The 56,980-nt window shown below is 73.3% G+C and carries 53 protein-coding genes and 2 tRNA genes (2 of these 55 running past the window's edge); 41 read left to right on the top strand and 14 right to left on the bottom strand.

Annotation, left to right across the window (positions count from 1 at the left end; all coding sequences use genetic code 11):
* From ACZ407_RS03580 to ACZ407_RS03570, 3 genes are all read left to right on the top strand, one after another.
* Window positions 1–916 carry the 3' portion of a glutamate-5-semialdehyde dehydrogenase gene (locus ACZ407_RS03580; protein WP_468125472.1) on the top strand. The gene continues 392 nt to the left of window position 1, outside the view, so the window shows 916 of its 1,308 coding nt (coding positions 393–1,308); its start codon lies off the left edge, out of view; its stop codon occupies window positions 914–916.
* Window positions 917–992: 76 nt separating this feature from the next.
* The gene (locus tag ACZ407_RS03575; protein ID WP_468125151.1) at window positions 993–1,604 is read left to right on the top strand and encodes an SCO2584 family spore wall biosynthesis protein; all 612 of its coding nucleotides are present in this window, start codon (window positions 993–995) and stop codon (window positions 1,602–1,604) included.
* 140 nt (window positions 1,605–1,744) lie between these two features.
* Window positions 1,745–2,869, top strand: a complete 1,125-nt coding sequence (locus ACZ407_RS03570) for an SCO2583 family membrane protein (protein WP_468125149.1) — start codon at window positions 1,745–1,747, stop codon at window positions 2,867–2,869.
* Here ACZ407_RS03570 and ACZ407_RS03565 read toward each other — a convergent pair.
* A complete protein-coding gene (locus ACZ407_RS03565) occupies window positions 2,856–3,986 on the bottom strand; it encodes a M48 family metallopeptidase (protein ID WP_468125148.1) in 1,131 nt (376 codons plus the stop codon). The genes ACZ407_RS03570 and ACZ407_RS03565 overlap by 14 nt on opposite strands.
* A gap of 133 nt (window positions 3,987–4,119) precedes the next feature.
* On the opposite strand from ACZ407_RS03565, the gene ACZ407_RS03560 reads away from it, so the two are divergent.
* From ACZ407_RS03560 to ACZ407_RS03495, 14 genes are all read left to right on the top strand, one after another.
* Window positions 4,120–4,284 (top strand): hypothetical protein, encoded by a 165-nt coding sequence (locus tag ACZ407_RS03560; protein ID WP_468125147.1) that lies wholly within the window; start codon window positions 4,120–4,122, stop codon window positions 4,282–4,284.
* Window positions 4,285–4,322: 38 nt separating this feature from the next.
* Complete coding sequence (gene nadD / locus ACZ407_RS03555; RefSeq protein ID WP_468125146.1) at window positions 4,323–4,940, top strand: nicotinate-nucleotide adenylyltransferase; 618 nt, start codon at window positions 4,323–4,325, stop codon at window positions 4,938–4,940.
* Between the two features lie 26 nt (window positions 4,941–4,966).
* Window positions 4,967–6,688, top strand: coding sequence for an LCP family protein (locus ACZ407_RS03550; protein ID WP_468125144.1), 1,722 nt, complete (start codon window positions 4,967–4,969; stop codon window positions 6,686–6,688).
* A gap of 97 nt (window positions 6,689–6,785) precedes the next feature.
* Window positions 6,786–7,232 carry a ribosome silencing factor gene (rsfS, locus tag ACZ407_RS03545; protein ID WP_226732952.1) on the top strand — a complete coding sequence of 149 codons (447 nt, stop codon included), beginning with the start codon at window positions 6,786–6,788 and terminating at the stop codon, window positions 7,230–7,232.
* Window positions 7,229–7,876, top strand: a complete 648-nt coding sequence (locus ACZ407_RS03540) for a histidine phosphatase family protein (protein WP_468125470.1) — start codon at window positions 7,229–7,231, stop codon at window positions 7,874–7,876. The genes rsfS and ACZ407_RS03540 overlap by 4 nt, the downstream gene beginning before the upstream one ends.
* A 102-nt stretch (window positions 7,877–7,978) precedes the next feature.
* Window positions 7,979–8,051: transfer RNA gene (locus ACZ407_RS03535), tRNA-Ala, on the top strand.
* Window positions 8,052–8,185: 134 nt separating this feature from the next.
* Window positions 8,186–8,419 carry a hypothetical protein gene (locus ACZ407_RS03530; protein WP_468125142.1) on the top strand — a complete coding sequence of 78 codons (234 nt, stop codon included), beginning with the start codon at window positions 8,186–8,188 and terminating at the stop codon, window positions 8,417–8,419.
* 163 nt (window positions 8,420–8,582) lie between these two features.
* Window positions 8,583–8,655 (top strand) — tRNA-Ala (locus tag ACZ407_RS03525).
* 251 nt (window positions 8,656–8,906) lie between these two features.
* Complete coding sequence (gene leuS, locus ACZ407_RS03520) at window positions 8,907–11,777, top strand: leucine--tRNA ligase (protein ID WP_468125140.1); 2,871 nt, start codon at window positions 8,907–8,909, stop codon at window positions 11,775–11,777.
* Between the two features lie 152 nt (window positions 11,778–11,929).
* Entirely contained in the window at window positions 11,930–12,685 is a 756-nt protein-coding gene (locus tag ACZ407_RS03515; protein ID WP_468125138.1) for a hypothetical protein, read from the top strand.
* 52 nt (window positions 12,686–12,737) lie between these two features.
* Window positions 12,738–13,583, top strand: a complete 846-nt coding sequence (locus ACZ407_RS03510) for a DegV family protein (RefSeq protein WP_468125137.1) — start codon at window positions 12,738–12,740, stop codon at window positions 13,581–13,583.
* Between the two features lie 714 nt (window positions 13,584–14,297).
* Window positions 14,298–14,942 carry a ComEA family DNA-binding protein gene (locus ACZ407_RS03505; RefSeq protein ID WP_468125135.1) on the top strand — a complete coding sequence of 215 codons (645 nt, stop codon included), beginning with the start codon at window positions 14,298–14,300 and terminating at the stop codon, window positions 14,940–14,942.
* A gap of 140 nt (window positions 14,943–15,082) precedes the next feature.
* Complete coding sequence (locus tag ACZ407_RS03500) at window positions 15,083–17,677, top strand: ComEC/Rec2 family competence protein (protein ID WP_468125133.1); 2,595 nt, start codon at window positions 15,083–15,085, stop codon at window positions 17,675–17,677.
* Window positions 17,590–18,465, top strand: coding sequence for a YceI family protein (locus ACZ407_RS03495; protein WP_468125132.1), 876 nt, complete (start codon window positions 17,590–17,592; stop codon window positions 18,463–18,465). Before ACZ407_RS03500 ends, ACZ407_RS03495 begins: the two co-directional genes overlap by 88 nt.
* Before the next feature lie 51 nt (window positions 18,466–18,516).
* On the opposite strand, the gene ACZ407_RS03490 is transcribed toward ACZ407_RS03495, so the two are convergent.
* The gene (locus ACZ407_RS03490; protein WP_468125131.1) at window positions 18,517–18,768 is read right to left on the bottom strand and encodes a hypothetical protein; all 252 of its coding nucleotides are present in this window, start codon (window positions 18,766–18,768) and stop codon (window positions 18,517–18,519) included.
* 55 nt (window positions 18,769–18,823) lie between these two features.
* Between ACZ407_RS03490 and holA the strand changes: the two genes are divergently transcribed.
* Entirely contained in the window at window positions 18,824–19,825 is a 1,002-nt protein-coding gene (holA, locus tag ACZ407_RS03485; protein WP_468125129.1) for a DNA polymerase III subunit delta, read from the top strand.
* A 139-nt stretch (window positions 19,826–19,964) separates the two neighbouring features.
* Here holA and ACZ407_RS03480 read toward each other — a convergent pair whose 3' ends face one another.
* Together ACZ407_RS03480 and rpsT are read right to left on the bottom strand one after the other, a co-directional pair.
* Window positions 19,965–20,165: a DUF2191 domain-containing protein gene (locus tag ACZ407_RS03480; protein ID WP_468125128.1), complete on the bottom strand. Its 201-nt coding sequence runs from the start codon at window positions 20,163–20,165 to the stop codon at window positions 19,965–19,967.
* 255 nt (window positions 20,166–20,420) lie between these two features.
* On the bottom strand, window positions 20,421–20,687 hold the full coding sequence (gene rpsT / locus ACZ407_RS03475) for a 30S ribosomal protein S20 (protein WP_468125127.1): 267 nt from the start codon (window positions 20,685–20,687) through the stop codon (window positions 20,421–20,423).
* Window positions 20,688–20,872: 185 nt separating this feature from the next.
* On the opposite strand from rpsT, the gene lepA reads away from it, so the two are divergent.
* From lepA to hemW, 3 genes are all read left to right on the top strand, one after another.
* Window positions 20,873–22,741 carry a translation elongation factor 4 gene (lepA, locus tag ACZ407_RS03470; RefSeq protein WP_468125126.1) on the top strand — a complete coding sequence of 623 codons (1,869 nt, stop codon included), beginning with the start codon at window positions 20,873–20,875 and terminating at the stop codon, window positions 22,739–22,741.
* 176 nt (window positions 22,742–22,917) lie between these two features.
* Entirely contained in the window at window positions 22,918–24,807 is a 1,890-nt protein-coding gene (locus ACZ407_RS03465; RefSeq protein ID WP_468125124.1) for an AMP-dependent synthetase/ligase, read from the top strand.
* Between the two features lie 111 nt (window positions 24,808–24,918).
* Window positions 24,919–26,151 carry a radical SAM family heme chaperone HemW gene (gene hemW, locus ACZ407_RS03460; RefSeq protein ID WP_468125122.1) on the top strand — a complete coding sequence of 411 codons (1,233 nt, stop codon included), beginning with the start codon at window positions 24,919–24,921 and terminating at the stop codon, window positions 26,149–26,151.
* Between the two features lie 137 nt (window positions 26,152–26,288).
* Here hemW and ACZ407_RS03455 read toward each other — a convergent pair whose 3' ends face one another.
* Window positions 26,289–27,095: a DUF3097 domain-containing protein gene (locus tag ACZ407_RS03455; RefSeq protein WP_468125121.1), complete on the bottom strand. Its 807-nt coding sequence runs from the start codon at window positions 27,093–27,095 to the stop codon at window positions 26,289–26,291.
* Between the two features lie 28 nt (window positions 27,096–27,123).
* Window positions 27,124–27,849, bottom strand: coding sequence for an MBL fold metallo-hydrolase (locus tag ACZ407_RS03450; protein WP_468125119.1), 726 nt, complete (start codon window positions 27,847–27,849; stop codon window positions 27,124–27,126).
* A 150-nt stretch (window positions 27,850–27,999) separates the two neighbouring features.
* Here ACZ407_RS03450 and hrcA point away from each other — a divergent pair, with 150 nt between their 5' ends.
* The 12 genes from hrcA to ACZ407_RS03390 all read left to right on the top strand — a co-directional run bounded on the left by hrcA (window position 28,000) and on the right by ACZ407_RS03390 (window position 38,862).
* Complete coding sequence (hrcA, locus tag ACZ407_RS03445) at window positions 28,000–29,016, top strand: heat-inducible transcriptional repressor HrcA (protein ID WP_226732967.1); 1,017 nt, start codon at window positions 28,000–28,002, stop codon at window positions 29,014–29,016.
* Complete coding sequence (gene dnaJ, locus ACZ407_RS03440) at window positions 29,017–30,156, top strand: molecular chaperone DnaJ (protein WP_468125117.1); 1,140 nt, start codon at window positions 29,017–29,019, stop codon at window positions 30,154–30,156. It abuts the gene before it with no gap.
* A gap of 154 nt (window positions 30,157–30,310) precedes the next feature.
* Window positions 30,311–31,387 (top strand): nitronate monooxygenase, encoded by a 1,077-nt coding sequence (locus ACZ407_RS03435; RefSeq protein WP_468125116.1) that lies wholly within the window; start codon window positions 30,311–30,313, stop codon window positions 31,385–31,387.
* On the top strand, window positions 31,384–32,127 hold the full coding sequence (locus ACZ407_RS03430) for a 16S rRNA (uracil(1498)-N(3))-methyltransferase (RefSeq protein WP_468125114.1): 744 nt from the start codon (window positions 31,384–31,386) through the stop codon (window positions 32,125–32,127). The genes ACZ407_RS03435 and ACZ407_RS03430 overlap by 4 nt, the downstream gene beginning before the upstream one ends.
* Window positions 32,128–32,227: 100 nt before the next feature.
* Entirely contained in the window at window positions 32,228–32,587 is a 360-nt protein-coding gene (locus tag ACZ407_RS03425; RefSeq protein WP_468125112.1) for a histidine triad nucleotide-binding protein, read from the top strand.
* A gap of 6 nt (window positions 32,588–32,593) precedes the next feature.
* Window positions 32,594–33,499: a ribonuclease Z gene (locus tag ACZ407_RS03420; RefSeq protein ID WP_468125111.1), complete on the top strand. Its 906-nt coding sequence runs from the start codon at window positions 32,594–32,596 to the stop codon at window positions 33,497–33,499.
* Between the two features lie 243 nt (window positions 33,500–33,742).
* Window positions 33,743–34,870 (top strand): carbohydrate kinase family protein, encoded by a 1,128-nt coding sequence (locus tag ACZ407_RS03415; protein ID WP_468125110.1) that lies wholly within the window; start codon window positions 33,743–33,745, stop codon window positions 34,868–34,870.
* Between the two features lie 172 nt (window positions 34,871–35,042).
* Window positions 35,043–36,065, top strand: a complete 1,023-nt coding sequence (locus ACZ407_RS03410; RefSeq protein WP_468125109.1) for a PhoH family protein — start codon at window positions 35,043–35,045, stop codon at window positions 36,063–36,065.
* Window positions 36,066–36,077: 12 nt separating this feature from the next.
* Window positions 36,078–36,575: an rRNA maturation RNase YbeY gene (ybeY, locus tag ACZ407_RS03405; RefSeq protein WP_468125107.1), complete on the top strand. Its 498-nt coding sequence runs from the start codon at window positions 36,078–36,080 to the stop codon at window positions 36,573–36,575.
* Window positions 36,572–37,879 (top strand): hemolysin family protein, encoded by a 1,308-nt coding sequence (locus ACZ407_RS03400; protein ID WP_468125105.1) that lies wholly within the window; start codon window positions 36,572–36,574, stop codon window positions 37,877–37,879. The genes ybeY and ACZ407_RS03400 overlap by 4 nt, the downstream gene beginning before the upstream one ends.
* A complete protein-coding gene (locus tag ACZ407_RS03395) occupies window positions 37,876–38,229 on the top strand; it encodes an MmcQ/YjbR family DNA-binding protein (RefSeq protein WP_468125103.1) in 354 nt (117 codons plus the stop codon). Before ACZ407_RS03400 ends, ACZ407_RS03395 begins: the two co-directional genes overlap by 4 nt.
* A gap of 267 nt (window positions 38,230–38,496) precedes the next feature.
* Window positions 38,497–38,862, top strand: a complete 366-nt coding sequence (locus tag ACZ407_RS03390; protein ID WP_468125101.1) for a cytidine deaminase — start codon at window positions 38,497–38,499, stop codon at window positions 38,860–38,862.
* A gap of 84 nt (window positions 38,863–38,946) precedes the next feature.
* On the opposite strand, the gene ACZ407_RS03385 is transcribed toward ACZ407_RS03390, so the two are convergent.
* Complete coding sequence (locus ACZ407_RS03385; protein ID WP_468125100.1) at window positions 38,947–40,290, bottom strand: MFS transporter; 1,344 nt, start codon at window positions 40,288–40,290, stop codon at window positions 38,947–38,949.
* Between the two features lie 70 nt (window positions 40,291–40,360).
* Between ACZ407_RS03385 and ACZ407_RS03380 the strand changes: the two genes are divergently transcribed.
* From ACZ407_RS03380 to era, 3 genes are all read left to right on the top strand, one after another.
* Window positions 40,361–41,386 (top strand): GlxA family transcriptional regulator, encoded by a 1,026-nt coding sequence (locus ACZ407_RS03380; protein ID WP_468125098.1) that lies wholly within the window; start codon window positions 40,361–40,363, stop codon window positions 41,384–41,386.
* Between the two features lie 212 nt (window positions 41,387–41,598).
* Window positions 41,599–42,927, top strand: coding sequence for a WxL domain-containing protein (locus ACZ407_RS03375; protein WP_468125097.1), 1,329 nt, complete (start codon window positions 41,599–41,601; stop codon window positions 42,925–42,927).
* Between the two features lie 953 nt (window positions 42,928–43,880).
* On the top strand, window positions 43,881–44,831 hold the full coding sequence (gene era, locus ACZ407_RS03370) for a GTPase Era (RefSeq protein ID WP_468125469.1): 951 nt from the start codon (window positions 43,881–43,883) through the stop codon (window positions 44,829–44,831).
* 154 nt (window positions 44,832–44,985) lie between these two features.
* On the opposite strand, the gene ACZ407_RS03365 is transcribed toward era, so the two are convergent.
* The 3 genes from ACZ407_RS03365 to ACZ407_RS03355 form a co-directional block, all read right to left on the bottom strand.
* Window positions 44,986–45,801, bottom strand: coding sequence for a GNAT family N-acetyltransferase (locus ACZ407_RS03365; RefSeq protein ID WP_468125095.1), 816 nt, complete (start codon window positions 45,799–45,801; stop codon window positions 44,986–44,988).
* Between the two features lie 71 nt (window positions 45,802–45,872).
* On the bottom strand, window positions 45,873–46,142 hold the full coding sequence (locus tag ACZ407_RS03360; RefSeq protein WP_468125093.1) for a protealysin inhibitor emfourin: 270 nt from the start codon (window positions 46,140–46,142) through the stop codon (window positions 45,873–45,875).
* Window positions 46,143–46,161: 19 nt separating this feature from the next.
* Window positions 46,162–47,223 carry a M4 family metallopeptidase gene (locus ACZ407_RS03355; protein WP_468125092.1) on the bottom strand — a complete coding sequence of 354 codons (1,062 nt, stop codon included), beginning with the start codon at window positions 47,221–47,223 and terminating at the stop codon, window positions 46,162–46,164.
* 370 nt (window positions 47,224–47,593) lie between these two features.
* Between ACZ407_RS03355 and leuA the strand changes: the two genes are divergently transcribed.
* A complete protein-coding gene (leuA, locus tag ACZ407_RS03350) occupies window positions 47,594–49,351 on the top strand; it encodes a 2-isopropylmalate synthase (protein ID WP_468125090.1) in 1,758 nt (585 codons plus the stop codon).
* A 101-nt stretch (window positions 49,352–49,452) separates the two neighbouring features.
* On the opposite strand, the gene ACZ407_RS03345 is transcribed toward leuA, so the two are convergent.
* On the bottom strand, window positions 49,453–50,211 hold the full coding sequence (locus ACZ407_RS03345; protein WP_468125089.1) for an SDR family NAD(P)-dependent oxidoreductase: 759 nt from the start codon (window positions 50,209–50,211) through the stop codon (window positions 49,453–49,455).
* A gap of 172 nt (window positions 50,212–50,383) precedes the next feature.
* On the opposite strand from ACZ407_RS03345, the gene ACZ407_RS03340 reads away from it, so the two are divergent.
* The 4 genes from ACZ407_RS03340 (at window position 50,384) to ACZ407_RS03325 (ending at window position 55,029) form a co-directional block, all read left to right on the top strand.
* On the top strand, window positions 50,384–51,070 hold the full coding sequence (locus ACZ407_RS03340; RefSeq protein WP_468125087.1) for a tellurite resistance TerB family protein: 687 nt from the start codon (window positions 50,384–50,386) through the stop codon (window positions 51,068–51,070).
* A 598-nt stretch (window positions 51,071–51,668) separates the two neighbouring features.
* On the top strand, window positions 51,669–53,228 hold the full coding sequence (locus ACZ407_RS03335) for a nucleobase:cation symporter-2 family protein (RefSeq protein WP_468125086.1): 1,560 nt from the start codon (window positions 51,669–51,671) through the stop codon (window positions 53,226–53,228).
* A gap of 213 nt (window positions 53,229–53,441) precedes the next feature.
* Window positions 53,442–54,188, top strand: a complete 747-nt coding sequence (gene recO, locus ACZ407_RS03330; protein ID WP_468125085.1) for a DNA repair protein RecO — start codon at window positions 53,442–53,444, stop codon at window positions 54,186–54,188.
* 13 nt (window positions 54,189–54,201) lie between these two features.
* Window positions 54,202–55,029, top strand: a complete 828-nt coding sequence (locus tag ACZ407_RS03325; RefSeq protein WP_468125083.1) for an isoprenyl transferase — start codon at window positions 54,202–54,204, stop codon at window positions 55,027–55,029.
* A gap of 108 nt (window positions 55,030–55,137) precedes the next feature.
* On the opposite strand, the gene ACZ407_RS03320 is transcribed toward ACZ407_RS03325, so the two are convergent.
* From ACZ407_RS03320 to ACZ407_RS03310, 3 genes are all read right to left on the bottom strand, one after another.
* On the bottom strand, window positions 55,138–55,566 hold the full coding sequence (locus ACZ407_RS03320; protein WP_468125081.1) for a Fur family transcriptional regulator: 429 nt from the start codon (window positions 55,564–55,566) through the stop codon (window positions 55,138–55,140).
* Window positions 55,567–55,642: 76 nt separating this feature from the next.
* Entirely contained in the window at window positions 55,643–56,509 is an 867-nt protein-coding gene (locus ACZ407_RS03315) for a metal ABC transporter permease (protein WP_468125080.1), read from the bottom strand.
* Window positions 56,509–56,980, bottom strand: the 3' portion of a protein-coding gene (locus ACZ407_RS03310; protein ID WP_468125467.1) for a metal ABC transporter ATP-binding protein. It continues 347 nt past the right edge of the window; 472 of the gene's 819 nt are visible here — the last part of the coding sequence; its start codon lies beyond the right edge, outside the window — the gene reads right to left on this strand; it ends in the stop codon at window positions 56,509–56,511. Before ACZ407_RS03310 ends, ACZ407_RS03315 begins: the two co-directional genes overlap by 1 nt.

Below are 56,980 nucleotides of genomic sequence, written 5' to 3'. Positions count from 1 at the left end.
CGGCGTCGTCGGCATCATCTACGAGGCCCGCCCGAACGTCACCGTGGACGCCGCCGCCCTCTGCCTGAAGTCCGGCAACGCCGTCCTGCTCCGCGGCAGCTCCTCCGCGTACGCCTCCAACACCGCCCTGGTCGCCGTCCTGCGCGACGCCGTGGCCGCCGCCGGCCTGCCCGCCGACGCGGTGCAGCTGGTCCCGGGCGAGAGCCGCGACTCCGTCCGCGAGCTCATGCGCGCCCGCGGCCTCGTGGACGTGCTGATCCCGCGCGGCGGCGCCTCCCTGATCCGCACCGTGGTCGAGGAGTCGACCGTTCCGGTGATCGAGACCGGCACCGGCAACTGCCACGTCTACGTGGACGCGCAGGCCGACCTCGACATGGCCGTGGAGATCCTCGTCAACTCCAAGGCGCAGCGCCCCTCCGTGTGCAACTCCGCCGAGACCCTCCTCGTCCACCGGGACATCGCCCCCGCCTTCCTGCCCCGCGCCCTCGACGCGCTCGCCGAGGCGGGCGTGACCGTCCACGGGGACGAGGCCGTCCTCGGCCTCGCCGCGGACTCCAAGGCCACCGTCGTCCCGGCCACCGAGGAGGACTGGGAGACCGAGTACCTCTCGTACGACATCGCCGCCGCGGTCGTGGACTCCCTCGACGCCGCCGTGGCCCACATCCGGCGCTGGACCTCCGGCCACACCGAGGCGATCGTGACCACCTCCCAGGCTGCCGCCCGCCGCTTCACCCAGCTGGTCGACTCGACCACGGTGGCCGTGAACGCGTCCACCCGCTTCACCGACGGTGGCCAGTTCGGCTTCGGCGCGGAGATCGGGATCTCCACCCAGAAGCTGCACGCCCGCGGCCCCATGGGCCTGCCGGAGCTCACCTCGACCAAGTACATCGTCACGGGCGACGGTCACGTTCGGTGAGGATCCGTTCGACTCCGTGTGGCTGAAATGCACGCACGGCCTGCCCAAAGCCGCCCCCCAGGTCTACGCTGGTCCCGTGCCGGACGACGTGGGGGGCAAGCCGTTCCCGGACGGCGGGGAGCCCGACGACGACCGCGGAGGCGCGGACCAGGACTTCGCCTCCGTGGTGTTCGACGAGGCCTTCGTACGGGACGCGCGCATTCATGAACCGACCGCCGAGGAGCGGGTGCGGGCGGCCGCCCAGGCCCGCGCGGAGGCCGAGGAGGCCCGCGCCGTCGCGGGCGGCCGAGCCGTCGCCGACGAGGGCCCGGAGGGCTACGACGGCTACCTCGACCGCTTCGGCTACGGCTACGGCCCCGACGGCGAGCCCTACGGCTTCGGCCCGGAGTACGCCTACGGGTACGGATTCGGCTACGGCCCCTACGGGGCGTACGGCGGCTCCCTGCGCCCCTACCGGGGCCGGGCCCGCTGGCACCGCCCGGTGGCCTGGATGCTGGCCGTGGTGATGGGCGTCGGGATGGTCGCCCTCGCCTTCACGGCCGTGTACCGCGGCGCCGCCGACGACCGCCGGGACCAGCAGCCGCCCCCGCCCGCCACCACGGGCATCGGCACCGGCGCGGGCGGCGTGCCCGTGCCCGGAAAGGCCACGGGCGGCCTCGGCGGCCCGCCCGTCGCCGTCGCCCCCTGAGCCGCCACCCGGCCACCCGCGCGAAAGTCGGGGAAGTTCCCCGGCACGGGGGCGTTTACCTTCGCCGCCCGCGACCAACCCTCAAGGTACGGCCCTCCGGCGAAGGGCCCCCTTGCGGGCTTCTCATGCGGGGAGAAGCGATGGCAGTGCCCGGAGATCCACCCGACGTACCCGACGGCATCGGCGGTGCCGACGACGAATACCGGTCCGTGGTGTTCGACGAGGACTTCGTGCGCGCCGCCAGGCTCCAGGAGTTCTCCGCACAGGAACGTCTCGGCGAGCACAGCCGCGCCGTGCGCAGCCGTTCGGCCTGGGGCGGCTCCGGACGCGCCGGCGGCCGCCGCGGCGGCCGGCACGGCCTGGCCCTGCTGCTGGTCCTGGCGGTGGCCTTCGGCGCGGCCGTGTTCATGGGCATGCGGCAGCCCTACGCGCCCCCGCCCGTGAGCCACACCGACCCGCTGAGCATGAGCGTGGTCCCGCTCGCCCCCGTCGGCCCGGTACCCGGCGGGCGTCCCGCGGACCTGTACGCGGCGAGCCCCGCCGCCGGGCACCGGGTGGGCGCCGCGGGCATCACCCTGCCGGCCGTCCGCCGTACCGCGCACTTCAGCGCCGAGCAGGTCGTCACCGCCCTGTCCGTCGCCAAGGACTACCTGGTGCAGTCCTCGCTCGACCCCGACGTGATCGCCGGCACCGCCACCCGGCCGGTGCGGATGCTCCTCGACCCCGACCAGGTGACGCAGTTCGACGAGAGCCTGGGGCGGCCCGTACCCGACGGCCGGCACGCCGCCACCGGCTGGCTGGTGCGCATCGACCCCGGCACCGCCGTCCTGGCCGACTCCCGGGTCCGGGTCGCGGGCACCATGACCTTCGCCGAAGCGGGGCCCGAGGTGCTGGAGGTGGCCACCGACCACACCTTCGTGTACGCCGTCCGCCCGCCCGCGCAGGGCCCGCAGGCGGCCGGGACCGCGGGCCGGCCCGCGGCCTCCCTGTTCACCGTCCGCCGCGAGCTGCGGCTGCGCTTCGACCGCCAGGACCTGGGGCTCGGCCGGGCCGAGATGTTCTCCGCCGCCGTGCTCGCCGGGCCCCTGGACTGCGCCGCCGACCCGTCCGCGGCCTTCCGCCCGCTGCTCGCGGGCAGCAGGGCGAGCGGTACCGGACCGGCGGTCACCGACCCCTTCCGGACCGGCCACCCGCACACCGAGGCCGGGGTCTGCGGGGTGCTGGCGCCCGGCGCCCAGCCGAGCGCGGTGCCTAGCCGCCCGTAGCCGCGCCCCCGTCACCGTCCCCGGAGCCCGCGCCGGAACCCTTCCCGGAGCCCGTGCCGTCGGCCGGGCCCGCGGGGCCGCCGGAGCCCGCTCCCGCGGCCCCGGTGAACCGGTCGCGCAGCCGCCCGCCCAGCTCGCCCGCGCCGCCCGCCAGATCGCCGACCAGCTTCATCAGCGGGTCCTTGCTGGTGCGCACCGCATCGGCGTAGTGCGAGGCCGACTGGCGGAACGAGTCCGAGACCGAGGCCTCCTGGTCCTCCTCCCGGCGCGGGTAGTGGCCGTCCATGAGCCGCTGGTAGTCCCGGGTCGCGGACCACTTCTTCAGCTCGGCGGCGCGCACCGTGGTGAAGGGGTGCGAGCGCGGCAGCACGTTGAGGATCTTCAGGACCGAGTCGCGCAGGTCCCCGCTCGCCTCGTACTCCTCCGCCTGGGCCAGGAAGGCGTCCACGTTCATCTCGTGGAGGTGGTTGCCGCCGGCGATCTTCATCAGCCCCCGCAGGGAGGCCTGGAGGTCCTGGCCCACCAGCAGGCCCGCCCGGTCGGCCGAGAGCTCCGACTTGCGGAACCACTCCCGCAGCCCGGTCACCAGCGCCGTGACCGCCACGGTCCCCAGCGGGATCCAGGCCACCTTCAGCGCCAGGTTGGTCAGGAAGAGCAGGATGGTCCGGTAGACCGCGTGCCCGGACAGGGCGTGGCCCACCTCGTGGCCCACCACGGCCCGCATCTCCTCCTCGTCGAGGAGCTCCACCAGGCCCGTGGTCACCACGATGATCGGCTCGTCCAGGCCGATGCACATCGCGTTCGGCTTCGGGTCCTGCTGCACGTACATCTGCGGGACCCGGTCCAGGTCCAGGACGTAGCAGGCGTCCCGCAGCATCGTGTGCAGGTGCGGGAACTGCGTCTCGCCGACCCGCACGGAGTCGGACAGGTACAGGAGCCGCAGACTGCGCTCGGGCAGCAGCCCGCTGAGGGCCTTCAGCGCCGTGTCGAACCCGGTCAGCTTCCGCAGCGCCACCAGCGCCGAACGGTCCGCCGGGTGCTCGTACGCCCGGGAGGAAATCCCCTCGAACCGCCGCCGGCGGCGCCCCGGCACCCGCTCCTCCGCCCAGTCGGACATGACGTTCCCCCTTGCTCTCGTGCCTCACCACCCTCTCAAACGCCTGAGTCGGCGTGAGCGTGCCCGGAGCGCCCGCATACGATGTGGGCGAAGTCTCTCCGCTCGATCCCGACACTGATAGGTCCCCTGCCTGATGAGCCTCTCCAGCACCGCCCACAGCCTGGTCACCCTCGCCTCGGAGGGTGCCGAGCACGGTGGCAACCACGACAGCCTCAACCCGTACCTGACCGGCGGCGGCGCCCTGTTCGCCCTGCTGCTCCTGCTGTGGGTCACCACCCGCCTCAACCGCGACCGCTGAGTCCGGGCCGCTCCACCGGGCCAGTAGGCTCTGCACGCATGGGAGAGCAGGAAGTGCCTACCGGTCCGGTCAAGCGCCGCATAGGAGTGATGGGCGGGACGTTCGACCCGATCCACCACGGACATCTGGTGGCCGCCAGCGAGGTGGCCGCCCTGTTCCACCTCGACGAGGTGGTCTTCGTCCCCACGGGCGAGCCGTGGCAGAAGTCGCACCGGGCCGTGTCCGCGCCCGAGGACCGCTACCTGATGACGGTCATCGCCACCGCGTCGAACCCGCAGTTCTCGGTCAGCCGCATCGACATCGACCGCGGCGGTCCGACGTACACCATCGACACCCTCCGGGACCTGCGCGCCCTCAACGACGACGCGGACCTGTTCTTCATCACCGGTGCGGACGCGCTCGCGCAGATCCTCACCTGGCGCGACGCCGAGGAGCTCTTCTCGCTCGCCCACTTCATCGGAGTGACCCGTCCCGGGCACATACTGACGGACGACGGGCTGCCCGAGGGCAAGGTCTCCCTCGTGGAGGTGCCCGCGCTCGCGATCTCGTCCACCGACTGCCGTGACAGGGTGGGCCAGGGCGACCCCGTCTGGTACCTGGTGCCGGACGGCGTGGTGCGCTACATCCACAAGCGGGAGCTGTACCGGGGCGCCTGAGGGTTCCCGAGAGAGAGGGGGCACCGGTGAACGACCGACAGGACCCGTACGGCCGGTACGAGGAGTACCCGGCCGAGCAGCAGCTCATCGGCTACGACGCCTACGGGCAGCCGGTGTACGGCCCGGTGTCCGGCGGGCCCGCGCAGCAGTACGACGCGTACGGGTACGGCTACGACGCGTACGGCAACCCCGTGCCGCAGCAGCAGTCCGCCACCGGGTACGAGCAGCAGGCGCAGCCCCCGGCCTACGACCCGTACGCCGGGCAGCAGCAGGCCTACGGCGGCTACGGGTACGACCCCTCCGCCACCGGCTCCCACCCGGCCGCCCCCGATTTCACCCAGCCCGTCCCGCAAGTGCAGCAGGCCACGCAGTGGATCCCGCAGCAGGCCCCGGCCCCCGGGCCGGACGCCGCCGCCCCGGCGCCCGCACCGGCGCACGTACCGGACCCGCCGCAGGTCCCGGAGCCGCGGCGGTCCGCCGAGGCGCCCGACTACCGCACCGAGCAGTTCGCCTTCATCGACCAGCCGGACGAGGACTCCGAGGACGTCATCGACTGGCTCAAGTTCACCGAGAGCCGCACCGAGCGCCGCGAGGAGGCCCGCCGCCGCGGCCGCAACCGCGTGGTGGCCCTGATCGTGGTCCTCGCCCTCTTCGTCGTCTGCGGCATCGGCTACCTCTGGTACGCGGGCAAGATCCCGGGCCTCGGCGGCGGCACCGGCGCCGAGGCGGGAGCCGCGACCGGCCCGCAGAAGCGCGACATGATCGTGGTGCACCTGCACGACACCAAGAAGGGCGGCACCTCCACCGCGCTGCTGGTGGACAACGTCACCACCAAGAAGGGCGCCACCGTCCTGCTGCCCAACACCCTCGCGGTCAGCTCCGACGACGGCACGGCCACCACCCTCGGCAAGTCCGTGGAGGAGGACGGCCTCGGCGGCACCCGCGAGTCCCTCGACGCCATGCTCGGCACCCGCATCGAGGGCACCTGGCGGCTGGACACCCCCTTCCTGGAGAACCTCGTCGAGCTGGTCGGCGGCATCGAGGTCGACACGGACACCGCCGTCCCGGCCGACGCCAAGGCCAAGGTCCCGGCGGTCGGCAAGGGCGAGAAGCAGAGCCTGAGCGGCGCCATGGCGGTGGCCTACGCCACCTTCCGGGCCCCCGGCGAGCCCGAGGCCCGCCAGCTCGGCCGCTTCGGCACGGTCCTGTACGGGGTGCTGCGCAAGATCCCCGACGACCCGAAGGCGGCCACCGTCACGGTCGAGACCCTCGGCCAGATCCTCGACCCCTCGCTCACCGAGAAGGACCTCGGCGGCGCCCTGGCCAGGCTGGCCGAGCACGCCAAGATCGGCGACTACCGCACCGAGGTCGTGCCGGTGCAGGACGACGGCACGCTGACCGCCCGGGCCACCGACTCGGTGGTCAAGGAACTCCTCGGCGGCGCCCTCAAGGCCCCCGAGCCCGGCGCCATCCCGCGGGTGGGCGTCCGGAACGCGACCGGCAGCGAGAAGGCGGCCACGAGCGCCCGGGTGGCGCTGGTCAACGGCGGCTACACCTTCGTGGACGGCGGCAAGGCGGCGGGCACCGAGGAGACCTCGCAGGTCACCTACGCGGACGACGGCCAGAAGGAGAAGGCGGCCGAGGTCGCCAAGACCCTGGGCCTGCCGGCCGCCGCGGTGAAGAAGGCCGCCTCGCAGGTGAACGCCGACGTCGTGGTGGTGCTGGGGGCCGACTACAAGGCCCCCTGACCGGGCCGGAAGGCGGCGGGACGGAATCTGCGCGGGCGGTCACGGCGGTACATGAGACCCTTGAGGTTGATCTGCCCTCCAACCGAAAGCATGGCTTGTGACCGCCACGGACCGCTCCATCGAGCTCATCACCACCGCCGCTCAGGCGGCGGCCGACCGGCTCGCGCACGACATCATCGCGTACGACGTCAGCGACGTGCTGTCGATCACCGACGCCTTCCTGCTGGCCTCGGCGCCCAACGACCGCCAGGTCAAGTCCATCGTCGACGAGATCGAGGAGCGCCTGCTGAAGGAGCTCGGCGCCAAGCCGGTGCGCCGCGAGGGCGACCGCGACGCGCGCTGGATCCTGCTCGACTACGTCGACATCGTCGTGCACGTCCAGCACAGCGAGGAGCGGGTCTTCTACGCCCTGGAGCGGCTGTGGAAGGACTGCCCCGAGATCGAGCTGCCCGAGGACGCCAAGCTGACCAAGGGCAAGGCCGAGGAGCACGCGAAGCTCCGCGAGGCCCAGGGCGACGACGACCTGGACGGTGATCTGTTCTGAGCACCGCCAAGGCCGGCCGCCGGATCGTCCTGTGGCGCCACGGCCAGACCGCGTGGAACCTGGAGCGGCGTTTCCAGGGCTCCACGGACATCGAGCTGACCGAGGCCGGCCTGGCCCAGGCGCGCCGCGCGGCGCGCCTGCTGGCCTCGCTCCGGCCCGACGCGATCGTCGCGTCCGACCTGAAGCGGGCGGCGGCCACGGCCGCCGAGCTGTCCGCCGTCACGGACCTGCCCGTCGCCCACGACGCCGCCCTGCGCGAGACGTACGCGGGCGAGTGGCAGGGCCTCACGCACGACGAGATCGTCGAGAAGTACGGCGAGCAGTACGCGGCGTGGAAGCGCGGCGAGCCCGTGCGCCGCGGCGGCGGGGAACTGGAGACGGAGGTCGCCGACCGGGCGGCCCCCGTGGTGCTCCGGCACGCCGACGCGCTGGGGGCGGGCGGGACCCTCGTCGTGGTCAGCCACGGCGGCACGATCCGCACCACCATCGGCCGGCTGCTCGGCCTGGAGCCCCGCCACTGGGAGGGCCTGGGCGGCCTCTCCAACTGCTGCTGGTCCGTCCTCGGCGAGGGCGCGCGCGGCTGGCGGCTGCTGGAGCACAACGCCGGAACCCTGCCGGAACCGGTGCTCGGAGACGACGACTGAGGGCCCCCGGGACCCGGATTTCACTTTCGGGCCCATCCCAGGCTAGAGTTCTTCTTGTTCGCAGCGCGGAGCGCAGGAAACAGCGGGAAGCAAGCGAACTGCGGGGCTATAGCTCAGTTGGTAGAGCGCCTGCATGGCATGCAGGAGGTCAGGAGTTCAATTCTCCTTAGCTCCACAATCAGGATCCCGTCCCCAACAGGGGGCGGGATCCTTGCTTTTTGTTCCCCTGCCCGACCCCTGCCTGACGTGGCAGAATCGGACGGCCGGAGGGGGAGACGACGGCCCGGAGCGGGAGGGAGTCGCTGACTGATGGGTGCACACCGGCGGCGGTGCGACTGGTGCAACAGCGGCACGCCGATCGTGCGGGACATGGACCCGGTCAATCCCGACTACCAGTACTGGTGCGAGGAATGCGCGCGGGCGCTGATCATAAAAGGCGACCCCATCGAGACGTACCGCGAGCTGGAGGGCGAGCCGATCTACGGCCGGCTGCTCGACGAGCACTGCACGCTCAAGCGGTTCTACCAGTTCGCCAGTGCCTGACCGGGCGGCCGTCCGGGCGGGCCGGAGTCCGGGCAGAGGGGGCGAATCGGGCGGGCCGGAAACCCGTTTTTGGACTTCGGCGCAGGTCGTGTAATGTTCTCGATGTCGCCAGGGGGAACCGGCAAGGGAAACCGAGAAGGGGCCCGGCGGCAGAGAGAAACAAGGGGCTATAGCTCAGTTGGTAGAGCGCCTGCATGGCATGCAGGAGGTCAGGAGTTCAATTCTCCTTAGCTCCACAGTGGAGAAGGCGGGCCACCCGGATCGGGTGGCCCGCCTTCTCGTTGTGCGGTCGTCGGAGCGGGCGCCGGGACCCCTGCGGTACCCTGACGCCATGCGTGCCGTACGCCTTCTGCTTACCGAGCCGCGCTGATCAGCCCCGGCCTGCGATGACCAGGCCGGCATCGGCGCGGCGTCCCCTCCTGTGCGAGGGGCTTTTTCGTTTGGGCAGGCAGAGACGGCAGAGACGATCGATGGAGCTTCAGGAATCATGAGCGAGACGAACACCCCGGCCCCCGAGGCGGCCGAGGCGCACCGTTACACGGCTGCCATGGCCGCCGACATCGAGGCACGCTGGCAGGACGTATGGGACGCCGAGGGCACGTACGAGGCGCCCAACCCGGCCGGTGACCTGGCCGGCGACCCGGCGGTCGTCGCGCGGCCCCCGAAGTTCATCATGGACATGTTCCCGTACCCCTCGGGTGCGGGCCTGCACGTCGGCCACCCGCTCGGGTACATCGCCACCGACGTCTTCGCCCGTCACCAGCGGATGACCGGCCACAACGTCCTGCACACCCTGGGCTTCGACGCGTTCGGCCTGCCCGCCGAGCAGTACGCCGTGCAGACCGGCACCCACCCGCGGGTCTCCACCGAGGCCAACATCGAGAACATGAAGGCGCAGCTGCGCCGGCTGGGCCTGGGCCACGACAAGCGCCGCTCCTTCGCGACCATCGACCCGGACTACTACAAGTGGACCCAGTGGATCTTCCTGCAGATCTACAACGCCTGGTACGACGAGGACGCGAAGAAGGCCCGCCCGATCGCCGAGCTGGCCGCCCAGTTCGAGGCCGGCACCCGTGAGGTCCCCGGCGGCCGCGCCTGGGCCGAGCTGACCGAGGGCGAGCGCGCCGACGTGCTGGGCCGCTACCGCCTGGCCTACTCCTCCGACTCGCCGGTCAACTGGTGCCCCGGCCTGGGCACCGTCCTGGCCAACGAGGAGGTCACCGCCGACGGCCGGTCCGAGCGCGGCAACTTCCCCGTCTTCAAGTCCCGGCTCAGCCAGTGGAACATGCGGATCACGGCGTACGCCGACCGCCTGCTGGACGACCTGGACGAGCTGGACTGGCCCGAGGCCATCAAGCTGCAGCAGCGCAACTGGATCGGGCGCAGCGAGGGCGCGCGCGTGGACTTCGCGCTGGGCGACGAGGCCATCACCGTCTTCACCACCCGCCCGGACACCCTGTTCGGCGCCACGTACATGGTCCTGGCGCCCGAGCACCCGCTGGTGGAGAAGTTCATCCCGGCCGCCTGGCCGGAGGGCACCCGCGAGGTGTGGACCGGCGGCCACGCCACCCCCGCCGAGGCCGTGGACGCCTACCGCAAGCAGGCCGCCTCCAAGTCGGACGTGGAGCGCCAGGCCGAGGCCAAGGACAAGACCGGTGTCTTCACCGGCGAGTACGCGGTCAACCCGGTGAGCGGCGCCAAGGTGCCCGTCTTCATCGCCGACTACGTGCTGATGGGCTACGGCACCGGCGCGATCATGGCGGTCCCGGCGCACGACTCCCGCGACTTCGAGTTCGCGCGGGCCTTCGAGCTGCCGATGCGCTGCGTGGTCGAGCCCACCGACGGCCGCGGCACCGACCCGGCCGAGTGGGAGGACGCGTTCGTCTCCCACGACGCGAAGCTGGTCAACTCCGCCGGCGAGGGCATCTCCCTGGACGGCCTGGGCGTCGCCGAGGCCAAGGCCGCCATCACCGCCTGGCTGACCGAGCGCGGCATCGGCGAGGGCACCGTCAACTTCCGCCTGCGCGACTGGCTGTTCAGCCGCCAGCGGTACTGGGGCGAGCCCTTCCCGATCGTCTACGACGAGGCCGGGGTCGCGCACTCGCTGCCCGAGTCCATGCTGCCGCTGGAGCTGCCGGAGGTCGACGACTACTCGCCGCGCACCTTCGACCCGGACGACGCCGACTCGCAGCCGGAGACCCCGCTGTCCCGCCGCGAGGACTGGGTCAACGTGGAGCTGGACCTGGGCGACGGGCGCGGCACCCGCCGGTTCCGCCGCGAGACCAACACCATGCCGAACTGGGCCGGTTCCTGCTGGTACGAGCTGCGCTACCTGGACCCGCACAACTCCGGCGCGCTGGTCGACCCGGAGATCGAGCGCTACTGGATGGGCCCCCGCGAGGGCGCCCCGCACGGCGGCGTGGACCTGTACGTGGGCGGCGCCGAGCACGCGGTGCTGCACCTGCTGTACGCGCGCTTCTGGTCCAAGGTGCTCTTCGACCTGGGCCACGTCTCCTCGGCGGAGCCGTTCCACAAGCTGTTCAACCAGGGCATGATCCAGGCGTACGTGTACCGCGACGAGCGCGGCTTCCCGGTGACCGCGACCGAGGTCGAGGAGCGGGACGGCACGTTCTTCTTCGAGGGCGAGCCGGTCAAGCGCGAGCTGGGCAAGATGGGCAAGTCCCTGAAGAACGCCGTCACCCCCGAGACCATCTGCGAGGAGTACGGCGCCGACACCCTGCGCCTGTACGAGATGGCGATGGGCCCGCTGGACGTCTCCCGGCCGTGGGACACCCGCGCCGTGGTCGGCCAGTACCGGCTGCTGCAGCGCCTGTGGCGCAACGTCGTGGACGAGGAGACCGGCGCCGTGACGGTGGTCGACTCCGAGCCCGGCGAGGACACCCTGCGCGCGCTGCACAAGGCGATCGACGGGGCCGGTTCGGACATGGCGGGGCTGCGGTTCAACACCGCCATCGCCAAGATCACCGAGCTGAACAACTTCCTGACGAAGACGGGCGCGCCGCTGTCCCGCTCGGTGGCCGAGCAGCTGGTGCTGCTGATCGCCCCGCTGGCCCCGCACATCGCGGAGGAGCTGTGGCACCGGCTGGGCCACACCGACTCGGTCGTCCACCAGGACTTCCCGGTCGCCGACCCGGCGTACGTCGTGGACGAGACGGTGACCTGCGTCGTGCAGGTCAAGGGCAAGGTCAAGGCCCGTCTGGAGGTGCCGCCGGCGATCTCCGAGGGCGACCTGGAGCAGCTGGCCGTGTCGGACCCGGGCGTGGTCGCGGCGCTGGGCGGCGCAGAGATCCGCAAGGTGATCGTGCGCGCGCCGAAGCTGGTGAACATCGTCATCTGACGGTGAGCCGCGGCCGGAGCCGCGGTCGGGACCCTGTCTAGGGGATGTCCCGTACGGGCAGGTTGGGGGTTTCGCGGGAACCCCCAACCTGCCCGTTCCGTTTACGGTGGAGGGAAGCAGAGCAAGCAGGGGACACCGGGGAGAGGGCTCTCATGGACGTCGTTTTGATCATCTTCGCGCTGATGCTGTTCGCCTTCCTCGGACTGGGCGTCTACGTCACCGCGAAGGTCATCGCGGCGGCCAAGCGGGGCGTCGACCGCACGCTCACGCAGGCCCGGCGGACCGTCGAGGACACCACCCTGCGGGCCAGGAGCATCGGGCAGGCGGGCGTCGGCGGCAGCCTCGCCCAGCTGCGGCTGGACCTGCGGGGCTCCATGCGGGCCACCCAGGAGGCGCTGTTCCAGGGCGTGGACAAGGACGCCTCCCTGCGGGAGACGATCGTCCTCTTCGAACGCCTGAGCGCGCACGGGCACGAGCTGGACGCCGAGCTGAGGCGGATGGAGGGCGACCCGGACAAGGGCCGGATCGCCCAGCGCCTGCCCGAGCTGCGGGAGCGCACGGAGCGGATCACGAAGGCCGCGGACTCGCTGCGGTGGGCGGCCCGCGACCGGGCCCGGACCCTCGCGGCGGACGACCTGGACCTGCTGACGGCGGAGATCGAGATGGAGTCCGGGGCGCTGCGGGACTGGGCGGACGGGCGGGACCGGCTCGACGGGCTGGACGGACTGGGCGGGGCTGGGCAGGCCGGTTCCGGCGGTGCCGCCGGTGCCGCTGCCGGGCCGGAGGGTGCGGCCGGGCGCGCCGGGGCGGGCGGTGCCGGGGGAGCGAAGCCGCTCGGGCCGGCCACGCAGCGGTGGGAGACCTCGTACCCGTGGGAGAAGACGGCGCGGCCCGAGAGCACCTCCTGATCGGGGAGGCCCGGGCTGCCGGGACCGGCCTCCTGCCGGTAACCTCCCGGTCATGTCCCGCCATGTCGCGATCGTCACCGATTCCACGGCCTACCTGCCCCAACCGGCGATGGTGCGGCACGCGATCACTTCCGTACCGCTGACCGTGGTCCTCGGCGACGAGGCCCTCGAAGAGGGCACCGAGATCTCCGCGCGCTCGCTCGCCCTCGCCCTCCAGAAGCGCCGCCCCGTCACGACCTCCCGGCCCAGCCCCGAGGACTTCGTCCGCGCCTACCGGGCCGCCGCCGAAGCCGGAGCCTCCGGCATCGTGTCCCTGCACCTGTCCTCCGAGTTCTCCGGAACCTACGACGCGGCCGCGGTCGCCGCAAGGACCGCCCCCGTGCCGGTCCGGGTCGTGGACACGGGCATGGTCGCCATGGCCCTGGGCTTCTGCGCGCTGGCCGCCGCCGAGGCGGCGGAGGCAGGCGGGTCCGTGGACGACGCCGTCGCCGCCGCGGAGAAGCGGGCCGCGGGCATGTCCGCCTTCTTCTACGTGGACACCCTCGACTACCTGCGCAGGGGCGGCCGGATCGGTGCCGCGCAGGCCCTCCTGGGATCCGCGCTCGCGGTGAAGCCGCTGCTGCAACTGGACGGCGGCCGGATCGAGATGCTGGAGAAGGTGCGGACCGCCTCGAAGGCGATCGCCCGGCTGGAGGAGCTGGCGGTGGAGCGGGCCGGCAGCGGCGAGGTGGACATCGCGGTGCACCACCTCGCGGCCCCGGAGCGCGCGGACAAGCTCGCGGAACGGCTGCGGGAACGCGTGCCGGGGCTGGTGGAGCTGCACGTCAGCGAGGTGGGTGCGGTGATCGGGGCGCACACGGGACCGGGGCTGCTGGCCGCCGTCGTCTCCCCGAGGTAACCGGAACGGGTGACCGAGTTGTCCACAACGGGGCGTCCGTCCACAGAAATCGGCTGGTCCGGACGGTAATTTCCGTTCCTGCCTACCGTGTCGGGCATGGATCTTCGACAGCACGAACACGACGGCATCTCTGTTCCTTCTCCTTACGTGACGGGTCCGGATCCGGGTCCGGGTCCGGGTCCGGACCTGGAGCTGGAGCTGCATCCGCATCGGGACCCGGGCCTGGGCCCGGACCTGCGTCCGCACCCGGAGCCGGAGCCGGAGCCGGATGTGCCTGCGGAGGCGGCTCCGGCCGCGGCGCGGGCATCGGCTTCCGGTGCGGCCGCCGGTGCGCGGGCTCCGGCCGGCCGGGGGCGGCACCGCTCGGGTGGGCCCCGGGCCCGGCGGGCGGCCCTCACGGCGAGCGGACCGGGGCGCAGGGCGGGCACCGACGGCCGGTTCCGGCACCGGCGGGGCCCCGACCCCGATCTGATCGGGATGCGGGCCCGGGCCCTGCTGGCGGGCGTTCCGCCGGGGGCCGGGCCGGCGCCGCCGGATCCGGAGCCCCCTCCCGTTCCGCCGCCTCCCGAGCCCGCACCTGTTCCGTCGCCTGCGGAGTCCCCGCCCGCCACGTCGCCGTCGGTGCCCGCGCCACCCGGGCCGGGCCCGGGGGAGGTACGGGCGGGGCCGCCCCTGCGGTCGCTGGCGGGGGCGGCGTTACGGGAGCGGCTGCCGGTGTGGCTGCACGTGCGCTGCGGGTACGAGACGCGGACGGTGGCCGCCGTCGCCCTGGTGCTCGTGGTCGCCCTCGGGTTCGCCGCCCACTACTTCTGGTCCGGGCGCCCGCGTCCCGTGGCCGCTCCGCGGGTGGTGAGCGCCGGTGCGACCGCGCCCGCGCCCGGGCAGGTTCCGGTGCCCGCCCTCGCGACACCCGCCGCGGTGGGCCGGATCGTGGTGGACGTGGCCGGGAAGGTCCGCTCGCCGGGCGTGCTGAGGCTGCCCGCGGGCGCACGGGTCGCGGACGCCCTGGCCGCCGCCGGGGGAGTGCGTCCCGGAGCCGACACCAGCGGGCTCAACCGGGCCCGGGTCCTGGTCGACGGCGAGCACGTGGTCGTCGGAGCACCCGGCGCCGCCCCGGTGCCCGTGGCCGCCGTACCGGGCGGGGCGGGGCCGGGGGCGGGCGCGGTGGCCCCGGTCAGTCTGGGGTCCGCCACGGTGGAGCAGCTCGACGCGCTCCCGGGGGTCGGCCCGGTCCTGGCGCAGCACATCGTGGAGTTCCGCACCGCGCGCGGGGGCTTCCGGTCGGTGGAGGACCTGCGCCAGGTCAACGGCATCGGGGAGCGCCGGTTCGCCGAGCTGCGCCCCCTGGTCCGGCCGTGAACCGCCGGCGGCCGGACCCGGCCGCGGCCGGGAGCGCGCCGACGGGCTCCGCCGGGACCGCGGGGGGCGGGCCCGGGCCGGCAGGCCCGGCCGGGGCGGGGAGCGCGGCGGCCCGGGAGGGGCCGGCGGATCTCCGGCTGGTGCCGCCCGCGCTGGCGGCCTGGGCCGCGGCCGCCTGGGCACTGGGGGCCCCGGGGGTCCTGACGGGCGCCGTGGTGGCGGGGTGCGTGCTCGGGGCCGGGGTGCTGCTCGCCCTCGCCGCGGCGGGCCGGGCGCGGCGGCTCGGTGCGGCGGGTGCGGCCGTACTGCTGTGCGCGGCGGCCGGGGCCGGGGTCGCGGGCCTGCACACCGCCCAGGGCCGCAGCGGGCCGGTGGCCGCGCTCGCCGCCGCACACAGTCCGGTGACCGCCGAGCTGACCGTGGCATCGGACCCCCGGCGCACCCGGCAGGGGCCGCCCGCGGTGCTGCTCGATGCCGAACTGACCCGGGTCACCGAGGCGGACGGCCGGGTGACGGCCACCCGGACACCGGTGCTGGTGTTCGCACGGGACGAAGCGTGGACCCGGCTGCTGCCCTCCGTCCGGGTCCGCGTGAGCGCCCGGCTCGCGCCGCCGCGGCACTCCGGGGAGCGGGCCGCGGCCGTGCTCCGGGTGTCCGGCAGCCGGCCGCCGGAGGTGCTCGGCGGGCCGAACGGGCTCCAGCGCACGGCGGGCGCCCTGCGCGCGGGGCTGCGGGAGGCCACCCAAGGCCTGTCGCCGGACGCCCGGGCGCTGCTGCCGGGGCTGGTGGTGGGCGACACCTCCCGGGTACCGCCCGACCTGCACGAGGCCTTCCTCGCCACCGACCTGGTACACCTGTTGGCCGTCTCCGGGTCGAACCTCACGGTGGTGCTGTTCCTGCTGGTCGGGCCGCCGGGGAGGGCGCTGCGCGCGGAGCGCGGCGGGCTGGCGCCCCGGCTGGGCCTGACCCTGCGCGGCACGGCGGTCTGCGGGGCGGCGCTGGTGCTCGCGTTCGTGCTGGTGTGCCGCCCGGAGCCGAGCGTGCTGCGGGCCGCGGCCTGCGGGGGCGTCACCCTCCTCGCCATCGGCACCGGGCGCCGCCGCTCCCTGATCCCGGCGCTCGCCGCCGCGGTACTGCTGCTCGTGCTCTGGGACCCCTGGCTCGCACGCAGCCCCGGGTTCCTGCTCTCCGTCCTGGCCACCGGGGCGCTGCTCACCCTCGGGCCGCGGTGGAGCGCGGCGCTCCAGCGGCGCGGGGTGCGGCCCCGGCTCGCCGAGCCGCTGGCCGCGGCCGCCGCCGCGCAGGCGGTGTGCGCCCCGGTGGTGGCGGTGCTGGCGGCCCGGGTGAGCCTGGTCGCCGTGCCCTGCAACCTGCTGGCGGAGCCGGCGGCGGGTCCGGCGACGGTGCTCGGGTTCGCGGCGCTGGCCGCGGCGGCGGTGTGGATGCCCGCGGCGCAGGCCCTCGCCCGGTGCGCGGGGCTGCCCGCGGGCTGGATCGCGGCCGTGGCGCGCACCGGCGCGGACCTGCCGGGCGCGGAGGCCGGCTGGCCGGGCGGGATCGCGGGCGGGCTGCTGCTGGCGGCGGTCACCGTCGTGGCGGTGGCGGCCGTGGCCCGGCTCGTCCGGTACCGGTGGCTGTGCGTGGCGGCGGCGTTCGCCCTGGTCCTCGCGGTGGTCCGGCCGGTGCCGGTGACACGGGTGGTGACGGGCTGGCCGCCGCCGGACTGGCGGTACGTGCAGTGCGCGGTCGGGCAGGGGGACGCCGGGGTGCTCGCGGCCGGGCCGGGCACCGCGGTCGTGGTGGACGCGGGACCCGAACCCGGGCCGGTCGACCGGTGCCTGCGGCTCCTCGGGGTGACCCGGGTGCCCCTGCTGCTTCTGACCCACTTCCACCAGGACCACGTGGGCGGGCTGGCCGGGGTGCTGCGCGGCCGGTCCGTCGGGGTGATCCAGACCACCGGGCTCGAAGAGCCGCCCGGGCAGGCCCGGTCGGTGCGGGCGGCGGCCGCGGCGGCCCGGGTGCCGGTGCTGCGGGCGGCGGCCGGGGAGCGGCGCCGGACCGGGGTGCTGGACTGGCAGGTGCTGTGGCCGCCCCCGGGCGGTCCGCCCGGGGGCGGGCCCAACGATGCGAGCGTGGTCCTGCTGGTGCAGGCGCCCGGCATACGGCTGTTGCTGCTGGGGGACCTCGAACCGCCCGCCCAGCAGGCGCTGCTGAGGGAGCGTCCGGACCTGGGTCCGGTGGACGTGCTGAAGGTGGCCCACCACGGCTCCGCCCACCAGGATCCCGGGCTGCTCGCCCGGGCCCGCCCCCGGCTGGCGCTCGTCCCGGTCGGCGCCGAGAACCGCTACGGCCACCCCTCGGCGCGTACGGTCGCGGCACTGCGGGCGGCCGGGGCCGCCGTGCTGCGGACCGACACGGACGGGTCGGTGGCCGTCACGGGCGCCGGGGCGGGGCTGCGGGCGGTGCCGGCGGGCCGACGGCGGCGGCCGGTGAGGGCGTACCGGCGGTCCGCTCCTTACATCGGGCACCAGCGGCCGGGCCCGGCCATACCGGGGCGACCATTCTGTTTGCCCCCAACACGCCGTCATGATCGAATGCGTCTTCGCCAGACGGGTGCGAGTCGAGACAGCACGGGGGTGCATAGACCATGTTCGGTCGCCGGCGGGGGAATGAGACGGCCGGAAATCCGCATACCGCCCACAGCCAGGGGGTGCCGCCGGAGGCGGGGGCCTTGAGCTGCCGGGTGCTCGACCAGTTCCACCAGCCGGTCCGCCAGGCCCGGTTCGAGGTCACCGATCCGATCGGGCGCCGGATCCTCGGTGGCGAGACCGACCCGTACGGGGGTTTCTTCGCGGCGGTGCCCGCGGGCGAGTACCGGGTGGCCGTCACGGCCGAGGGCTACGCCCCGTACCACGTGGCGGCGCAGGTCGAGGCCGGCGGGGCGCCGGGGCCCGGCGACATCCTGCTGGAGTCGGTCGATCCGCCGCTGCTGCCGCGGCCGGGGCACTGGGAGATAGAACCGACGCACTCCGCCATCGCGTTCAGCGCCCGCCACATCGGACTCGCCCGGATCCACGGCCGGTTCAACACCTTCGCCGGGGCCGTGCGGATCGCGGACCGCATGGAGGACTCCGCCATGCACGTGATCATCGATGCGGCCAGCATCGACACCGGGGTCCGGATGCGGGACGACCACCTGAGGTCCGGGGACTTCCTCGACGCCGCCCGGCACCCCACGATCGAGTTCTACAGCGAGCGGTTCATCCACCGCACGGGCAGCCGCTGGGCCGTGGCCGGGGCGCTGACCCTGCACGGGGTCAGCCGCTCGGTGACCCTGGACACCGAGTACCTGGGGGTCGGCACCGGCATGGAGGGGGAGACCAGGGCCGCCTGCCGTGCCACCACCGAACTGCACCGCGAGGACTTCACCCTGACCTGGCAGTCCCTGCTGGCCCACGGGATCGCCGCCATCGGGTCGAGCATCGAGGTGACGCTCGACGTGCAGATCGTGCACAAGAACTGAACGGCAGGCGGACCGCGGTGGTACCCCGGGCCGCCGCGGGGCGCCGGGCCGTTACGGGGCCTCCAGCCAGCCCTCGTACTCCGCGGTGAGAGCGTCCAGCGCCGCGGGGTCCAGGCGGTCCTGCGGGTCCTCCACGACGACCAGCCACTGGGCGTCCTCGGCGTCGTCCTCCCCGGCCAGGGCGTCCCTGACCAGCTGGGGTTCCTCGGAGAGGCCGAAGCGGTCCGAGACCTCCTCCGCCACCTCCTCGGCGGCGTCGCGGTCGGGGAGCACCAGTACGTGTCGAGCGTTCACGGGTCCCATTCTGGGGCACTGCGGGGGCGGGCCGTGTCGGTGGGGCGTGGGATGCTGGACGGCGATGGCCACCAGGAAGAACCCCACCGAAGACCTGCTCGCCCCGCTCACCCTCGCGGTGGGTCAGGAGGAGCTGCTGCTCGACCGCGCCGTGCGGGAGGTGGTGGCCGCGGCCCGTGCCGCGGACGCCGACACCGACGTGCGCGACCTGTCCTCCGAGCAGCTCCAGCCGGGCACCCTCGCCGAGCTGACCAGCCCCTCGCTGTTCTCGGAGCGCAAGGTCCTCGTGGTGCGCAACGCACAGGACCTGTCCGCGGACAGCATCAAGGAGGTCAAGGCGTACCTGGCCGACCCGGTGGAGGACATCAGCCTCGTGCTGCTCCACGCCGGCGGTGCCAAGGGCAAGGGGCTGCTGGACGCGGCCCGCAAGGCCGGGGCCCGCGAGGTGGCCTGCCCGAAGATGACCAAGCCCGCCGACCGGCTGGCCTTCGTACGGACCGAGTTCCGGGCGCTGGGCCGCTCGGCCACGCCGGCGGCCACCGAGGCCCTCGTGGACGCCATCGGCAGCGACCTGCGCGAGCTTGCGAGCGCGGCCGCCCAGCTGTGCGCGGACGTCGAGGGCACCATCGACGAGGCCGTGGTCGGCCGCTACTACACCGGCCGGGCGGAGGCCTCCAGCTTCACCGTCGCCGACCGGGCGGTCGAGGGCAGGGCGGCGGAGGCCCTGGAGGCCCTGCGCTGGTCCCTGTCCACCGGCGTGGCCCCCGTCATGATCACCAGCGCCCTGGCCCAGGGCGTCCGGGCCATCGGCAAGCTCGCCTCCGCTCCGCGCGGCGCGCGCCCCGGGGACCTGGCCCGGGACCTCGGCATGCCGCCCTGGAAGATCGACCGGGTGCGCCAGCAGATGCGCGGCTGGTCGGCGGACGGGGTCTCGGCCGCCCTGCGCGCGATCGCCGAGGCCGACGCCGGGGTCAAGGGCGGCGGGGACGACCCGGAATACGCCCTGGAGAAGGCGGTGGTGGCGGTGGCCCGGGCCGCCCGCCCGGCCCGCCGCGACCAGTACTGACCGACCCGTTCCGACGGCCCCGCGACCCGTTCCGACGGCCCCGCGACCCGTACCGACCGCTCCCGCGACCCGTACCCGCCGCCCGGCCCGCCCGCCTGCCCGCCCGCCTGCCCGGTCCGCCCGCCCCGCCCGGCCGGGCTCAGCCCTGCGGGTCCTGGGGCCGGGAGTCGATGTCGCGCAGGTGGCGGCCGGTGAGGTCGGTGCGGGCCTCCGTGCGGTGGCCCCGGGCGATGTAGTCGCGTACGACGGCCTCCACCGCGTCCTGCGGGGAGCCGATGCCCGCGAGGACCATCACCTCCACGACCAGTTCCGCGTCCAGGCTGATGTCGACCTTGGCCATGCCCCGCCCCTCTCGTCCGTTCCGGGGACTCTAACCGCCCCGGCGCCCCCGGACGGGGCGAAGCCGGACACCCGCGAACCCCGGACATGCCGGAGGCCCCGGTCCCGTCCTGGGGAAGGACGGGACCGGGGCCTCCGGTTCACTTCTGGTGTCCCACACCCGCGTGGCGAACGCAGGCCGCGTGTGGGACGGGGTGCCGGTCAGGAGCGGATGAGAGGGCCCGCTGATTCCGTCCCGGCGATCACATCAGAGTGCTCAGCCCTGGAGGGTGGCAACCTTGGTGGCCAGCGCCGACTTCTTGTTGGCGGCGGCGTTCTTGTGGATGACACCCTTCGAGACAGCCTTGTCCAGCTTCCGCGAGGCGGCACGGGCCGCCGCGGTGGCCTTCTCGGCGTCGCCGGCGGCGACGGCCTCGTTGGCCTTGCGGATGAAGGTGCGCAGCTCGGACTTGACGGACTTGTTGCGAAGGCGGGCCTTCTCGTTCGTCTTGTTCCGCTTGATCTGGGACTTGATGTTCGCCACGAAAGAGCCTTTTCAGGTTCAGAGGTTGATCTTCGGATTGCGTCCCGCGAGCTAGAGGGCAGACGAGACACAGCTGCCCAGGCTACCAGGCCCAGTCGGACCAGCCCAAACCGAGCGCAGCCGCCCGCGCATGGGACCATGGAGCCTGAGTATCCATAGTCATCGCCCGAGAATCAGGACCTTGCGTGCCCGCGATCCCCAGCCACGTGCCCGAGCCGAGCCGTACCGACCCGGCGCTGATCCGCAATTTCTGCATCATCGCGCACATCGACCACGGCAAGTCGACTCTCGCCGACCGGATGCTCCAGCTGACCGGTGTCGTCGACCAGCGGCAGATGCGTGCCCAGTACCTCGACCGCATGGACATCGAGCGTGAGCGCGGCATCACGATCAAGTCCCAGGCGGTCCGTCTGCCGTGGTCGCCCACCGAGGGCGAGGGCCAGGGCAAGACGCACATCCTCAACATGATCGACACCCCGGGCCACGTCGACTTCACCTACGAGGTCTCCCGGTCGCTGGCGGCCTGCGAGGGCACCATCCTGCTCGTGGACGCCGCCCAGGGCATCGAGGCGCAGACCCTCGCCAACCTGTACCTGGCGATGGAGAACGACCTCGCGATCGTCCCGGTCCTGAACAAGATCGACCTGCCGGCCGCCCAGCCGGAGAAGTTCGCCGAGGAGCTGGCGAACCTGGTCGGCTGCGACCCCGACGACGTGCTGCGCGTCTCCGCCAAGACCGGTGTCGGCGTGGACGCCCTGCTCGACCGCGTGGTGCAGACCGTCCCCGCCCCGGTCGGCGTCAAGGACGCCCCCGCCCGCGCGATGATCTTCGACTCGGTCTACGACTCGTACCGCGGCGTCGTGACGTACGTCCGTGTGGTCGACGGCACGCTCAACAAGCGCGAGCGGATCCGGATGATGTCCACCGGCGCCACCCACGAGCTGCTGGAGATCGGCTGCAACTCGCCCGAGATGCTGCCGGCCGACGGCCTCTCCGTCGGCGAGGTGGGCTACCTGATCACCGGCGTGAAGGACGTCCGCCAGTCCAAGGTCGGCGACACCATCACCCAGATGACGGGCGGTGCCACCGAGCCCCTCGGCGGCTACAAGGACCCGAAGCCGATGGTCTTCTCCGGCCTGTACCCGCTGGACGGCTCGGACTACCCGGACCTGCGCGAGGCCCTGGACAAGCTCCAGCTCAACGACGCCGCGCTGGTCTACGAGCCGGAGACCTCCGCCGCGCTCGGCTTCGGCTTCCGCGTGGGCTTCCTCGGCCTGCTGCACCTCGACGTGGTCCGCGAGCGCCTGGAGCGCGAGTTCGGCCTCGACCTCATCGCCACCGCGCCGAACGTGGTCTACCGCGTGGTGCTGGAGGACGGGAAGGAGGTCACGGTCACCAACCCGAGCGAGTTCCCCGAGGGCAAGATCTCCGAGGTGTACGAGCCGGTCGTGCGCGCCACGATCCTCGCCCCGAGCGAGTTCATCGGCGCGATCATGGAGCTGTGCCAGACCCGCCGCGGCACCCTCCTGGGCATGGACTACCTGTCCGAGGACCGCGTGGAGATCCGCTACACCCTCCCGCTCGCCGAGATCGTCTTCGACTTCTTCGACCAGCTGAAGTCCAAGACCCGCGGCTACGCCTCCCTGGACTACGAGCCCACCGGCGAGCAGGCGTCCAGCCTGGTCAAGGTCGACATCCTGCTGCACGGCGACAAGGTGGACGCCTTCTCCGCGATCACCCACAAGGACGCGGCGTACGCGTACGGCGTGCGCCTGGTCGCCAAGCTGCGCGAGCTGATCCCGCGGCAGGCCTTCGAGGTGCCCGTGCAGGCGGCCGTCGGCTCCCGGGTCATCGCCCGCGAGACCATCCGCGCCATCCGCAAGGACGTCCTCGCCAAGTGCTACGGCGGTGACATCTCCCGTAAGCGGAAGCTGCTGGAGAAGCAGAAGGAAGGCAAGAAGCGGATGAAGATGGTCGGCTCCGTGGAGGTCCCGCAGGACGCCTTCATCGCGGTGCTGTCCAGCGACGAGTCCGGCGGCAAGGGCAAGAAGTAGCCACCCCCCGGCAGCCTTGCGGACGGGCCCCTGCGCACTCGCGCAGGGGCCCGTTCGTTATAAAGCGGCCGCTCGGCGCCCCTTACGCGGCGGGCGGACGCCCTCTACGCTGATCTCTGCTCGATGGTTACTCGCCAGTTAACCCACGCGGTGCAGCGTGGTCCGGAGGATGTCTCGTGAGCGACACACAGACCTTGATCGAGAACCGCCCGCCCTCGGTGGCGGCCCTCTTCCTTGAGCGCGTCGCCGCGACCCCGGACGCCGAGGCCTACCGGTACCCGGTGCCCGCGGCCTCCGGCAAGGGACCGGACGACTGGAAGTCGCTCAGCTGGGGGCAGGCCGCCGAGCGCGTGTACGGCATCGCCGCCGGCCTGGTGAGCCTGGGCCTGGAACCCGAGCAGCGCGTGGCGCTCGCCTCCAACACCCGCGTCGAGTGGATCCTGAGCGACCTCGGCGTGATGTGCGCGGGCGGCGCGGTCACCACGATCTACCCCAGCACCAACGCCGAGGAGTCGGCCTTCATCCTCTCGGACTCCGAGAGCCGCATCCTCATCGCCGAGGACGCCGGGCAGCTGGCCAAGGCCCGCGAGCGCCGCGCCGACCTGCCCGAGCTGGCGCACGTCGTCGTCATCGACCCGGCCGGTGCCGAGGCGGCCGAGGGCGACCCCGAGGGCTGGGTGCTGACCCTCGCCGAGCTGGAGGCGCGCGGGGCCGAGTACCTCACGGAGCACCCGGAGGCCGTCAAGGAGCGGGTCGGGGCGATCACCTCCGAGCAGCTCGCCACCCTGATCTACACCTCCGGCACCACGGGCCGCCCCAAGGGCGTCCGCCTCCCGCACGACAACTGGTCGTACATGGCCAAGGCCATCGCCGCGACCGGCCTGGTCACCAAGGACGACGTCCAGTACCTGTGGCTGCCCCTCGCGCACGTCTTCGGCAAGGTGCTGACCTCCGGGCAGATCGAGGTCGGCCACGTCACCGCCGTCGACGGCCGCGTGGACAAGATCATCGAGAACCTGCCGGTGGTCCAGCCCACCTACATGGCCGCGGTGCCGCGCATCTTCGAGAAGGTCTACAACGGGGTCGCCGCCAAGGCCCGCGCCGGCGGCGGCGCCAAGTACAAGATCTTCAAGTGGGCCGCCGAGCTCGCCCGCGAGTACGCCAAGGTCTCGCAGGACAACTTCCGCCGCACCGGCACCGCCTCGGTGCCCCTGGGCCTGGGCCTGAAGCACAAGGTGGCCGACGCCCTCGTCTACTCCAAGCTCCGCGACGCCTTCGGCGGCCGGCTGCGCGCAGCGGTCTCCGGAGCCTCCGGCCTGTCCCCGGAGATCGGCTACTTCTTCTCCGGCGCGGGCATCCACATCCTGGAGGGCTACGGGCTGACGGAGTCCAGCGCGGCCAGCTTCGTCAACCCCGGCGAGGCGTACCGCACCGGCACGGTCGGCAAGCCGCTCCCCGGCTGCGAGGTCCGCATCGCCGACGACGGCGAGATCCTGCTGCGCGGCCCGGGCATCATGGAGGGCTACCACCGCCTGCCGGAGAAGACCGCCGAGGTGCTGGAGTCCGACGGCTGGCTGCACACGGGCGACATCGGCGAGCTGTCCGCGGACGGCTACCTGCGGATCACCGACCGCAAGAAGGACCTCATCAAGACCTCCGGCGGCAAGTACGTGGCCCCGGCCGAGGTCGAGGGGCAGTTCAAGGCGGTCTGCCCGTTCGTGTCGAACATCCTCGTGCACGGCGCGGACCGCAACTACTGCACCGCCCTCATCGCCCTCGACGAGCCCGCCATCCTCGGCTGGGCCAAGGACCACGGCCTGGAGGGCAAGTCCTACGCCGAGATCGCGGCGGCCCCGGAGACCCGCGCGATGGTCCAGGGCTACGTGGACACCCTCAACCAGGGCCTCCAGCGCTGGCAGACGATCAAGAAGTTCGCGCTGCTGCCACGGGACCTCGACGTCGAGCACGGGGAGCTGACCCCGAGCCTGAAGCTGAAGCGGCCGGCCGTCGAGCGCGAGTTCAAGGCGGTCATCGACGGCATGTACGAGGGGGCGCGCGAGGCGTAGGCCGGCCGGGCGGGGGTGCGCCCCCGCCCGCCGCGGGGTCCCGCTCCCCGCCGCCGGGGCGGCCGGACCGGACGGTCGGCCGCCCGTCCGGCGGTGCGGGAGAATGGACCCATGCCTTCCGTACTGCCCGACGGCGAGCCCATGCCCGAAGACGGGTCGCTGCCCGCGTCCGCCCTGACCGGAGCGGCGGACCGGCCCCTCGGGTTCTACCTGCACGTGCCGTACTGCGCCACCCGCTGCGGCTACTGCGACTTCAACACGTACACCGCCACCGAGCTGCGCGGCACCGGCGGGGTCCTCGCCTCCCGCGAGAACTACGCCGAGACCCTCGCCGAGGAGGTCCGCCTCGCCCGCAAGGTGCTCGGCGACGACCCGCGCGAGGTCCGCACGGTCTTCGTCGGCGGCGGCACGCCCACCCTGCTGCCGGCCGCCGACCTCGTCCGCATGCTCGCCGCGATCCGCGAGGAGTTCGGCCTCGCGGCCGACGCCGAGATCACCACCGAGGCGAACCCGGAGTCCGTGGACCCCGCCTACCTGGCGGAGCTCCGGGCGGGCGGCTTCAACCGGATCTCGTTCGGCATGCAGAGCGCCCGGCAGCACGTCCTCAAGGTGCTCGACCGCACGCACACGCCGGGGCGGCCGGAGGCCTGCGTGGGCGAGGCGCGGGCGGCGGGCTTCGAGCACGTCAACCTGGACCTGATCTACGGCACCCCCGGCGAGTCCGACGACGACTGGCGGGCCTCGCTCGACGCCGCCCTCGGCGCCGGACCCGACCACGTCTCCGCGTACGCGCTGATCGTCGAGGAGGGCACCCAGCTGGCCCGGCGGATCCGGCGGGGCGAGGTGCCCATGACGGACGACGACGTGCACGCGGACCGCTACCTGATCGCCGACTCGGTGCTCGCCGAGGCCGGCTACCACTGGTACGAGGTCTCGAACTGGGCCACCTCCGAGGCCGGGCGCTGCCTGCACAACGAGCTGTACTGGCGCGGGGCGGACTGGTGGGGCGCAGGTCCCGGGGCGCACAGCCACGTGGGCGGGGTGCGGTGGTGGAACGTCAAGCATCCGGGTGCGTACGCGGCGGCGCTGGCGGAGGGGCGCTCGCCGGGGGCCGGGCGGGAGCTGCTGTCCGAAGAGGACCGGCGGGTCGAGCGGATCCTGCTGGAGCTGCGGCTGCTGGAAGGGGTGCCGCTGACGCTGCTGGCGCCGGCCGGGCTGGCCGCGTCTCGGCGCGCCCTGGCTGACGGCCTCCTCCAGGAGGCGGCCTACCGGGACGGCCGCGCCGCGCTGACCCTGCGAGGGCGGCTGCTGGCCGATGCGGTGGTCCGCGACCTGGTGGATTGACGGGGCCCCGCCGCTGCGCGGGGCTCTCCCTCCACCCGCCCCTTCCCGAAGCGGGGGCTCCGCCCCACACCCCCGGTTCTCAAACGCCGGACGGGCCGGAGTTCGCCGCCCGGCGGGAAAAGCCGGCAGGGTCGGGGCTACGGGGCCGTGACGAAGTCGATCAGCTCTTCGACGCGGCCCAGGAGGGACGGCTCCAGGTCCTGGTACGAGCGGACGCGGGACAGGACGTGCTGCCACGCCGCCCCCGTCTCGGACGGCCAGCCCAGCGCCCGGCAGACGCCCGTCTTCCAGTCCTGGCCGGGCGGGACCACCGGCCAGGCGGGAATCCCCAGGGAGGACGGTTTCACGGCCTGCCAGACGTCCACGTACGGGTGGCCGACGACCAGGACGTGCGGGCCGGCGACCGCGGCGGCCAGCCGGGACTCCTTCGAGCCCGGGACCAGGTGGTCGACCAGGACGCCCAGCCGGGCGTCCGCGGCCGGGGCGAAGTCCGCGACCACCGCCGGCAGGTCGTCCACGCCCTCCAGGTACTCCACGACCACGCCCTCGATCCGCAGGTCGTCGCCCCACACCCGTTCCACGAGCTCCGCGTCGTGGCGGCCCTCCACGTAGATCCGGCCCGCCCGCGCCACCCGGGCCCGGGCCCCCGGGACGGCCACCGAGCCCGAAGCCGTACGGGCGGGGGCGGCGGGCCGGCGGGCCGGGCGGACCAGGGTGACCGGCGCGCCCTCCAGCAGGAAGCCGCGCGGCTCCAGCGGGAACACGCGGCGCTTGCCGAAGCGGTCCTCCAGCGTGACCGTGCCGCCCTCGCAGGCCGTCACCGCCCCGCAGAAGTCCGTACCGGCCACCTCGACCACCAGGCCGGGGTCCGCGGGCACCTCCGGCACCGGTCGGGCCGCGCTCCGCTTCCACGGCGGGGTCAGGTCGGGTGAGTATTCGCGCATTCGGACGACACTAGGCAGGGGCGGGCCCTCAGGGGGCCGACACGCCGAAACGCTCCGCCAGTGTGGCGCGTTGCGCACGGACGAACGCCGCGTCCACCACCGCGCCGTGCCCGGGCACGTACGCCGCCTCCTCGCCGCCCAGGGACAGCAGCCGGCCGAGGGCGGCGGGCCACTGCCTGCGGACCGCGTCGCCGCCGGCCTGGGGCTCGCCGGACTCCTCCACGAGGTCCCCGCAGAACACCACCTCGCGCTCGCCGGGCACGCACACCGCGAGATCGTGCCGGGTGTGCCCGGGGCCGACGTTCGCCAGCAGCACCTGCACCCCGCCGAGCTCCAGCGTCCACTCGCCCGAGACCAGGTGCCGGGGCGGGACCAGCAGCTCCACCGCCTCCGCGGCCTCCTTCTCGGCCAGGCCGTGCCGGACCGCGGAGTCCCGGAGCAGGTCGCGCCCCGCGAGCATCAGCCCGTCCAGCCCCACCGCCCCGTACACCTCGGCCCCCGAGAAGGCCGCCGCGCCCAGGACATGGTCGAAATGGCCGTGCGTGAATGCGATATGGGTCACTCTGCGGCCCGCCAGCCGCTCCGCCTGCGCGCGCACCTCGGCCCCCTCGCGCACGCAGGAACCGGGGTCGATCAGGAGGACCGCATCGTCCCCGACCACCAGTCCCACCGTGCAGTCCCACACCGGGAGGCGCCGCCGGCCGGTGCGTCCGGTCAGCCCTTCCCACCCCGCCTCTTCCCATCGGACGTCCATGCCGCGACGCTACCTTGACGGGCCGCCCTTGCTAGGGGCGTACCTCCCCGCCGTACACTGACCGGGGGATCTCTGGCACTCGGACGGCACGAGTGCCAGCAGCAGGACCGCAACGGAAACGAACAGGCATCACAGCTGGAGGTGTGCGCGATGCTCAGCGAACGCAGACTCGAGGTGCTGCGCGCCATCGTCCAGGACTACGTCGGGACGGAGGAGCCGGTCGGCTCCAAGGCACTCACGGAGCGCCACAAGCTCGGCGTGTCGCCTGCCACCGTGCGCAACGACATGGCGGTGCTGGAGGACGAGGGCTACATCGCCCAGCCGCACACCAGCGCCGGCCGCATCCCGACCGACAAGGGCTACCGGCTGTTCGTCGACAGGCTCGCGGGGGTCAAGCCCCTGTCCTCGCCGGAACGCCGCGCCATCCAGAACTTCCTGGACGGCGCCGTGGACCTCGACGACGTCGTCGGCCGCACGGTCCGGCTGCTCGCGCAGCTGACCCGGCAGGTGGCGGTCGTGCAGTACCCGTCGCTGACCCGCTCGACGGTGCGGCACGTGGAACTGCTCGCGCTCGCGCCCGCCCGCCTGATGCTCGTCCTGATCACCGACACCGGCCGGGTCGAGCAGCGGATGGTCGACGCGCCCGCGCCCTTCGGCGAGGCCGCGCTGGCCGACCTGCGGGCCCGGCTCAACAGCCGGGTCGTCGGCCGCCGGTTCGCGGACGTGCCGCAGCTGGTGCAGGACCTGCCCGAGTCGTTCGAGACCGACGACCGCGGCACGGTGCAGGTGGTCCTCGCGACCCTGCTGGAGACCCTGGTCGAAGAGACCGAGGAGCGGCTGATGATCGGCGGCACCGCCAATCTCACCCGCTTCGGGCACGATTTCCCCCTCACGATCAGGCCGGTGCTGGAAGCGCTGGAGGAGCAGGTCGTGCTCCTCAAGCTGCTCGGCGAGGCCAATGAATCGGGCATGACCGTACGCATTGGGCATGAGAACGCCTACGAGGGACTGAACTCCACGTCCGTCGTCTCGGTCGGCTACGGTTCGGGCGGCGAAGCAGTCGCCAAACTCGGCGTGGTCGGACCGACCCGCATGGACTACCCCGGAACGATGGGAGCGGTACGCGCAGTGGCACGTTACGTCGGACAGATCCTGGCGGAGTCGTAAGTGGCCACGGACTACTACGCCGTACTCGGCGTGCGCCGCGACGCGTCCCCGGACGAGATCAAGAAGGCCTTCCGCAAGCTCGCGCGCGAGCTGCACCCGGACGTGAACCCCGATCCCAAGACGCAGGAGCGCTTCAAGGAGATCAACGCCGCGTACGAGGTGCTGTCGGACCCGCAGAAGAAGCAGGTCTACGACCTCGGCGGGGACCCGCTGTCGGCCTCCGGCGGCGGGGGCGGCGCGGGCGGCTTCGGCGCCGGCGGCTTCGGCAACTTCTCGGACATCATGGACGCCTTCTTCGGGCAGGCGTCGCAGCGCGGTCCGCGCTCGCGCACCCGCCGCGGCCAGGACGCGATGATCCGCCTGGACCTGGAACTCGACGAGGCGGCCTTCGGGACCACCAAGGAGCTCCAGGTCGACACGGCCGTCGTGTGCACCGGCTGCTCCGGCGAGGGCGCCGCACCCGGCACCTCCGCGCAGACCTGTGACATGTGCCGCGGCCGCGGCGAGGTCTCCCAGGTCACCCGGTCCTTCCTCGGCCAGGTCATGACCTCGCGCCCCTGCCCGCAGTGCCAGGGCTTCGGCACCGTGGTCCCGACCCCGTGCCCCGAGTGCGCGGGCGACGGCCGGGTCCGCTCCCGCCGCAGCCTCACGGTCAAGATCCCGGCCGGCGTGGAGAACGGCACCCGGATCCAGCTGTCCGGCGAGGGCGAGGTCGGCCCCGGCGGCGGCCCCGCCGGCGACCTGTACGTGGAGATCCACGAGCTCCCGCACCCGGTGTTCCAGCGGCGCGGCGACGACCTGCACTGCACGGTCACCATCCCGATGACGGCGGCGGCCCTGGGCACGAAGTGCCCGCTGGAGACGCTGGACGGGATGGAGGAGGTGGACATCCGGCCCGGTACCCAGTCCGGCCAGTCCATCCCGCTGCACGGGCGCGGAGTCACGCACCTGCGCGGCGGAGGCCGCGGCGACCTCATCGTCCACGTCGAGGTCCAGACCCCGAACAAGCTGGACCCGCAGCAGGAGGACCTGCTCCGCCAGCTCGCCAAGCTGCGCGGCGAGGAGCGCCCGCTGGGCCAGTTCCAGCCCGGGCAGCAGGGTCTCTTCAGCCGCCTGAAGGACGCCTTCAACGGCCGCTGACCGCCGCTGCGAGGCCGTTTTCAACGCCGCCGACCGGTCGCCGTTCCGCCGCCCGCACGGGCGGCGGACGGCCCGTGGCGGGTTCCGTCCGGCGGACTATGCCAGGCGGATGACCTGATTCGGCCTGCTGCGGGGGACATGGCACGATGCGCTCATGTCCTCCGCACTGAGCGCCCTCTGCCGGTACCCGGTCGTGCAGGCTCCCATGGCGGGCGGCGGCTCCTGCCCCGAGCTGGCCGCGGCCGTCTCGGCGGCGGGCGGACTCGGCTTCCTGGCGGGCGGCTACAAGACCGCCGACGGCATGTACCAGGAGATCAAGCGGCTGCGCGCGCTCAGCCCCCACCCCTTCGGGGTCAACCTGCTGATGCCGCAGCCGGCGGCCGCCGACCCGGCCTCGGTCGAGGCCTACCGGGGGCAGCTCGCCGGCGAGGCCACCTGGTACGACACCCCGCTCAGCGAGGACGTCTTCGCCTGCTCCGACGACGGCTACGACGCCAAGGTCGCGATCCTGCTCGACGACCCGGTGCCCCTCGTCTCCTTCACCTTCGGCTGCCCCGACCCCGCGACCCTCGACGCGTTCCACCGGGCGGGCACCCGTACCGCCGTCACCGTCACCTCGGCCGAGGAGGCCCGGACCGCGCAGAGCGCCGGCGCCCAGGCCGTGTGCGTCCAGGGCATCGAGGCCGGCGGCCACCAGGGCACCCACCGCGACGACCCGGAGGCCGACGGCAGCGGCTTCGGGCTGCTGCCGCTCGTGGCCCAGGTCCGCGAGGCGGTGGCGGTCCCGATCATCGCCGCGGGCGGGCTCATGCGCGGGGCGCAGATCGCCGCCGTGCTGGCCGCGGGCGCGGAGGCGGCGCAGCTGGGCACCGCCTTCCTGCCCTGCCCCGAGTCGGGCGCCAGCCCGGTGCACAAGCAGGCCCTGACCGACCCGCTGTTCGTCCGCACCGAGCTGACCCGGGCCTTCTCCGGGCGCCCGGCCCGCGGGCTGGTCAACCGCTTCATGCGGGAACACGGCCCCTACGCGCCGGCCGCGTACCCGCAGGTGCATCATCTGACCACCGGACTGCGCAAGGCCGCCGCGGAGGCGGGCGACCCGCAGGGGATGGCCCTGTGGGCCGGACAGGGCCACCGGCTGGCCCGCACCCTGCCCGCCGGGCAGCTGGTGGAAGTGCTCGCGGCCGAACTGGCCGAAGCGCAGAGTGCGTTGCAGATGAGGAGTGCGTCATGACCGCCCCCGTGTTCGTGGTCGACAAGGTGCCCGCCGGACCGCAGTTCGTCCTGGACGGACCCGAAGGCCGGCACGCGGTCTCCGTGAAGCGCCTGGAGCCCGGCGAGGAGGTCGTCCTCACCGACGGGCAGGGCGCCTGGGCCGAGGGCGTGGTCGCCGCCGCCGAGGGCAAGGACCGGCTGGTGGTCGACGTACGGGCGGTGTCCGAGGAGCCCGAGCCCGACCCGCGGATCACCGTGGTGCAGGCCCTGCCCAAGGGGGACCGGGGCGAACTCGCCGTCGAGACCATGACCGAGACCGGGGTGGACGCGATCGTGCCCTGGCAGGCCTCCCGCTGCATCACGCAGTGGCGCGGGGACCGCGGCGCCAAATCCCTGGCCAAGTGGCGCAACACGGCCCGCGAGGCGGGCAAGCAGTCCCGCCGGGTCCGCTTCCCCGAGGTCACCGAGGCCATGTCCACCAAGCAGGTCGCCGCCCTGCTCGCCGGGGCCGACCTCGCCGTGGTCCTGCACGAGGACCGGGACGCCGACAGCGGGGCGCTGGCCCTGGCCGAGCTGCCCGCCACCGGCTCCATCGTGGTCGTCGTGGGCCCCGAGGGCGGGGTCTCCCCGGAGGAGCTGGCGGTGTTCGCGGAGGCGGGCGCCCGCCCGTACCGGCTGGGGCGCTCGGTGCTGCGCACCTCCACGGCCGGCACCGCGGCGGCCGCCGTCCTGCTCGCCCGCACCGGCCGCTGGTCGTAGCCCGCCCCACCGGGATCCACGGCTCCAGAGCCCGTCGAGCGGGCTCCGGCCGCCCGGTCGCTACGATGCGGGGAACGATCACGCTACGGAGGCGAAGCCCATGGCAGGGGAACCGCAGGCGGACTGCCTGTTCTGCAAGATCGTCAAGGGGGAGGTCCCCGCGACGATCGTGCGCGAGACGGAGACCACGGTCGCGTTCCGCGACATCAACCCGCAGGCCCCGACGCACGTCCTGGTGATCCCCAAGGCGCACTACCCGGACGCGGCCTCCCTGGCCGCCGCCGAGCCGGTGCTCGCCGCCGACGTGCTGCGCGCGGCCGGCGAGGTCGCCGCCGAGGAGAAGGTGGACGGCTCGGGCTACCGGATCGTCTTCAACACCGGCGCCGGTGCGGGCCAGACCGTCTTCCACGCCCACGCCCACGTGCTCGGCGGGCGCGGCCTCGAATGGCCGCCCGGGTAGCAGAACGTGTCCGTACGCGAATTCGTGGTGCTCGGCACCGCGAGCCAGGTCCCGACCCGGCACCGCAACCACAACGGGTACCTCCTGCGCTGGGACGGACAGGGCATCCTGTTCGATCCCGGCGAGGGGACCCAGCGGCAGATGCTGCGCGCCGGGGTGGCCGCGCACGACATCGACCGCATCTGCGTCACGCACTTCCACGGGGACCACTCCCTGGGGCTGGCGGGGGTCATCCAGCGGATCAACCTCGACCGGGTGCCGCACCCGGTCACGGCCCACTTCCCGGAATCCGGCCAGAAGTTCTTCGACCGGCTGCGGTACGCCACCGCCTACCGCGAGACCGTCGTGATCGACGAGGCCCCGGTGGCGGCGGACGGGCTGCTCGCCCAGGGGCCCTCGTACGCCCTTGAAGCGCGGCGGCTGAGCCACCCCGTCGAGTCCTTCGGCTACCGGGTCACCGAGCCGGACGGGCGGCGGATACTGCCCGGGCTGCTGGCCGCCCACGGGATCACCGGCCCCGACGTGGGCCGGCTCCAGCGCGAGGGCGAGCTGCGGGGGGTCACCCTCGACCAGGTCAGCGAGGTCCGGCGGGGGCAGAGCTTCGCCTTCGTCATGGACACCCGGCTGTGCGAGGGCGTCCACGCGCTCGCCGAGGGCTGCGACATGCTCGTGATCGAGTCGACCTTCCTCGACGCGGACGAGCGGCTGGCCACCGAGCATGGCCACCTCACGGCCGCGCAGGCGGCCCGGGTCGCTCGGGAGGCCGGGGTGCGGCACCTGGTGCTGACGCACTTCTCGCAGCGGTACACCGACCCGGACGCCTTCGAGCGCGAGGCCCGCGAGGCCGGGTTCGAGGGCGAACTGACCGTGGCCCAGGACCTCTTGCGGGTCCCGCTGCCCCGGCGCTCCTGACCGGGTCCCCGCACCCGCCGCACCCCCGCGGGGGCGGCGGGCCGGTCCGGGAGGCGCGGGGCGCGTGCGCCCCCGGAGCCGCACGGTGAGTGCGTGTCCCGTGCACACAGCGGGGGAAGCGGGCGTTCCGCGGGTGATCTGGGACACACTGGGTTTGGGCCGGGGCCGCGCGGGCAGGGCTGCCGGTCCGCCGGAGCTTTTTGCAGCCTGCAGAAACGACCCCTCAGGACGGGGAGCACCCACGTGAGCAGTCGGAACGGACACCACCACCTGCGAGCCCCGCTGGACCCGCTGCGCGATCTGCGGGCCCCGCAGGATCCGGGCTGCGACGTCTTCCTGACCGGCACCGTCTTCCTGGACATCATCTTCACCGGACTGGACTCGGCGCCCGTGCGCGGCACCGAGTCCTGGGCCCGCGGCATGGGCTCCAGCCCCGGCGGGGTCGCCAACATGGCCACCGCCCTGGCCCGCCTCGGCCTGCGCACCTCGCTCGCCGCGGCCTTCGGCGACGACCACTACGGCGAGTACTGCTGGGACGCCCTGGAGCAGGGCGAGGGCATCGACCTGTCCATGTCCCGGACCATCCCCGGCTGGCACTCCCCGGTGACCGTCTCCATGGCCTACGAGGGCGAGCGGACCATGGTCTCGCACGGCCACGAGGCGCCCCCGCCGGCCGGCCCCGGGCCCTTCCCCGACTGCCCGCCCCGGGCCCGCGCCGCCGTGGCCTCCCTGGAGCCGGGCCGCCGCGAGGACTGGATCGCCTCGGCCGCCACCCGCGGCGCCCGCATCTTCGCCGACGTGGGCTGGGACGACAGCGGCCGCTGGGACCTGGACGGGCTGCGCGACCTGGAGCACTGCGAGGCCTTCCTGCCGAACGCCGCCGAGGCCATGCGCTACACCCGCACCGAATGCCCCCGGGCCGCCGCCCGGGCCCTGGCCGAGCGGGTGCCGATCGCCGTGGTCACCATGGGCGCCGAGGGCTCGTACGCGGTGGACGGCCGGACCGGGGAGACCGCCCAGGTGCCGGGGATCGCCGTGGAGGCCCTGGACCCGACCGGGGCCGGGGACGTGTACGTGGCCGGGTTCCTCACCGGCACCCTGGCCGGCTGGCCGCTGGCCGACCGGCTGGCCTTCGCCGGGCTCACCGCGGCCCTCTCGGTCCAGGAGTTCGGCGGCTCGCTCTCCGCGCCCGGCTGGGAGGAGGTCGCGGCCTGGTGGCAGCGGGTACGCGAGGTGCCCGGTGGCGTCCCCCCGGAGCTGCGGCGGTACGGGTTCCTCGACGCCCTGCTCGCGGATTCCGTCCTCGCCCCCGGGGCCTGCGGGCCGCGCCGCCGGGCGGTCCCCACCATCGGCTTCCGCCAGTCCGCCTGACCCGGCCCCGCCCCGGCCGCGCGGGTCCCGCCCCCGGTTCCGCTTGCGCCCCCGGACGGCCGGGAAAACCCCTCGGAACCGCTCCGGCGGCGTCGTACGCTTGGAAGTCACAGAGGTCGTCGAACGGCGAGACCTCGCAACGGGAGGTATGTGCAGGCCACAGAGCCGGCCCATGACTCAGACACCGACAGACCAGGCCCTCGCGCCGGGGCAGGCACGAGCCCACTTCACCGTCCCCGCGAAGCACCCGATGGTGATGGTGCTCGGCTCGGGTGACGCCCTGTTGCGCGCGATCGAGAGGGCGTTCCCCGGCACCGACATCCACGTCCGGGGCAACCAGGTGAGCGCGGTCGGCGACGCTGCGGAAGTCGCACTGATCCAGCGCCTGTTCGACGAGATGATGCTCGTGCTCCGCACCGGGCAGCCGATGACGGAGGACGCAGTGGAACGGTCGATCGCCATGCTCCGGGCCAATGGCAGCGACGGCGGCGAGGCCGTGCCGGAGACCCCGCACGAGGTGCTCACGCAGAACATCCTCTCCAGCCGGGGCCGCACCATCCGCCCCAAGACCCTCAACCAGAAGCGGTACGTCGACGCGATCGACAAGCACACGGTCGTCTTCGGCATCGGCCCCGCCGGTACCGGCAAGACCTACCTCGCCATGGCCAAGGCGGTCCAGGCCCTGCAGTCCAAGCAGGTCAGCCGGATCATCCTGACCCGGCCCGCCGTCGAGGCGGGGGAGCGGCTCGGGTTCCTGCCCGGCACGCTCTACGAGAAGATCGACCCGTACCTGCGCCCGCTGTACGACGCCCTGCACGACATGCTCGACCCCGACTCCATCCCCCGCCTCATGGCGGCGGGCACGATCGAGGTCGCGCCGCTGGCGTACATGCGCGGCCGTACGCTCAATGACGCGTTCATCATCCTCGACGAGGCGCAGAACACGAATCCCGAGCAGATGAAGATGTTCCTGACGAGGCTCGGCTTCGACTCGAAGATCGTCATCACGGGTGACGTGACCCAGATCGACCTGCCGGGCGGCACCAAGTCCGGTCTGCGCCAGGTGCAGGAGATCCTCGACGGGGTCGAGGACGTCCACTTCTCGCGGCTCACGTCCCAGGATGTCGTCCGGCACAAGCTCGTCGGCCGTATTGTCGATGCGTACGAGCAGTACGACAGCCGCAACGGGAAGTAGTTCGAGAACCACATGTCGATCGACGTCAACAACGAGTCCGGAACCGAGGTCGACGAGCAGGCGATCCTCGACATCGCCCGCTACGCCCTGACCCGGATGCGGATCCACCCGCTCTCCGAGCTCTCGGTGATCGTCGTGGACGAAGAGGCGATGGCCCAGCTCCACGTGCAGTGGATGGACCTGCCCGGACCCACCGACGTCATGTCCTTCCCGATGGACGAGCTGCGCCCGCCGACGAAGGACTCCGAGGAGCCCCCGCAGGGGCTCCTCGGCGACATCGTGCTCTGCCCCGAGGTCGCCAAGAAGCAGGGCGAGGACGCGCCCACCCGGCACTCCATGGACGAGGAGCTCCAGCTCCTGACCGTCCACGGGGTGCTGCACCTGCTCGGCTACGACCACGAGGAGCCCGACGAGAAGGCCGAGATGTTCGGCCTCCAGGCGGCCATCGTGGACGGCTGGCGCGCCGAGCGCGGCCTGACCGGACCCTCCCCGGCGCCCACCGTCTCGTGAGCGCCGCCCAGCTGATCACCGGGGCGGTGCTGCTGGTCATCGTGGCCTGGCTGGCGGCCTGTGCCGAGGCCGGCATCGCCCGGGTCTCCGTGTTCCGGGCCGAGGAGGCCGTACGCTCCGGGCGGCGCGGCAGCGCCAAGCTGCTCCAGGTCGCCTCGGACCCGACCCGCTACCTGAACGTCGCCCTGCTGGTCCGGGTGTTCTGCGAGATGGCGGCCGGGGTCCTCGTCACCTACGTCTGCCTCGACGAGTTCGGCGAGAACTGGACCGCCCTGGTCGTCGCGATCGCCGTGATGGTCCTCGTCTCGTACGTGGCCGTCGGCGTCTCCCCGCGGACCATCGGCCGCCAGCATCCCCTGAACACGGCGACCGCCTCCGCGTACGTCCTGCTGCCGCTGGCCCGGGTCATGGGCCCGGTCCCGCAGCTGCTGATCCTGCTCGGCAACGCGCTCACCCCCGGGAAGGGCTTCCGCAAGGGGCCGTTCGCCTCCGAGGCCGAGCTGCGCGCGATGGTGGACCTCGCCGAGAAGGAGTCCCTGATCGAGGACGACGAGCGCCGGATGGTGCACTCGGTCTTCGAACTCGGCGACACCCTCGTGCGCGAGGTGATGGTCCCGCGCACCGACCTGATCTGCATCGAGCGGTACAAGACGATCCGTCAGGCCACCACGCTCGCCCTGCGCTCCGGGTTCTCCCGGATCCCCGTGACCGGCGAGAACGAGGACGACATCGTCGGGATGGTCTACCTCAAGGACCTCGTCCGCAAGACCCACATCAACCGCGAGGCCGAGTCCGACCCGGTGTCCACCGCGATGCGGCCGGCCGTGTTCGTGCCCGACACCAAGAACGCGGGCGACCTGCTCCGGGAGATGCAGCAGGTCCGCAACCACGTGGCCGTCGTCATCGACGAGTACGGCGGCACCGCGGGCATCGTCACCATCGAGGACATCCTGGAGGAGATCGTCGGCGAGATCACCGACGAGTACGACCGGGAGCTGCCGCCCGTCGAGGAACTCGGCGGGGACCGGTACCGGGTGACGGCCCGTCTGGACATCACCGACCTCGGCGAGCTCTTCGGCATCGACGAGTACGACGACGAGGACGTGGAGACCGTCGGCGGACTGCTGGCCAAGGCCCTGGGCCGGGTGCCCATCGCGGGGGCCACCTCCGTGGTGGAGCTGCCCGACGGGCGGCGGCTGCGGCTGACCGCGGAGGCCCCGGCCGGCCGCCGGAACAAGATCGTGACGGTGCTGGTGGAGCCCGAGAAGGGGCCGGACGGTCCCGAGGAGGGCGCGGCCCCGTGACCCCGGAGCAACTGCGCGCCTTCTGCCTGGACTTCAACGCCGCCGTGGAGGAGTTCCCCTTCAACCCCGAGACCTCGGTCTTCAAGGTGCTGGGGAAGGTGTTCGCGCTCAGCGCGCTGGACGCGCGGCCGCTGCGGGTGAACCTCAAGTGCGAACCGGAGAACGCGCTGCGGCTGCGCGAGCAGTACCCCGCGGTGGTCCCGGGCTGGCACATGAACAAGCGGCACTGGAACACGGTGACCGTGGGCGGGGTGCCCGAGGCCCTGCTGCGCGAGCTCGTCGAGGACTCGTACGACCTGGTCGTCGCGGGGCTGCCGCGGGCCGAGCGGCTGCGGCTCGACCGCTCCTAGGTCCGGTCGGCGGTTCCCGCCCGCCGCCGCCCCCGGCCTTCGGGTGCAAGGTCACGATTTCGCAGGACGTTCGGATCCACGGTTTTCCGTGCCCTACTCTTGGGTTTGCTTCCGCCAAGGAAGATCCCGACACGCGTGTCGACGCAGTCGTCGCCGAAGGGCTGACCACCCACAGGCCGGGGGATGGAGGGGAGAGCGCCTCGGCGGGGCCGTGCTCGGCACGGGACCGCCGAGGCGCTCCGTTTTCCCGGTCCCTATGCTTTCGGCATGACCGACAGCATCTCCGGCGGCAACGGGATCGACCCCGAGGACCGCAAGATCATCACCCTGGCCCGCAGCGCCCGCGCCCGCAACGGCGTGGCGGAGGGGGCGGCCGTACGGGACGAGACCGGCCGCACCTACGTGGCCGGCACGGTGACGCTGGACTCGCTCAGGCTCAGCGCCCTGCAGACCGCCGTCGCGATGGCGGTCGCGAGCGGTGCGCAGTCGCTGGAGGCCGCGGCCGTCGTGACCGAGGCCGCCGAGCCGGCCGAGCTGGACCGCGCGGCCGTCCGCGACCTCGGCGGCCCGGCCACCCCCGTGCTGCTGGCGGGCCCCGACGGCGAGCTGCGCGTCACCGTCACCGCGGGCTGACCCGGAGAACCCTGGGACCCCTGGGACCCCCGGGACCGGCGGGCCGCCCGCCCGCCGGTCCCGTGTCCGCCGCCGCTGCCCCCGTCAGGCCGGGCGGCGGCGGACCACCATGGACATCAGCGCGGCCAGCGCGCACAGCGCGCCCGAGGCGTACCAGACCACGTCGTACGACCCGAAGACGTCCCGCGCCACTCCGCCGAGGAAGGCGACGAACGCCGCGCCCACCTGGTGCGAGGCGAGCACCCAGCCGAAGACGATGGCGCTGTCCTCGCCGTAGTGCTCCCGGCACAGGGCCATGGTCGGCGGGACGGTGGCCACCCAGTCCAGCCCGTAGAAGACGATGAAGAAGACCATCGGCGGGTGCACGGCCGGGGCGAGCAGCAGCGGCAGGAAGAGCAGCGAGATCCCGCGCAGCGCGTAGTAGACGGCCAGGAGCCGGCGGGACTCGAAGCGGTCGGTGAGCCAGCCCGAGATGATGGTGCCCGCCACGTCGAACACCCCGATCACGGCGAGCAGCCCGGCGGCCGCCGTGACCGGCATCCCGTGGTCGTGGGCCGAGGGCACGAAGTGCGTCCTGACCAGGCCGTTCGTGGAGGCTCCGCAGATCGCGAAGGCACCGGCGAGCAGCCAGAACGGACCGGTGCGGGCCGCGTCGAACAGCACCGTGAGGGCCCGGCGGGCGGCTCCGGGGACGGGCGCCGGCCGGGGGACCGCCTCGGTGGCGCCGTACGGGGCCAGTCCCAGGTCTGCGGGGTGGTCGCGCAGCAGCAGCCAGACGAACGGCACCACCGCGAGGGCCGCCAGGGCCACCGTGACGGAGGCGGGGCGCCAGCCGTGCTCGGCGACCAGCCAGGACAGCAGCGGCAGGAAGATCAGCTGGCCGGAGGCTCCGGCGGCGGTGAGCACCCCGGAGACCAGGCCGCGGCGGGCGGCGAACCAGCGGTTGGTGACGGTGGCGCCGAAGGCCAGGGCCATCGATCCGCTGCCCAGGCCGACCAGCAGGCCCCAGTAGAGGACCAGCTGCCAGGCGGCGGTCATCCAGACCGTGAGCAGTGCGCCCGCGGAGATCACCGACAGGGCGCCCGCGACCACCGTGCGCATGCCGAACCGGTCCATGAGGGCGGCGGCGAACGGGGCGGTGAGCCCGTAGAGGGCGAGGTTGACCGAGACGGCCAGTCCGATCGTGCCGCGCGACCAGTGGAACTGCTCGTGGAGGGGGTCGATGAGCAGGCCGGGGAGGGAGGCGAAGGCGGCCGCGCCGATGATCGTCACGAAAGTGACGGCGGCCACCGACCAGGCGCGGTGCACACGGGGGCGGGCGGCGGGCCGGGTGGGACCGGTGAGACCAGTGGGGCTAAGGGGCCCGGTGGGCTCGGTGGGCCCGGTGGGCTCCGCGGGGAACGGCTGGGAGGCGGTGGTCTGCGTCACGCAGACAGCATCGTGCGGCCGGATCCGCTGTTCGAGTGGCCCGGGGGACAGCATTCGCTACGATCGGGCCATGGCTGCTGCTGTCCCCGGTGCCGCCCCCGGGCGGGCCCCGCACCGCGTCGTCGTCCTCGCCCTGCCGGGCCTGCTGCCCTTCGAACTCGGCATCCCGCACCGCATCTTCGGGCGGGCCGCGGACCCGGCCGGGCGGCCCCTGTACGAGATCCTGACCTGCGGGCTGGCCGCCGGGCCGGTGCAGACCGACGCGGACTTCGCCATCACCGTCGAGCACGGACCGGAGCTGCTGGCCACCGCCGACACGGTCGTCGTGCCCGCCTCCTACGAGCTCGGCCCGGTCTACGACGAGGGCCGGCTCACCCCCGAACTGGCCGCCGCCCTGGCACACGTGCGCCCCGGCGCCCGGCTCGTCTCCATCTGCACCGGCAGTTACGTGCTGGCCGCGGCGGGCCGGCTCGACGGGCGCCGGGCCACCACGCACTGGGCCTCGGCCGAGCACTTCCAGCGGCTGTTCCCGGCCGTCGAGGTGGACCCCGACGTGCTGTTCATCGACGACGGCGACGTGCTCACCTCGGCGGGGGTGGCCGCGGGCATCGACCTCTGCCTGCACCTGGTGCGCCGGGACCACGGCTCGGCGGTGGCCAACGACGTGGCCCGGCGGACGGTGGTGCCGCCGCACCGGGACGGGGGCCAGGCCCAGTTCATCGAACGGCCGCTGCCCGAGCCGCAGCTCGCGAGCACGGCCGCGGCCCGGGGGCGGATCCTGGACCGGCTGCACGAGCCGCTGCGGCTGAGCGAGCTGGCCCGGGAGGAGGCCATGTCGGTACGCACCTTCACCCGCCGCTTCCGCGAGGAGTCCGGGCTCAGCCCCGGGCAGTGGCTGGTCCGGCAGCGGGTGGAGCGGGCGCGGCAGCTGCTGGAGACCACGGGGCTGCCGATGGAGCGGGTGGCCCGGGAGGCGGGTTTCGGCACGGCGCAGTCGCTGCGCAAGCACCTCCAGTCCGCCCTGGGGGTGACTCCGACCGCCTACCGGCGCACGTTCCGCGAGGGCGGGGGAGCAGCCCCGGGGGCCCGGGGTTGAATTCCGGCCCGTCCGGCGATCGAGACCGGCGATCGAGGACCGGCGTTCGAGGACCGGGGGTCGCGGGCGGAGACCCCGAAGGCCTCGGCGCACCTTGCCAATAGCTGATGGGCCATCAGTCCATGGGTTCGGGCGGTATTGACTTCTGCGGGTCGGGACTCGTGAATGTGCGCAGCCGGCGCCGGCCGGACGGGCACGCCTGGGGAGACGCGATGGGAGCAGGCACGCACCGCCGCTGGCCGGCGGCACTGGCGGCGGTCGCGCTCGCCGCGGCGGGCGGGGCGGTGGCGCCCGCGACGGCGGCGGGCCGGGACGGCACCGGCACGGTCGGGTTCCCCACGCACTGCGTGCCGCCGCAGGAGGCCGGACTCCCGCCGGCGGACGGCCCGACCACCGCGACCCTGGCGGTGGACAACCCCGCACCGCAAGTCGGCGACACCGTCACCGTGACCTACCGGGTGGCGCGGACCGCCGCCGGGAACCCCCTGGACGCCACCCTGCCCGCCGACGTGCTCACGCCCACCGGAAAGGTCCTCCTCGGCGGCGCCCAGCAGGGCGCGGTGACCGTGACCGGGCCCAAGCGCAACGACCCCGTGCCCGCCCGGACCCCGTTCCCCGCCTTCACCATGACCGGCACCTTCACGGTCACCGACCCCGGCGAGATCACCCTCGCCCCCGGGGACTACACCGTGCACAGCGGACACCTCGCGGAGCTGGACACCACCTGCACCCCCGATCCGGCCGCGCCGCGCCCGGCCGCCGCCCGGCTCACCGCCGCCCCCGCCCCGCCCGGCGCCAACCGGCGGGCCATCGCCCTCGGCACCGCCGCCGGGCGCCCGGGTGCCCGGGTCCGCGTGACCGGGGCCGGCTTCACCCCCGGGGCCGCCGTCACCCTCGCCGGAAGGTCCGGGGCCGCCGGGACCGCCGACCGGACCACCGCCACCGCCGACGCCCTCGGCACCCTCTCCGCCGAGCTGCCCGTCGCGGACCGCACCACCACGGCCGTCACCGCGTACGAAGGGCCCGCCTGGACCTCGGAACGGGGCGCGGGCCCGGCCGCGTACACCGTGGTCGAGGCCGTCCCGCAGCTGCCCGGCACCCAGCGGATGACCCTGGACGTGGTGCCGGGCTCCCTGTCCATGGTCCAGGAGGGCGAGGAGACCGCCCTGACGCCCGTGCCGTACGGGGAGGGCGGCGCGGCCACCGGGCGGATCCGCACCGTCACCGTGCAGGACCTGCGCGGCGGGCCCGCCGGCTGGTCGCTCACCGGCCGGCTCACCGACTTCACCGGCCCCGGCGGGGTGCGGCTGGACGGCGCCCGGCTCACCTGGAAGCCCTCGTGCACCACCCGGGAGGGCAGCCCGAGCACCTGCGCCCCCGGCAGCCCGGGCCCGCTGGGCGAAGGCGCCACCCTGGCGAGCACCCCCGACGCGGCCCTGGTGGGCGGGGAGTTCACGGTGGACGCCGAGGTGTCCTTGCAGGTCCCGGCCTACACGGCCCCCGGCGCCTACACGGCGGTCCTGACCCTGACCCTGTCGTGACCGGGCCCCGTTGGCTGCGCGCGGCGGCCGCCGTCCTGCTCGCCCTCGCGGCCCTCCTGGCGGGTCCGGCGGGCGGCGCGGCGCACGCGGCCGACAACGGGCAGTGGTCGGTGCAGCCCGCCGCCACCCGGATCGCCCAGCGCCCCTACTTCTACCTGGCCGCCGCTCCCGGCACGGCCGTCACCGACCGGGTCACGGTCGGCAACCGCACCGCACGGCCGCTGGTCTTCCGGCTCTACGCCGCCGACGCGTACAACACCGCCCGGGACGGCGGCTTCGCCGTCCGCGGCCCCGACGAGCCCCGGCGCGGGGTGGGGGCCTGGACCCGCCTGGCCCGGGACCGGATCACGGTGCCCGCGCGGGCCGCCGTCACCGTCCCCTTCACCCTCGCCGTGCCCGAGCGGGCCGAGCCCGGGGACCACCCCGGTGCGATCGTCGCCCTGGCCGAGCCGGCCGGGGGAGGGCCGGGCGGCGGGAGCATCGCGGTGCAGCGGGCCGTGGCCGCCCGGGTGCACCTGCGCGTCGCCGGCCCCGCCGCCCCGGCGCTGGCCGTCGAGGGGCTCACGGTGACCCGCCCGGCGGGCTCGGACACCGCCGTCGTCGCGTACACGCTCCACAACCTGGGGAACGTCACCCTGCACCCCGCGGGCACCCTGCGGGCCGAGGGCCTCTTCGGGCGGCGGCTGCTGGACCGCCCGCTCGGCCGGCTGCCCTCGGACCTGCTGCCCGGCACCCGGGTCCGGCTCGCGGAGCGCTGGCGCGGGCTGCCCGCCTTCGACCGGCCCGAGATCCGCGTCACCGTCACCGCGGGCGAGGCCCGGGACCGGGCCGCCGCCGGATTCCGCACCGGCCCTTGGGGCGCGGCCGCCGGCGCCGTCGCGTTCCTCCTCGCGATCGCCCTGGCGGCCGCCGGGCGGCGGTACTGGTCGGCACGCGCGGCCGCATCGGGGAGAATGGCCCGCATGAGCGATCGTTCCCCCTCGTCCACCACCGCGCACCGCGCGGGCTTCGCCTGCTTCGTGGGCCGGCCCAACGCGGGCAAGTCGACCCTGACCAACGCACTCGTGGGCACGAAGGTCGCGATCACCTCCAACCGGCCGCAGACCACCCGGCACACCGTCCGCGGCATCGTGCACCGCCCGGACGCCCAGCTGGTCCTGGTGGACACGCCCGGACTCCACAAGCCGCGCACCCTGCTCGGCGAGCGGCTCAACGACGTCGTGCGCACCACCTGGGCCGAGGTGGACGTGATCGGCTTCTGCCTGCCCGCCGACCAGAAGATCGGCCCCGGCGACAAGTTCATCGCCAAGGAGCTCGCCGGGATCAAGAAGACCCCGAAGATCGCCATCGTCACCAAGACGGACCTGGTGGACTCCAAGGCGCTGGCCGAGCAGCTGCTCGCGATCCAGCAGCTCGGGGCCGAGCTGGGCATCGAGTGGGCGGAGATCGTCCCCGTCTCGGCCGTCGGCGACAAGCAGGTGCAGCTGCTGGCGGACCTGATCGCCCCGCTGCTGCCGGAGAGCCCGCCGCTCTACCCCGAGGGCGACCTCACCGACGAGCCCGAGATGGTCATGGTCGCGGAGCTGATCCGCGAGGCCGCCCTCGAAGGCGTCCGCGACGAGCTGCCGCACTCGATCGCCGTGGTGGTCGAGGAGATGCTGCCGCGCGAGAACCGCCCGGCCGACAAGCCGCTGCTCGACATCCACGCCAACGTCTACATCGAGCGCCCCAGCCAGAAGGGCATCATCATCGGCCCCAAGGGCTCGCGCCTGAAGGAGGTCGGCATGAAGTCCCGCAAGCACATCGAGGCCCTGCTCGGCACCCCGGTCTTCCTGGACCTGCACGTGAAGGTCGCCAAGGACTGGCAGCGGGACCCGAAGCAGCTGCGCAAGCTCGGCTTCTGAGACCGGGGCCCGACCCCGTCTCCCGGCCCGGCCGGACCCGTACGACCGGCAAGACCGGACCCGTCCGGCCTGTGCGGCCGGACCGTACGACGCGCAAGAGGGGCGGCACCCACCCGGGGCCGCCCCTCACGCACGTCCGCACACCTGCGTGCCGCTACCCGGCTTCGGCGATCAGGGCCGTACCCGCGCGGCGGAAGCCGGCCCGCGTGTAGATCCGGGCCACGTCCTCGTCCCCGGCCGACAGGAACACCGTCCGCGCCCCCGCCCCGCGGGCCGCGGCCACCAGGGCCGCCGTCACCCCCAGGGCCAGCCCCTGGCGGCGGGCCGTGGGCAGGGTGCCCACGCCGACCACCTCGGCCACGTCCCCGACCGGGTTGTACTGGCCCGCGCACAGCACCACCCCGTCGCGCACGGCCGCCGCCAGCGCCGTGGTGCCGGCCGCCAGCTTCCGCGCCACGTAGGCCCGGCGCACCTCGCTGCCCGGGTCGGCCATCTGCCGGCCCAGCTCCGCGACCCCGGTCTCGCCCGGGGCCGTCCCCGGGGAGGCGAAGGCCAGCGCAGGCACGGTCACCGCCGCGAGCAGGAGCGGGTCCTCGGAGCCCAGCAGCCGCACCTCCGGATGCGGGGGCACGGGCTCGGCCGCCGGGTCCAGCACCATCAGCGGATGGGCGTGCACGGGCACGCCCGCGGCCTCCACGGCGGCCCGCAGCCCCGGACTGGTCTCCGCCACCCACTCGAAGGCCTGGGGCACCTTCAGCTCGCGCTGGCGCTCCAGCACCCGCCCCACGTCCTCCGGGGTCACCGGGGCCGTGCCGCCCAGGGTGGGGCGGGCGTAGTACTGCCAGCCCGTCGGGTCCTCCTGCACGAAAAGGGTCAGCGGGCCGAAGTCCTCGGCACGGGCACCTCCCACGCGCGGCACGGTGTCGTAGTAGCGCTCGAGTGCGGGGAGGGTGTCGTCAGAAATGATCACCCGGGCATCCTGGCAAAGATGCCCGGGCAGGGCACTCCGATTACCGGGCGCGCCGATCCGGCAGGCACGGCCTACGCGCCCTCCTTGAGGACCCGGGTGACCAGCTGCCGCTGGGCGTCGGTCAGGTCGGGATCGGCGCAGTGCACCGTCCGGCCGTCCACGGTGATCCGGTACGAGAAGCCGTCCCGGACCCCGGAGGAGGCGGGGCGGGGCGGGCCCGGCCGCAGCGCCAGCTCCGCCAGTGCCCGCCACTCCTGCTCGTCCTCCTTGTCCGAGACGTCCACCTCGGCCCGCCGCTCGATGCCGGCGAAACCGCCCGTCCGGTGCACTTCGATCCGCATGTCAGGTTTCCTACCGCGCTCAGGAGGTCGGCACACCCACCTGGGACCAGGCCTTCAGCAGCGCCTGCTGCTCCTCGCCCTCGCCGTAGCGGGCCACCGCCGCCGCCACCGACAGCCGGGCGAAGTCGGCGAACGTGGCCTTCTTGTCGAGCTCCCCGCCGGTCAGGGTGTCGTACCAGATCTGCCCGGCCCGCTCCCAGGAGTGGCCGCCGAGGGCGGTGGCCGCCAGGTAGAAGGCGTGGTTGGGGATGCCCGAGTTGATGTGGACCCCGCCGTTGTCCCGGCCGGTGCGCACGTAGTCGTCCATCGTGGCCGGCTGCGGGTCCTTGCCGAGCACGTCGTCGTCGTACGCGGTGCCGGGGGCCTTCATCGAGCGCAGGGCGGTGCCCTCGACGGAGGGGGCGAAGAGGCCGGCGCCGATCAGCCAGTCCGCCTCGGCGGCCGTCTGGCCGAGGGTGTACTGCTTGATCAGGGAGCCGAAGACGTCCGACATGGACTCGTTGAGGGCCCCGGGCTGGCCGAAGTACGTCAGGTTCGCCGTGTACTGGGTGACGCCGTGGGCCAGCTCGTGGCCGATGACGTCCACGGGGATCGTGAAGTCGAGGAAGACCTCCCCGTCCCCGTCGCCGAACACCATCTGCTCGCCGTTCCAGAAGGCGTTCCCGTAGTTCTCGTCGTAGTGGACGGTGGCGACCAGCGGCAGGCCCTCGCCGTCGATCGAATTGCGCCCGAACGCCTTCAGGAACAGGTCGAAGGTGGCTCCGAGGCCGGCGTAGGCGCGGTTGACCGTCGCGTCCTGCCCGGCCTCCGAGCCCTCGCGGCGGACGATCTCGCCGGGGAGGTCCAGGCCGTTGCGGGCGTCGTGGACGGTGCGGTTCGGCTGGTCGCCGGCCGGTTCCGCCAGGTCGAGCGGGGCCACGCCGATGACGGTGTTCAGCCGCCGGGTGGTGCGCAGGGAGGCGTCGGCGATGAGGGTCCGGCGGGCCGGCTCGGCGACGAGGTGGTTGTCGGACTGGGCGAGCCGGTCCAGCAGGTGGGGCGGCACGATCGTGCAGAACACGGGGTGGAAGGCAGCAGCCATGGCATCCATGCGACAGCAATGTGGCACCGCGTGACGGGGCTGTCACTACATGCGACCATGATTCATTCGCTTGTCTGAAACGCGCCCGGGCTCGTTGACGGATCGACCGGACCTCCGCTCCGGCCCGAGCGGCATACGTCACATTCCGGACATGACGGAAATGCGGTCCCGCATACTGGAACGGCCACGCGCTCCCGGCGCGGCTCGGCTAGGGTTCCGTCCATCATGCGTTTCGGGCTGCTTCTCCTTAGCTGCCGCGGCGAGGGCCTGTAGTCGTAGGCCGACCCCCTCCCCGCGGAGTCTGGTGATGCCGTTACGACCCGTCGGCCGTTCAGCGAAAGACACGCGGACACGCGAGGAGCCCTACGCAATGACTCAGCCCATCGGTCGCCCCACGCCCATCACCAACGCGACCCACATGCAGAAGCCTTCCGGGATGCCGATCCACAAGTACGGCGTCTACGAGCAGGTGGACCTGCCCGACCGCACCTGGCCGAACCAGCGCATCACCAAGGCGCCCCGCTGGCTGTCCACCGACCTGCGCGACGGCAACCAGGCCCTGATCGACCCGATGAGCCCCGCCCGCAAGCGCGAGATGTTCGACCTGCTGGTGCGCATGGGCTACAAGGAGATCGAGGTCGGCTTCCCGTCCTCCGGCGAGACCGACTTCAACTTCGTGCGCTCCATCATCGAAGAGGGCGCCATCCCGGACGACGTCACGATCTCCGTACTGACCCAGGCCCGCGAGGACCTGATCGAGCGGACCGTGGAGTCCCTGCGCGGCGCCAAGCGCGCCACCGTGCACCTGTACAACGCGACCGCCCCGACCTTCCGCCGGGTCGTCTTCCGCGGCTCCAAGGAGCAGATCAAGCAGATCGCCGTCGACGGCACCCGCCTGGTCATGGAGTACGCCGAGAAGATCCTGGGCGACGAGACGGTCTTCGGGTACCAGTACAGCCCGGAGATCTTCACCGACACCGAGCTGGACTTCGCCCTGGAGGTCTGCGAGGCCGTCTGCGACGTGTGGCAGCCGGAAGAGGGCCGCGAGATCATCCTGAACCTGCCCGCCACCGTGGAGCGTTCGACCCCGTCCACGCACGCGGACCGCTTCGAGTGGATGGCCCGCAACCTGACCCGCCGCGAGCACATCTGCATCTCCGTCCACCCGCACAACGACCGCGGCACCGCCGTGGCCGCCGCCGAACTGGCCCTGATGGCCGGCGCGGACCGGGTCGAGGGCTGCCTGTTCGGCCAGGGCGAGCGCACCGGCAACGTGGACCTGATCACGCTGGGCATGAACCTGTTCTCGCAGGGCGTGGACCCGCAGATCGACTTCTCGCAGATCGACGAGATCCGCCGCACGTCCGAGTACTGCAACCAGATGGAGGTCCACCCGCGCCACCCCTACGCGGGCGACCTGGTCTACACCGCCTTCTCCGGCTCCCACCAGGACGCCATCAAGAAGGGCTTCGACGCCATGGAGGCCGACGCGGCCGCCCAGGGCAAGACCGTGGACGAGATCGAGTGGGCCGTCCCGTACCTGCCGATCGACCCGAAGGACGTCGGCCGCTCGTACGAGGCCGTCATCCGCGTCAACTCGCAGTCCGGCAAGGGCGGCATCGCGTACGTCCTGAAGAACGACCACAAGCTGGACCTGCCGCGCCGGATGCAGATCGAGTTCTCGCGGATCATCCAGGCCAAGACCGACGCCGAGGGCGGCGAGGTCACGCCGAAGGACATCTGGAACGTCTTCCAGGACGAGTACCTGCCCAACCCCGAGAACCCGTGGGGCCGCATCCAGCTGCGCTCGGGCCAGTCGACCACCGACAAGGACGGCTCGGACACCCTGACCGTCGAGGCGGTCGTGGACGGCATCGAGACGGTGCTGACCGGAACCGGCAACGGCCCGATCTCGGCCTTCTTCGAGGCCCTGGCCGGCATGGGCATCGACGCCCGCCTGCTGGACTACAGCGAGCACACCATGAGCGAGGGCGCCTCCTCGCAGGCCGCCTCGTACATCGAGTGCGTGATCGACGGCCGCGTGCTGTGGGGCATCGGCATCGACGCCAACACCACGCGCTCCTCGCTGAAGGCGGTCGTCTCCGCGGTCAACCGCACCTTCCGCTGACCTGACCGCTCGCCGACCGCGCGCCGACGGCTCGCGGAAGGCGCACGGAACGCACCGGGACCCCGCTCCTCCTCCGGGAGGGCGGGGTCCCGCCGCATCCGCTACCGGGCGAGGTAGCCGCCGTCCACGGGCAGCACGGCGCCCGTGATGAACGAGGCCGCGTCCGAGGCCAGGAAGGCGATCGCCCGGGCCACCTCGGCCGGCTCCCCGAGCCGCCCCATCGGGTGCGCGGCGATCATCTCCTCCAGGTACTCGGACCCGCCCGGCTCCCCGGGCAGGGCCAGCACCCGTTCCGTACGGATGGTTCCGGGTGCCACCGCGTTGACGCGGATGCCGTGCGGGGCCCATTCCACGGCCAGGTGGGCGGTGAGCCCCGAGGCCACGAACTTCGCCGGGCCGTACGCGGCCTGCCGGGCCTGCCCGGCCACCCCGGAGACCGAGGACACGCAGACCAGGGCCCCGCCGGGACGCTCCTGGGCGGTCATGGCCTCGATGGCGTACTTGCAGGTCAGGAACATGCCGCGGCCGTCGATGGCCATGACCCGGTCCCAGTCCTCCGGAGTGGTCTCGCGGACGTCCGACAGGGGCAGCACCCCGGCGTTCGCCACGGCCACGTCCAGGCGGCCGAAAGCACGCACCGCGGCGGCGACCATACGGCGGTTGTCGGCCGGATCCGAGACGTCGCCGGTGACCGTCTCGACCGGGACGTCCTCGGCGGCGAGCTCGGCGCGCAGGGCCGCGAGCCCCGCTTCGTTCACGTCGGTGGCGGTGACCCCGGCGCCCTCGCGGGCCAGCAGCAGGGCGGTCGCCCGGCCGATCCCGCTCGCGGCTCCGGTCACCAGACAGGACTTGTCCTTCACGGCCGACACCGTAAGGGGAGCGGGGGCGCATCCAGGGGCGCGCAGGGGCGCACTTCGGCCAACTGCCTTCGGGAGTGGGGAGTTGTCTTGTCACAGGGCTGCCACGGCCACACCGGTGTGGCTAACATCACGCCAACGCGGCGATGTTGCCGAAAGGTTACGGAGGTGGGACGTGCTGCCTGCTCGGGGTGAGACCGGCCGGAAGTGGACCGTGTGCGGCATCCGTACCACCTGGAGCACCGTCGGCGACGGCGAGTTCTTCTGCCCCGGATGCGGCGGAGACCGCAACTACCGCCAGCGCACCGGCCGCCGCCGCTTCACCCTGCTGGGGGTCCCGCTGCTGCCGCGCGGGACGGCGGGTCCGGTCGTCGAGTGCGGGAGCTGCCGCGAGCGCTTCGGGACCGAGGTCCTGGACCACCCCACCTGCACCCGCTTCTCGGCGATGCTGCGCGACGCGGTCCACACGGTGGCCCTGGCGGTGCTCACCGCGGGCGGCACCGGCTCCCGGGCCGTCCTGGAGGCCGCGGTGTCCGAGGTGCGTGCGGCGGGCTCCGAGGAGTGCACCGAGGAGGAGCTGGCGGCGATGGTGGACGCCCTGTCGGTGGACTCCGGCCGGCTGTCCGCGGACATGTTCGGGGCCGCCCTGTCCATCGAGTTGCACGAGGCACTGGAGCCGCTGTCGGCGCACCTGGCGCCGGCCGGGCGCGAGTCGGTGCTGCTCCAGGGGGCCCGGATCGCCCTCTCGGACGGCCCGTACAGCCCGGCCGAGCGGGAGGTCCTGGCGACCGTGGGCACGGCCCTGCGGCTGACGGGGGACGACGTGGCCCGGCTGCTGGCGGGGGTCCGGGCCTCGGGCTGAGCGGCCGGCCGCCTGCTCGCCGTCCGGCCGTGCCGCCGGACAGCAGATTCGGCGTTCCTTGCTGCTGTCGCGCGGCGGCCCGGGAGCCGCCGGGCGGCCCGCGCGCCGGTAACGATTTGCCCCTACCCGGAGGTCGGAGCGGTTCCGCATGGCCGGAATCGATCGTTCCGAAGCTGCCGCGGACTCGGTTGACCTGCCGGGGCAACCGCTTTCACGGGATGTTCACACGGCATTCCGCTTCGCTTCGCGGAACGGGCGTGTGCGCTGGTCACGGGCCCGGCCCGGACGGGATCTTCACGCGCGCGCACCGCAAATCGGCGGTACCGCCCTCCGGTGCCCATAGCGCAGGCCCGCGTCCACCGCCATGAGGTGATCCCACAAAACGCTGCCGCCTGCGCATCAACAGTTTGTAGAAGTCCACGATGTTCGTGAGGCGGGTCACGGGCGTTTGATTCCGGTCACACGCCGAGGCCCGGCTCCGCACAGCTCACGGCCCCGACCACGTGACTGCACTGACAACCCTGGCGGCCACCCGAGCGACGCCCAGGGATAACCAGATCTCCTCTCACTTACCTACCTCTTGAAGGGCAAGGCAGAGATGGCACGTGTCGCCGCCCGGCTTTCCGCCAACGGAGAGCAGAGCACGCACCCGGTCGACGAGGTGCTCCCCCTCCCCAAGCTCGCGCTGTACGGCTTCCAGCACGTACTCGCCTTCTACGCCGGCGCGGTGATCGTCCCGATCATCGTCGGCAGCGCGCTGAAGCTGAGCCCCGAACAGCTGGTCTACCTGATCAACGCAGACCTCTTCACCTGCGGTATCGCCTCGATCATCCAGGCCTTCGGCATCGGCCGCATCGGCGCCCGGCTCCCGCTGATCCAGGGCGTCACCTTCACCGCCGTCTCCCCGATGATCGCCATCGGCCTGGGCGCGGGCGGCGGCGCCGCGGCGCTCCTGGTCATCTACGGCGCGGTCATCACCGCCGGCCTCGCCACCTTCGCCTTCGCCTGGCTGCCCGCCTCGGCGTTCCGCGCGGTGATGCGGCTCTTCCCGCCGGTGGTCACCGGCACCGTGATCACCGTGCTCGGCATCGTGCTGATCCCGGTCGGCCTCCGGGACGCCGTCGGCGGCCCGCCCACCCTCGGCGACGGCGGTGTCCCCACCCAGCTCGCCTACGCCGCCGGCACCATGGCGTTCATCCTCGTCCTGATGCGCCTGGGCAAGCCCTTCCTCTCCAGCATCGCGATCCTGCTCGGCCTGGTCGGCGGCACGGCCGTGGCCTTCCTGCTGGGCGACGCCGAGTTCGGCGGGGTCGAGTCCTCGGACTGGATCGGCGTCACCACCCCGTTCCACTTCGGTGCGCCGAAGTTCGAGTGGTTCCCGATCCTCCTCATGCTGATCGTCATGCTGATCACCATGGTCGAGACGACCGGCGACACGTACGCCGTCGGCGACATCGTCGGCAAGGAGGTGGACAGCGAGACCGTCGCCCGCGCCCTGCGCGCCGACGGCGCCGCCACCGCCCTCGGCGGGGTCCTCAACTCCTTCCCGTACGTGGCCTTCGCCGAGAACGTCGGCCTGGTCCGCATGACGAAGGTCAAGAGCCGGTTCGTCGTGGTCGCCGCCGGCGTCTTCATGATCCTGCTCGGCCTGCTGCCGAAGGCGGCCGCGATCGTGGCCTCCGTCCCGCCGGGCGTGCTCGGCGGCGCCGCCACCGTGATGTTCGGCATGGTCGCCCTGGCCGGCATCCAGACCCTGGCCAAGGTGGACCTGAAGGACGAGAAGAACGCCCTGATCATCGGCGTCTCGCTGGCCTTCGCGCTCTTCCCGGCCACCGTGCCGCTGTACTTCGCCAAGCACATGGGCGGCGACCTGCGCTCCCTGCTCGAAAGCGGCGTCACCCTCGGTGCCACCGCCGCGATCGTCCTCAACCTGGTCTTCAACGGGCTGGGCGGCAAGGAGGACGCGGGGCGGGAGGCCGGGCAGGAGGCGGCCGGCAGCGGAGCCGGCGCCCCGGAGTCCACGGCGTCCCCGGAGGCGCCCGCGGACGCCCCCGCCGTACCGGCGGCCGTCGGCGCCGCCCCGGAGTCCCCGGCAGTCGTCCCGGCGCAGGCGGCGGCCGCCGGCGAGGGCGACAGCGCCCCCGCACCGGCCTCCTGACCTCCCAAGGGGTGTCCCCGGCCGGGTTCCTGCCCCGGCCGGGGCCACTGCCGTCGGCGCACGGTCCGTCCTCCGTACCGGCCGTCGGCGCACGGTCCGGCCGCCGTACCGCCCGCCGCCCCACCGGAGCGGCAGCCTCCGGAGCGTCGCCCCCGACCGGCGGGCCCGCCGCACCCGGCCCGGCCGCCGCTGCGGGTACGGGACAATGGGCCCATGAGTCTGTTCCGCGACGACGGCATCGTGCTGCGCACCCAGAAGCTGGGCGAGGCGGACCGCATCATCACGATCCTCACCCGCGGCCACGGCCGGGTCCGGGCCGTCGCCCGCGGAGTGCGCCGGACCAAGTCCAAGTTCGGCGCCCGGCTGGAACCTTTCTCCCACGTGGACGTGCAGTTCTTCGCCCGCGGCAGCGACCTCGTCGGCCGCAGCCTGCCGCTCTGCACCCAGACCGAGATCATCGCCCCGTACGGCGGCGGCATCGTCACCGACTACGCCCGCTACACCGCCGGCACCGCGATGCTGGAGACGGCGGAACGGTTCACCGACCAGGAGGGCGAGCCCGCCGTCCAGCAGTACCTGCTGCTCGTCGGCGCCCTGCGCACCCTCGCCCGCGGCGAGCACGAGCCGCACCTCATCCTCGACGCCTTCCTGCTGCGCTCCCTCGCCGTCAACGGCTACGCCCCCTCGTTCGAGGACTGCGCGAAGTGCGGCATCCACGGCCCCAACCGGCACTTCTCGGTGGCCGCCGGCGGAGTGATATGCGGGGACTGCCGGGTCCCCGGCAGCGTCGTACCCTCGGCGGAGGCCATCGGACTGCTCAGCGCCCTGCTGACGGGCGACTGGGCCACCGCGGACTCCTGCGAGCCGCGGTACGTCCGGGAGGGCAGCGGGCTGGTCTCCGCCTACCTGCACTGGCATCTGGAGCGCGGGCTACGCTCCTTGCGTTACGTAGAGAAATAAGGAGCGCAGCGACATGGCACGACGCGGGATCCTGGGACGCACCCGCCGCGAGTACCTCACTCCCGAGCCGCACCCCTCCGGTGCCCGCCCGCCGAAGATCCCCGGCGAGCTGGTCCCCAACCACGTCGCCATCGTCATGGACGGAAACGGCCGCTGGGCCAAGGAGCGCGGGCTGCCGCGCACCGAGGGCCACAAGGTCGGCGAGGGCGTGGTCCTCGACGTGCTCAAGGGCTGCCTGGAGATGGGCGTCAAGAACCTCTCCCTCTACGCCTTCTCCACCGAGAACTGGAAGCGCTCGCCCGAAGAGGTCCGCTTCCTGATGAACTTCAACCGCGATGTCATCCGCCGCCGCCGCGACGAGATGAACGCCCTCGGCATCCGGATCCGCTGGGTGGGCCGCATGCCCAAGATGTGGAAGTCGGTCGTCCAGGAGCTCCAGGTCGCCCAGGAGCAGACCGTCGACAACGACGCGATGACCCTCTACTTCTGCGTGAACTACGGCGGCCGGGCCGAGATCGCGGACGCGGCGCAGGCGATCGCCCGCGACGTGGCCTCCGGCCGGCTCGACCCGTCCAAGGTCAACGAGAAGACCTTCCAGAAGTACCTGTACTACCCGGACATGCCGGACGTGGACCTGTTCCTGCGCCCGAGCGGCGAGATGCGCACGTCCAACTACCTGATCTGGCAGAGCAGCTACGCCGAGATGATCTTCCAGGACGTGCTGTGGCCCGACTTCGACCGCCGCGACCTGTGGCGGGCCTGCCTGGAGTACGCCCAGCGCGACCGCCGCTTCGGCGGCGCCCTCCCGAACGAGATCCCGGGCCAGGGCCAGCCGTCCTGACGTGAGCCGGCAGGCGTCCTTGCGCCGAGGGCCCGCGGACGGAATCCGTCTGCGGGCCCTCGCGGGTTTCCGGGTGCGTTCCCGGGGGTGCTCTGCGTACGGCGGACGCTACGCGCCGGCGGCGCAGTCCGCGCAGGTGCCGAAGATCTCCACGGTGTGGGCCACGTTCACGTAGCCGTGCTCCGCGGCGATGGCGTCGGCCCACTTCTCCACCGCCGGACCCTCGACCTCCACGGCCTTGCCGCACATCCGGCAGACCAGGTGGTGGTGGTGCTCGCCGCTGGAGCAGCGGCGGTAGACGGCCTCCCCGTCGCTGGTGCGCAGGACGTCGACCTCGCCGGCGTCGGCCAGCGACTGCAGGGTGCGGTACACGGTGGTCAGGCCCACGGAGTCGCCGCGGTGCTTGAGCATGTCGTGCAGCTCCTGGGCGCTGCGGAACTCGTCCACCTCGTCCAGCGCCGCTGCCACGGCTGCGCGCTGCCGGGTCGACCGTCCCCGTACTGGCGCGCTGCTCGTCTCGCCAGGCGCAGTCCCCACCGGTTCCTCCTCACATCGGCCGAAGGGCCATTGTGCCAGGCCGCCCGTACTGCGGGCGCTCCGTGCGGCCCGGGTATCAGACCTTCACGTCGTCCCCGGTGCACACCTCGGCGGTGGCCCGGGCCGCCTTGGCACGCCTTCTGGCCAACGGCGCGGACAGCAGCGAGAGGGCGAGGAAGACGCCGATGGCGAGGAGCACGATGGCGGCGCCGGAGGGCGCCTCCACGTAGTACGTGGTGACCGTGCCGGCCAGCGAGACGGTCAGGCTGATCCCGATGGCCAGGGCCAGGGTGGCCATGAACCCGCGGGTGAGCCGCTGGGCGGCCGCGACCGGGATCACCATCATGGCGCTGACCAGCAGCAGGCCCACGATCCGCATGGCGACGGTGACGGTGACCGCGGCGGTGACCGCGATCAGCAGGTTCAGCGCGCGCACCGGGAGACCGGTGACCTTGGCGAACTCCTCGTCCTGGCAGACGGCGAACAGCTGGCGCCGCAGGCCCACGGTGACCGCGATGACGAAGACCGCGAGCAGGGCGATGGCGGTGACGTCCTCGGGGGCGACCGTCGTGATCGAGCCGAACATGTAGCTGATCAGGTTGGCGGTGGAGCCGCCTGGCGCCATGTTGATGATCATGACACCGCCGGCCATGCCCCCGTAGAAGAGCACGGCCAGCGCGATGTCCCCGCTGGTGCGCCCGCGGGAGCGGATCAGCTCCATGCCGACCGCGCCGACGATCGCGACGAGGGTGGCCATCCACACCGGGCTGGACTGGAGGAAGAAGCCGAGGGCCACTCCGGTCATGGCCACGTGCCCGATGCCGTCGCCCATGACGGCCTGGCGGCGCTGCACGAGGTACGTGCCGATGGCGGGGGCGGTGATGCCGACCAGGGCGGCGGCGATCAGCGCCCGCTGCATGAAGGCGGGGGTCAGGAATTCCATCAGCTCAGCAGTCCCGTCCGGAGCGGCTCGGCGTCGTGGGCCGCGTGGGGGTGTACGTGGTCGTGGCCGGGCAGCGCGTGCTGGCCGACGGCCTCGGGGGGCGGCCCGTCGTGGACCACGCAGCCGTCGCGGAGCACGACGGCGCGGTCGATGAGGGGCTCCAGCGGGCCGAGCTCGTGGAGGACGAGCAGCACGGTGGTGCCGACGGCCACCTGCTGCCGCAGGGCGCTCGCCAGCACCTCCTGGTTGGCGAGGTCCACGCCCGCCATCGGCTCGTCCATGATCAGCAGTTCGGGCTCGACGGCGAGGGCGCGGGCGATCAACACCCGCTGGTGCTGGCCGCCGGAGAGGGCGTTCACCGAGGACTCGGCGTGCGGGAGCATGTCGACGAGCTCCAGGGCCCGGTCCACCGCGGCCCGGTCCGCCTTGCGCAGGAACCCGAAGCGGGTGCGGGCCAGCCGGCCGGCGGAG

This window comes from Streptomyces sp. NPDC030809 (assembly GCF_055572195.1).
The sequence above is the reverse complement of the archived record's forward strand: the minus strand, read 5'-3'. Positions and strand labels throughout refer to the sequence as shown.

Excerpts from the sequence above, each read along its gene's own strand:
- ACZ407_RS03570 (WP_468125149.1), top strand. The coding sequence starts at position 1,745 with ATGGCAGTGCCCGGAGATCCACCCGACGTACCCGACGGCATCGGCGGT.
- ACZ407_RS03565 (WP_468125148.1), bottom strand. The coding sequence starts at position 3,986 with ATGTCCGACTGGGCGGAGGAGCGGGTGCCGGGGCGCCGCCGGCGGCGG.
- ACZ407_RS03560 (WP_468125147.1), top strand. The coding sequence starts at position 4,120 with ATGAGCCTCTCCAGCACCGCCCACAGCCTGGTCACCCTCGCCTCGGAG.
- nadD (WP_468125146.1), top strand. The coding sequence starts at position 4,323 with ATGGGAGAGCAGGAAGTGCCTACCGGTCCGGTCAAGCGCCGCATAGGA.
- ACZ407_RS03530 (WP_468125142.1), top strand. The coding sequence starts at position 8,186 with ATGGGTGCACACCGGCGGCGGTGCGACTGGTGCAACAGCGGCACGCCG.
- leuS (WP_468125140.1), top strand. The coding sequence starts at position 8,907 with ATGAGCGAGACGAACACCCCGGCCCCCGAGGCGGCCGAGGCGCACCGT.
- ACZ407_RS03515 (WP_468125138.1), top strand. The coding sequence starts at position 11,930 with ATGGACGTCGTTTTGATCATCTTCGCGCTGATGCTGTTCGCCTTCCTC.
- ACZ407_RS03510 (WP_468125137.1), top strand. The coding sequence starts at position 12,738 with ATGTCCCGCCATGTCGCGATCGTCACCGATTCCACGGCCTACCTGCCC.
- ACZ407_RS03495 (WP_468125132.1), top strand. The coding sequence starts at position 17,590 with ATGTTCGGTCGCCGGCGGGGGAATGAGACGGCCGGAAATCCGCATACC.
- ACZ407_RS03490 (WP_468125131.1), bottom strand. The coding sequence starts at position 18,768 with ATGGGACCCGTGAACGCTCGACACGTACTGGTGCTCCCCGACCGCGAC.
- holA (WP_468125129.1), top strand. The coding sequence starts at position 18,824 with ATGGCCACCAGGAAGAACCCCACCGAAGACCTGCTCGCCCCGCTCACC.
- ACZ407_RS03480 (WP_468125128.1), bottom strand. The coding sequence starts at position 20,165 with ATGGCCAAGGTCGACATCAGCCTGGACGCGGAACTGGTCGTGGAGGTG.
- hemW (WP_468125122.1), top strand. The coding sequence starts at position 24,919 with ATGCCTTCCGTACTGCCCGACGGCGAGCCCATGCCCGAAGACGGGTCG.
- ACZ407_RS03455 (WP_468125121.1), bottom strand. The coding sequence starts at position 27,095 with ATGCGCGAATACTCACCCGACCTGACCCCGCCGTGGAAGCGGAGCGCG.
- ACZ407_RS03450 (WP_468125119.1), bottom strand. The coding sequence starts at position 27,849 with ATGGACGTCCGATGGGAAGAGGCGGGGTGGGAAGGGCTGACCGGACGC.
- hrcA (WP_226732967.1), top strand. The coding sequence starts at position 28,000 with ATGCTCAGCGAACGCAGACTCGAGGTGCTGCGCGCCATCGTCCAGGAC.
- ACZ407_RS03435 (WP_468125116.1), top strand. The coding sequence starts at position 30,311 with ATGTCCTCCGCACTGAGCGCCCTCTGCCGGTACCCGGTCGTGCAGGCT.
- ACZ407_RS03430 (WP_468125114.1), top strand. The coding sequence starts at position 31,384 with ATGACCGCCCCCGTGTTCGTGGTCGACAAGGTGCCCGCCGGACCGCAG.
- ACZ407_RS03425 (WP_468125112.1), top strand. The coding sequence starts at position 32,228 with ATGGCAGGGGAACCGCAGGCGGACTGCCTGTTCTGCAAGATCGTCAAG.
- ACZ407_RS03410 (WP_468125109.1), top strand. The coding sequence starts at position 35,043 with ATGACTCAGACACCGACAGACCAGGCCCTCGCGCCGGGGCAGGCACGA.
- ybeY (WP_468125107.1), top strand. The coding sequence starts at position 36,078 with ATGTCGATCGACGTCAACAACGAGTCCGGAACCGAGGTCGACGAGCAG.
- ACZ407_RS03390 (WP_468125101.1), top strand. The coding sequence starts at position 38,497 with ATGACCGACAGCATCTCCGGCGGCAACGGGATCGACCCCGAGGACCGC.
- ACZ407_RS03380 (WP_468125098.1), top strand. The coding sequence starts at position 40,361 with ATGGCTGCTGCTGTCCCCGGTGCCGCCCCCGGGCGGGCCCCGCACCGC.
- ACZ407_RS03375 (WP_468125097.1), top strand. The coding sequence starts at position 41,599 with ATGGGAGCAGGCACGCACCGCCGCTGGCCGGCGGCACTGGCGGCGGTC.
- era (WP_468125469.1), top strand. The coding sequence starts at position 43,881 with ATGGCCCGCATGAGCGATCGTTCCCCCTCGTCCACCACCGCGCACCGC.
- ACZ407_RS03360 (WP_468125093.1), bottom strand. The coding sequence starts at position 46,142 with ATGCGGATCGAAGTGCACCGGACGGGCGGTTTCGCCGGCATCGAGCGG.
- ACZ407_RS03355 (WP_468125092.1), bottom strand. The coding sequence starts at position 47,223 with ATGGCTGCTGCCTTCCACCCCGTGTTCTGCACGATCGTGCCGCCCCAC.
- leuA (WP_468125090.1), top strand. The coding sequence starts at position 47,594 with ATGACTCAGCCCATCGGTCGCCCCACGCCCATCACCAACGCGACCCAC.
- ACZ407_RS03335 (WP_468125086.1), top strand. The coding sequence starts at position 51,669 with ATGGCACGTGTCGCCGCCCGGCTTTCCGCCAACGGAGAGCAGAGCACG.
- recO (WP_468125085.1), top strand. The coding sequence starts at position 53,442 with ATGAGTCTGTTCCGCGACGACGGCATCGTGCTGCGCACCCAGAAGCTG.
- ACZ407_RS03325 (WP_468125083.1), top strand. The coding sequence starts at position 54,202 with ATGGCACGACGCGGGATCCTGGGACGCACCCGCCGCGAGTACCTCACT.
- ACZ407_RS03315 (WP_468125080.1), bottom strand. The coding sequence starts at position 56,509 with ATGGAATTCCTGACCCCCGCCTTCATGCAGCGGGCGCTGATCGCCGCC.